Source organism: Desulfocicer niacini (assembly GCF_054657595.1).
Window position 1 is genome coordinate 1 of the sequence record NZ_BAAHYK010000037.1, and the last position, 57,671, is coordinate 57,671.

37 protein-coding genes (1 of these 37 running past the window's edge) are annotated in these 57,671 nt (G+C 45.9%); 23 read left to right on the top strand and 14 right to left on the bottom strand.

Features of this window, described 5'->3' with window-relative positions:
- Positions 1-22 precede the first annotated feature (22 nt).
- The 3 genes from ACYQ2M_RS18040 to ACYQ2M_RS18050 all read right to left on the bottom strand — a co-directional run bounded on the left by ACYQ2M_RS18040 (position 23) and on the right by ACYQ2M_RS18050 (position 8,467).
- Complete coding sequence (locus ACYQ2M_RS18040; RefSeq protein ID WP_459917770.1) at positions 23-1,678, bottom strand: hypothetical protein; 1,656 nt, start codon at positions 1,676-1,678, stop codon at positions 23-25.
- Between the two features lie 160 nt (positions 1,679-1,838).
- Entirely contained in the window at positions 1,839-7,625 is a 5,787-nt protein-coding gene (locus ACYQ2M_RS18045) for an ATP-binding protein (protein ID WP_459917771.1), read from the bottom strand.
- Positions 7,626-7,744: 119 nt separating this feature from the next.
- Positions 7,745-8,467 carry a 4Fe-4S double cluster binding domain-containing protein gene (locus ACYQ2M_RS18050; protein WP_459917772.1) on the bottom strand — a complete coding sequence of 241 codons (723 nt, stop codon included), beginning with the start codon at positions 8,465-8,467 and terminating at the stop codon, positions 7,745-7,747.
- 1,073 nt (positions 8,468-9,540) lie between these two features.
- Here ACYQ2M_RS18050 and ACYQ2M_RS18055 point away from each other — a divergent pair.
- The 4 genes from ACYQ2M_RS18055 (at position 9,541) to ACYQ2M_RS18070 (ending at position 15,534) form a co-directional block, all read left to right on the top strand.
- On the top strand, positions 9,541-10,185 hold the full coding sequence (locus ACYQ2M_RS18055) for a TetR/AcrR family transcriptional regulator (protein WP_459917773.1): 645 nt from the start codon (positions 9,541-9,543) through the stop codon (positions 10,183-10,185).
- A gap of 271 nt (positions 10,186-10,456) precedes the next feature.
- Positions 10,457-12,913, top strand: a complete 2,457-nt coding sequence (locus tag ACYQ2M_RS18060) for an efflux RND transporter permease subunit (RefSeq protein WP_459917774.1) — start codon at positions 10,457-10,459, stop codon at positions 12,911-12,913.
- A 98-nt stretch (positions 12,914-13,011) separates the two neighbouring features.
- A complete protein-coding gene (locus tag ACYQ2M_RS18065) occupies positions 13,012-13,896 on the top strand; it encodes an outer membrane lipoprotein-sorting protein (protein ID WP_459917775.1) in 885 nt (294 codons plus the stop codon).
- Positions 13,897-14,112: 216 nt separating this feature from the next.
- Positions 14,113-15,534, top strand: a complete 1,422-nt coding sequence (locus tag ACYQ2M_RS18070; RefSeq protein WP_459917776.1) for a DUF1302 family protein — start codon at positions 14,113-14,115, stop codon at positions 15,532-15,534.
- A gap of 104 nt (positions 15,535-15,638) precedes the next feature.
- Here the strand turns inward: ACYQ2M_RS18070 and ACYQ2M_RS18075 are convergent, their stop codons facing one another.
- Genes ACYQ2M_RS18075 through ACYQ2M_RS18090 form a run of 4 tightly spaced genes read right to left on the bottom strand, consistent with a single transcriptional unit; the run spans position 15,639 to position 19,036 of the window.
- A complete protein-coding gene (locus tag ACYQ2M_RS18075) occupies positions 15,639-16,136 on the bottom strand; it encodes a 4Fe-4S dicluster domain-containing protein (protein ID WP_459917777.1) in 498 nt (165 codons plus the stop codon).
- Positions 16,133-18,358: a molybdopterin-containing oxidoreductase family protein gene (locus tag ACYQ2M_RS18080; protein WP_459917778.1), complete on the bottom strand. Its 2,226-nt coding sequence runs from the start codon at positions 18,356-18,358 to the stop codon at positions 16,133-16,135. Before ACYQ2M_RS18080 ends, ACYQ2M_RS18075 begins: the two co-directional genes overlap by 4 nt.
- 58 nt (positions 18,359-18,416) lie before the next feature.
- Positions 18,417-18,743: a HigA family addiction module antitoxin gene (locus ACYQ2M_RS18085; RefSeq protein ID WP_459917779.1), complete on the bottom strand. Its 327-nt coding sequence runs from the start codon at positions 18,741-18,743 to the stop codon at positions 18,417-18,419.
- An 11-nt stretch (positions 18,744-18,754) separates the two neighbouring features.
- Entirely contained in the window at positions 18,755-19,036 is a 282-nt protein-coding gene (locus tag ACYQ2M_RS18090) for a type II toxin-antitoxin system RelE/ParE family toxin (RefSeq protein ID WP_459917780.1), read from the bottom strand.
- A 364-nt stretch (positions 19,037-19,400) separates the two neighbouring features.
- Between ACYQ2M_RS18090 and ACYQ2M_RS18095 the strand changes: the two genes are divergently transcribed.
- Both ACYQ2M_RS18095 and ACYQ2M_RS18100 read left to right on the top strand, forming a co-directional pair.
- On the top strand, positions 19,401-21,497 hold the full coding sequence (locus ACYQ2M_RS18095; protein WP_459917781.1) for an acetate--CoA ligase family protein: 2,097 nt from the start codon (positions 19,401-19,403) through the stop codon (positions 21,495-21,497).
- Between the two features lie 153 nt (positions 21,498-21,650).
- Positions 21,651-22,448 (top strand): IclR family transcriptional regulator, encoded by a 798-nt coding sequence (locus ACYQ2M_RS18100; RefSeq protein ID WP_459917782.1) that lies wholly within the window; start codon positions 21,651-21,653, stop codon positions 22,446-22,448.
- Between the two features lie 128 nt (positions 22,449-22,576).
- Here the strand turns inward: ACYQ2M_RS18100 and ACYQ2M_RS18105 are convergent, their stop codons facing one another.
- Positions 22,577-25,504 (bottom strand): FAD-binding and (Fe-S)-binding domain-containing protein, encoded by a 2,928-nt coding sequence (locus tag ACYQ2M_RS18105; RefSeq protein ID WP_459917783.1) that lies wholly within the window; start codon positions 25,502-25,504, stop codon positions 22,577-22,579.
- 382 nt (positions 25,505-25,886) lie between these two features.
- Positions 25,887-26,909, bottom strand: coding sequence for a c-type heme family protein (locus ACYQ2M_RS18110; protein ID WP_459917784.1), 1,023 nt, complete (start codon positions 26,907-26,909; stop codon positions 25,887-25,889).
- A gap of 369 nt (positions 26,910-27,278) precedes the next feature.
- Between ACYQ2M_RS18110 and ACYQ2M_RS18115 the strand changes: the two genes are divergently transcribed.
- From ACYQ2M_RS18115 to ACYQ2M_RS18135, 5 genes are all read left to right on the top strand, one after another.
- Positions 27,279-28,676 (top strand): MFS transporter, encoded by a 1,398-nt coding sequence (locus tag ACYQ2M_RS18115; protein WP_459917785.1) that lies wholly within the window; start codon positions 27,279-27,281, stop codon positions 28,674-28,676.
- Between the two features lie 388 nt (positions 28,677-29,064).
- Positions 29,065-29,562 (top strand): hypothetical protein, encoded by a 498-nt coding sequence (locus ACYQ2M_RS18120; RefSeq protein ID WP_459917786.1) that lies wholly within the window; start codon positions 29,065-29,067, stop codon positions 29,560-29,562.
- A gap of 79 nt (positions 29,563-29,641) precedes the next feature.
- Positions 29,642-32,047 (top strand): acetate--CoA ligase family protein, encoded by a 2,406-nt coding sequence (locus ACYQ2M_RS18125; RefSeq protein ID WP_459917787.1) that lies wholly within the window; start codon positions 29,642-29,644, stop codon positions 32,045-32,047.
- Positions 32,048-32,329: 282 nt separating this feature from the next.
- A complete protein-coding gene (locus ACYQ2M_RS18130) occupies positions 32,330-33,622 on the top strand; it encodes an L-lactate MFS transporter (protein WP_459917788.1) in 1,293 nt (430 codons plus the stop codon).
- Position 33,623: 1 nt separating this feature from the next.
- Entirely contained in the window at positions 33,624-34,439 is an 816-nt protein-coding gene (locus ACYQ2M_RS18135; protein WP_459917789.1) for a cytidylate kinase-like family protein, read from the top strand.
- Positions 34,440-34,689: 250 nt separating this feature from the next.
- On the opposite strand, the gene ACYQ2M_RS18140 is transcribed toward ACYQ2M_RS18135, so the two are convergent.
- Positions 34,690-34,872 carry a hypothetical protein gene (locus ACYQ2M_RS18140; protein ID WP_459917790.1) on the bottom strand — a complete coding sequence of 61 codons (183 nt, stop codon included), beginning with the start codon at positions 34,870-34,872 and terminating at the stop codon, positions 34,690-34,692.
- A 219-nt stretch (positions 34,873-35,091) separates the two neighbouring features.
- Between ACYQ2M_RS18140 and ACYQ2M_RS18145 the strand changes: the two genes are divergently transcribed.
- From ACYQ2M_RS18145 to ACYQ2M_RS18175, 7 genes are all read left to right on the top strand, one after another.
- Positions 35,092-36,561: a sigma-54 interaction domain-containing protein gene (locus ACYQ2M_RS18145; RefSeq protein WP_459917791.1), complete on the top strand. Its 1,470-nt coding sequence runs from the start codon at positions 35,092-35,094 to the stop codon at positions 36,559-36,561.
- A gap of 603 nt (positions 36,562-37,164) precedes the next feature.
- Positions 37,165-38,574: an aspartate aminotransferase family protein gene (locus ACYQ2M_RS18150; protein ID WP_459917792.1), complete on the top strand. Its 1,410-nt coding sequence runs from the start codon at positions 37,165-37,167 to the stop codon at positions 38,572-38,574.
- 187 nt (positions 38,575-38,761) lie between these two features.
- Positions 38,762-40,474 (top strand): aldehyde ferredoxin oxidoreductase C-terminal domain-containing protein, encoded by a 1,713-nt coding sequence (locus tag ACYQ2M_RS18155; RefSeq protein ID WP_459917793.1) that lies wholly within the window; start codon positions 38,762-38,764, stop codon positions 40,472-40,474.
- A gap of 106 nt (positions 40,475-40,580) precedes the next feature.
- The gene (dctP, locus tag ACYQ2M_RS18160; RefSeq protein WP_459917794.1) at positions 40,581-41,636 is read left to right on the top strand and encodes a TRAP transporter substrate-binding protein DctP; all 1,056 of its coding nucleotides are present in this window, start codon (positions 40,581-40,583) and stop codon (positions 41,634-41,636) included.
- A gap of 239 nt (positions 41,637-41,875) precedes the next feature.
- Entirely contained in the window at positions 41,876-42,349 is a 474-nt protein-coding gene (locus tag ACYQ2M_RS18165; RefSeq protein WP_459917795.1) for a TRAP transporter small permease subunit, read from the top strand.
- Positions 42,350-42,530: 181 nt separating this feature from the next.
- On the top strand, positions 42,531-43,832 hold the full coding sequence (locus ACYQ2M_RS18170) for a TRAP transporter large permease (RefSeq protein WP_459917796.1): 1,302 nt from the start codon (positions 42,531-42,533) through the stop codon (positions 43,830-43,832).
- Positions 43,833-44,312: 480 nt separating this feature from the next.
- Positions 44,313-45,683 carry a hypothetical protein gene (locus tag ACYQ2M_RS18175; protein WP_459917797.1) on the top strand — a complete coding sequence of 457 codons (1,371 nt, stop codon included), beginning with the start codon at positions 44,313-44,315 and terminating at the stop codon, positions 45,681-45,683.
- A 76-nt stretch (positions 45,684-45,759) separates the two neighbouring features.
- On the opposite strand, the gene ACYQ2M_RS18180 is transcribed toward ACYQ2M_RS18175, so the two are convergent.
- Positions 45,760-46,308, bottom strand: a complete 549-nt coding sequence (locus tag ACYQ2M_RS18180; RefSeq protein WP_459917798.1) for an NADPH-dependent FMN reductase — start codon at positions 46,306-46,308, stop codon at positions 45,760-45,762.
- Between the two features lie 144 nt (positions 46,309-46,452).
- A complete protein-coding gene (locus tag ACYQ2M_RS18185; protein ID WP_459917799.1) occupies positions 46,453-47,301 on the bottom strand; it encodes an arylamine N-acetyltransferase in 849 nt (282 codons plus the stop codon).
- An 887-nt stretch (positions 47,302-48,188) separates the two neighbouring features.
- On the opposite strand from ACYQ2M_RS18185, the gene ACYQ2M_RS18190 reads away from it, so the two are divergent.
- On the top strand, positions 48,189-51,326 hold the full coding sequence (locus ACYQ2M_RS18190; RefSeq protein WP_459917800.1) for a PAS domain S-box protein: 3,138 nt from the start codon (positions 48,189-48,191) through the stop codon (positions 51,324-51,326).
- Between the two features lie 108 nt (positions 51,327-51,434).
- Here ACYQ2M_RS18190 and ACYQ2M_RS18195 read toward each other — a convergent pair whose 3' ends face one another.
- Positions 51,435-51,617 carry an Rpn family recombination-promoting nuclease/putative transposase gene (locus ACYQ2M_RS18195; protein ID WP_459917811.1) on the bottom strand — a complete coding sequence of 61 codons (183 nt, stop codon included), beginning with the start codon at positions 51,615-51,617 and terminating at the stop codon, positions 51,435-51,437.
- Between the two features lie 193 nt (positions 51,618-51,810).
- Positions 51,811-52,623 (bottom strand): BrxR family helix-turn-helix transcriptional regulator, encoded by an 813-nt coding sequence (locus ACYQ2M_RS18200; protein WP_459917801.1) that lies wholly within the window; start codon positions 52,621-52,623, stop codon positions 51,811-51,813.
- Positions 52,624-52,713: 90 nt separating this feature from the next.
- On the opposite strand from ACYQ2M_RS18200, the gene ACYQ2M_RS18205 reads away from it, so the two are divergent.
- The 4 genes in view from ACYQ2M_RS18205 to ACYQ2M_RS18220 are tightly spaced (at most 2 nt apart) and all read left to right on the top strand, a layout consistent with a single transcriptional unit that may run on beyond the window.
- Positions 52,714-53,448 (top strand): CRISPR-associated endoribonuclease Cas6, encoded by a 735-nt coding sequence (locus ACYQ2M_RS18205; RefSeq protein WP_459917802.1) that lies wholly within the window; start codon positions 52,714-52,716, stop codon positions 53,446-53,448.
- Positions 53,445-56,324, top strand: a complete 2,880-nt coding sequence (locus ACYQ2M_RS18210) for an HD domain-containing protein (protein ID WP_459917803.1) — start codon at positions 53,445-53,447, stop codon at positions 56,322-56,324. Before ACYQ2M_RS18205 ends, ACYQ2M_RS18210 begins: the two co-directional genes overlap by 4 nt.
- Positions 56,324-57,328, top strand: coding sequence for a type I-D CRISPR-associated protein Cas7/Csc2 (cas7d, locus tag ACYQ2M_RS18215; protein WP_459917804.1), 1,005 nt, complete (start codon positions 56,324-56,326; stop codon positions 57,326-57,328). The genes ACYQ2M_RS18210 and cas7d overlap by 1 nt, the downstream gene beginning before the upstream one ends.
- 2 nt (positions 57,329-57,330) lie before the next feature.
- Positions 57,331-57,671 carry the 5' portion of a hypothetical protein gene (locus ACYQ2M_RS18220; protein ID WP_459917805.1) on the top strand. Its footprint extends 301 nt past the window's final position, so 341 of the gene's 642 nt are visible here — the first part of the coding sequence; it begins with the start codon at positions 57,331-57,333; the stop codon falls past the right edge of the window.

Sequence of the window (57,671 nt, forward strand, 5' to 3'; positions counted from 1 at the left end):
CGAGTTCTTGTTTTTTTAGCTTTCATTTTCTTCGCAATCTATTTAAAATCCCGATGAACGCTGCTGGTAGAGAAACTACTATGACGGCAAATGCAAATGAGAGCAGCCCCACCCATTTAGAATCCAGTTTTGAATATGAGGCTTTCATTAATGGCTGAATTACAAGGTCTGCCATGCTAGCTGCACCTACGAAACCAAACACGATCATCAACCATCGATCCACGCTGGACCGCCTCTTCTCCACTCGATATCGGCGTTCGTCCAGGTGCCAACGTGCATGTTCCTTACCTGATTCGACAAGCCCCATAGTTCCGGTAGCTTCTATCAAGTAATCTAAAGCATCTGTGATTTCTCCAGCTTGGCTAGAATGATGAACTGAGGACTCAGCAGTTGTAAGGACTTCGTAAGCGTCAATCAGGTGCTCATCTGAGAGAGGAGAACTCGCGGTTGCGCAGGCTCGAGCAATTCGTAGATTATGATACTCAAAATGCTCTGCCCTTGCTTGATTCTCCAAGAGATGCATTCTGGTGTTAGCGTCACTCCATGCGTCGTCTGGCGAATCAACAGACCGAAGCCATGTCCAAAGAAGGAGAGCACGATTACCGTGGAAACAGTAGTCTCCGAATGGACGTAAATCGGGTGGCAAAGCCGGAGGGTTTTCTATGGCAGAAGATCGCATCAAGATGCGTGATATCGACGGACTAAATCTTGCTGACAGCTCATCCTTAGTACTTGGCTGATCGCGAAAGCGCATCAAGGAAATCGAAGGGCGACCTTCCCATAGCTGTACTTGCCGGAGTCTCTTGTTGATCTGTGTCGCTTTTGATACGATGAGACTTGTGATGGCACCAACGTAGATTGACCGACAGAGGTCAATAGTCGCCTCCCAATCCACCTGGTCTTCTGAGCCGGCAATTTGATGTAGCACCCAAGGTTCCCCACCAATCTCAAATGTTTGCCCGCCCTTTTCGAGGGATTCGTCGAGTACTTTCCGACTCGTTCGACGCATTTTCTTTAGTAGCTTGCTAAATGTTCTACCACTAACCTCTTGGCCAGCGACAGAGAACGTATCGCCAAATGCATCAGGCAGTATTTGTTGAGCATCCATCCGTTGAAGATCCTCCTGGACCCATACGCGTTCAAAATACTGCTGAAAAAGGTTGACAAAATCGTCAATGAAGTCGGTCTCATCAAGATTTTCCCAGGTGGTGTCAAGTTGGAAGCCAATGGTCAAGATTCCGTCTGAATAGATTTTGAGCCAAGGATGAACGGGCAAGGTATAACTACCTCTCTCCAAAACCAGTGGAGGTAGCGCAGCCCGGAGGTAGGGCGGGATTAACCTTGCTTCTCTACTCTCTATTCGTTTTTCATGAAATGAAAGCTCCAAGCAGAATATGAGTTCTTCCGCTGTCTGGGTTGGTAAGTTCTCACTAAACCTCACCGTCCAATTGGAATCCCATTCCCGTCCTTTAGGGTGTAGCCATTCGAACTGAATATCCCCTGTCGTGTCAAGATAGATACACTTCAAGTCTGAAAAGCAAACGGTGCGGGCTATGCCGGATTTAAGAAGATTTGCAGCCGTTTTAACTAGATCCACATCAGTAGTCTCAAGACCTGCGGTATAGTTGTAGAAGCAGTTGGCTTGGTGTACTTCCAGTTTGATGGGGTCCGACTTCATTAATATTTCTCCGGCAGAGGTATTGGGTTCGCTTTTGTATTGAGTAGAATGGTTTCAACTCGCTAACCATGAAAATCTGCGGTTCATCCGTCAGCATTTTCGTTGTTGGAATAAATTTTAGAAACGGTCAAACGTATGTAACCTTTCACTTTTTGTTAGATTAATTAAAAACAGGTATTGTAAAATTAATGTCCTGAGTTTCGAATTCTCTGAAAGTGTCCTCAGCTTTCAAAATTTTAACATTACATGCATAGAAATACTTGGTCTCGTCCGATATAGGTTGTATCCGTTTAAAATACTCCTCCGAACGTAAAACTGTGTATGTTCCGCAAAGAGAAGATAATTCCTTAGGATGTGAAGGTCGCCAATAGTTGTTCCAGTAAGAAGCATAACCTATCTTTACGTCATCAACTTCAAATTCGATGACATTATTTGCAAACCTGGCGTTAACGCCCCTGCCTTCAACAGCACAAACTGGCACGTAAACACCACGAGACTCAAAATCAGAATGCCAATGGCCATATCGAAGCAAAGGATAAGAGGTCGCTGTTAGTTGTATTGGGGCCTCATCCAGGTTTCCTCCATTACCTGCATATTCATATGTCAAATGGGTTTCCAATTCCCTGCCTATACATACAACAAGCGAACGGTCTTTAAGACTATACTCTGATGTAACTGCCTGATTCGTTATTATTTTTGATACGGTTATGTCAATCCAGTTATTTCCATCAATCCTAATCGGAAAAGAAAAAGCTGCTAAATCGAGTAATTCATTTTTTGAATTATACCCACGAATACATTTTTTTATGTATTCCGATATATTCTTTGGGGTGAGTTCAATCTCATTGGCCCATTTTAAAACCCAGTCAGGTCTTTTAGGAATCACCCCTACATAAACGGGCTCTATTGGTAAAGCAGGCGTAGATAAGCCTTCTGCATATCCGTCAGGCATACCAAAAAATCGTCTGGCAATCTCAATGGTTCTTAAGAATGCAGATCTGGCTCTATGACTTGCTGTTGTATAAAACTGGCCTGTGTTTTTAGTTCTATCGGTATTAATGAAATACTGAATATCAGTTCCTGAAGGGGGACAGTAGTCGAAGATGCGACTCCACTCAGATCTAAAATAAGCTGTGAAGGGTATGGAACATCTTTTCTCCTCGCGACTTAGTCTGGAGTCGTATAAAAGAGGAAAATGAGTTCCCGAAAAATGGTCAAATTGATTATTCCCAGGTGGAATTATAGGTATTGGCGATACCTCAAGGGCATATTCACCAAAATTTATTATATCAGGATTAACTTCTTTCAAAATCATATCAGACAATATGGATCTTGCTTTTATGAAATTACCCAATGTAACAGGCGCTACATAACCTTTGTACTTGGCAATTAAGAATAGGCTAAGTACTTCTATGCATTCTGATTCTTGTAATCTTTTAGATAGGTCATCTAAAATCAAATTCTCAATTTGGGGATGGGAATTAACTAACAAAATTGATGCTTGTTCTATAACCCATAACTTAATAGCGGGAATTGGTAGCTTTAGGCGGGACACTAACGTTTTTGTTAAAGCATCTTCAATGGTATCGTCACATCTCCAGTCCCACTTGGGCTTACGTAGTGATAAATTTCTTATGCTTTCCTCTAAACTATCAACCATGGAATTAACAAGGTCAATAGCTTCATCAGTCCGGGCACTTGCGACTAATAGGAAGACAAGTTTGTCATTTGGGATAATCAGCTTTCCAAACTTATCATTCCAAGTATCATGCTGCTCTGTTGTTAATCTAATAAATTCATCGATACGCTTTGGATAAATTTCTGCGAGAATTTTGAGTCTATTAATGGTATTTTGGGTTCTTTCATACCAATCAGACCAGCCATTCATTGCTTTCTGAGCTTGAACTAATAATGCAAAAGCTTTGGTTTTTCCATTTAGTTTTTTTTGACTTATGAATAATCTATCAAGTAAATATTTTGTATTATCAATAGAGTTAGTGCTGTCTGAAATTATTGGGAGTAGGTTTTCAATTAGTTCGGCTTCCTTACCTTGCTTTGCCCAGTGGTCGTACCAGACATTCCAGAAATCACTTGTATTGTATTTTCCTTTTAGAGCTTCGATCAGATCATTTAGGCTTTCTGGAGGATAATCATTGGGGTTTATTTTTATTTTTTCAAGTTCGGTGTTAGAAGATTTCTTATCCTCCGATTCATACGCCACTTCTGTACCAAGTAAATTTTCAACTTCTCTCGCAATATCAATGGCATTCTGATTCCCATCGTCAATCAATTTTTGGAGATCCTGATAACAACTTGAATGAAGACCAGTGAGAAAAAGCTGTTTTACAATAGGGGATGAAAAGTCACAATTTTTAACTAAAGCGGATAATGTTTCTTCTGAATAATACCATTCGCCATCCTTAAGCTGTTGATCATATATAGATGCTGCTGTCTGGGGGTTTATGGCAGCTAACAATGACGATACCAAATGCTTCGAATATGAAGTTTCGTCTCCGTCAGTGAATTCGGAAATATTGAACACAATTGGAGAAATCCGCTCGAGAAGATTTAAAGCATCATCTGGCAAGGCTGAAGACAAGTATTCAATTGCTTCTATGACATTTATAATTGTCGAGTCTTTATGGTGACCATAACCAAGTACAAAATCCCAAGATAGTCTAAGATGCTTTGAGAATGAGGAACTGTCACCGTGCCTATAAGCTATTTCTGCCAGTTCGAGGTTACCGTTAGAATATTCAATTGTTTCTTCTAATTCAGTTGACTGTTTTTTTAATTCCAGTTCAAAAATGCGTTTTGCCGCTTCATCAGATAAAAGTTTAAGCCCGATCTCTTTGTACCACAACCTTAGCCAATCAATTCTGAAGATTTCATAATCAAGAACGTTATTCAAAGAAGATAGAGAAATGGGTGCTCTATTCGTAAGCAAATGACAGTCAGATGCAATTTCAATCCATTCCCTTTTAAATAAAATGTCTGCCCTTCGGGATTCCCAATTTTTTTCATCCAATAGTGAATCTTTTGGCAGCAAAGTACACACCTGATCGAACTTCAATTCACCATCTGTTATAAGTTTTTGTGCAACAATATCAGAAAGCTCATTGAGCAAATTGTAGTGAATTGAAACATTGGCTCTTTGCGTTTTAGCTTGTACCGGTAACCATGAGAAATCACCCTCGGCTTGCAGCCTTGTGATAAGTGAAGAAAAAAACCATTGATGGTAAGAACTCGACTCACCAATATCAATAGAAGGAGAATCAAGGGATTCCGGATAATAGGTATGAATATCAGAAAAACGTTTCTGAGAAAGTATGTCTAAAAATGCAGAGAGTTTTTGAGAGGTAAATAAATTATACTCGGATCGTGCAGTGATATCTGCTTCTTCGACTATGCTCGCCCTGATTGCAGACAACTCTATTTTTACAGCATGGTGAAAGGCTTCTAAGTTTAAATTTTTACGTGCTCTGCATAATAAAGCTATGTCCTTTTTCATAATGCAGGCATCTTTGAAAGCATTTATATACGCATCGGGCCAATTGGAAAAGTTGTCTTTTTCAAATATCGCATCATAATTGAGTACATCAGTTAAAGTTCCAGCTTTTATGATCAATGTAGCTTCTGTTTCTTCGTCTTGTCTGTTTCTGTTATTTATTAGCTTGTTTTTCGTTCTGTATCGATCTATAGCCATTTCTGCCATCTTCGTGGCACTATCATTATCACCTCTTTGCCACAACGAAATCGCAAGAATAGCCAGTTTAGTTGGCGAATATTCATTTTGTAGTGAAATTTCCTGAGATATTGCCAATTCAGACGCCAACGCGAATGAAAAAATTTCCAGATTTGGCGCATCCCATATCTGAAACTCTGGCCCGTTAAACAGTCTAGTTTTTAGTGCCCTGTGTTTATATGCTTCAGCGAAATTCAATTCATCAAATGCATATATTTCTGCCTCAGATAACAAACGGATGCAAGTTTTGACAGGGAAGCCTTCAATAAGACGATCCAGTAACCAGTCTCGGGTTAAACCTTGCCTGAGAGGAGTAGAATCTCTTAATCTTGCGATACTAGACCATAACCATGCATCTTTCAAATGTTTCGGAGCGTCAGAGTCCAACCACTCACAAACTTGAGGCAAAAGAGCTTCTATCTGAGTTTGATGATCAGGTTGATTTTTAATAAAAACCACTAAGCTCTCATGAAATGGTCTGACACCAGAGATTCCCTCAAATAGCATGTGAGAAACTGCATCAACACTAGGTTGCTGATCGACAGGATCTTTAAGAACTAAACCTATTGAGTGGCGGGGCCATGCAAACTGGAAATCGCTGCATAGATGTAACACATCTTTTTGTCGATAAGTTAGGTTTCTCCATAGATTATTATAGTAAGTCTCAATATTCTGGTCTGAACAAGGAGGCAATTTTTCAATTTCCCAGCTTGAAAGTGGTTTGCCATTCTGAATAAGATATTCATAAGAATATATTACATGGAGAGGATATCCTTGGGTAAGCTCATGTAATTTTTCTGCGGCTGACTGAATCTCTTCTTCGATATGATCTTCATGACAATTTAACTGAATTCGTCCAGAATCTGACTGGTACTTCAAAAACTCATATATTGAATTTCCGGTCATTGAAGGTAGCCAAGTCCATTCTTCTTTAGGCAAATAATTGAGCAAGAGATCTGGCAGAAGATCACTATCAACTGGCTGGGTCCCTACGAGGAGAACCATGTTGTCAACAACTGGAAGCAATTGTCTGAAAATTTCGTCTAATGGTTTCTTGTTTCGGGCGTTATCTCTCCAAACATGATCAAGGCCATCAATCAAAATGACAAAGGGGCAGTTCTTTTTTTTGTAGAATTCCGCACACTTCGTAATAGCCATCCTTAAATTTTCTGGTCTTGAAGTGTCTGCATTTGCTTTCTGATGAACACTTTTGATCTGATGTAAAAATGACTCCGCAACGACTCTAGGGCTCAATCTATCTTCAGTCGTGTCTCCCAAAGATAAAAAGTAATGATGACGGATTAAAGGGATATTCTTTTTTTCTAATTCTTTACACAAATAACTTAAATAAGTGCTTTTTCCTAAACCAGGTTTTCCCGTGAGCGTAATAATTTCCCCTTTAGATGAACATATTTGACCAGCCAAATCCTCATGGAATCTATTGTCCGGCAAACAATATTCAGGTGGTATCGTAAAGATTTCTGGTATAGGCTCAGGGCGTTTAATTGATAGAATTTCCCTTACATGATGTAAGTATATCCATCCATCATCAGGGGGATAGTTTTTAAACATTGCCCATTCTCTAGAACGATTTAAAAGGCGATCAATACCCGCATTATCGGAATGCTTGTATAATTCGGATCTAACAATACGGTCTAATGTATGATAATCACCTTCACTATGCTGTATTTCAACCGTTGAAAAAAGAGAGATCGCTATGTCTTCACTTCCAAGTTGATTTAATATTTCTTGTTTAGTCGTTGACTCAATTTTTGAAATATCAATCTTAGTTCCTTTAATATTGTTTTCCATTACACGATCGGGAAGTTTATTTGTTAACAGAACAACTTTACCCAATTTGTCAGGAGAAACGGATGAAATTGCATCACTGAGCTTTTTCAATATAGATCTAGAACGTTCAGTTTTACCCGGCCGGGTTAACAGCCAATCCCAAGTAAGATGATTTTCTTCTTTATCTGGAGACGGCGTAAATTTAACTTGTATGAAATCTGTTTTCCCATCTGACCGTTGACAAACTATGTCATCAATCCCTTTTGGCGCTTCGTTCGCCTCCTCGTCAGCTTCGAAACACATTCGTTCAAATTCTGTTGGACTATTTAACCAAACAGAGAGAAAATAAACCCCATGAAGGGTTTGATAATCGTAAGCAGTGTATATGATTGCGCTATTTTTTACTTTCAATGGTTATATGCCGTTAATTTAAGGACTTCATTATTTTCTTAAATTTATTTCCATAACAGTCCGCATCACCGGACTCGCGCTGTTTGCGAGGTCCGCGTGAATGCGGTGGTTAACTTCATTTATCGTTCCGCTTTTTCTTTTTTTATTCCCCATGGACAGACTTTAATACATACACCGCAGATACCGGATGTAACGTGGGGTAGCTCACTAAATACTTCTCTTACTTGATAAACACATTTTTCCAGATATATTGCCTCTGACCGGGAGGAATAGTGGCTGTCGGTATTTATACCAATGATAGCTCCAGCCGGACAATGATCTTTGCATTGAGAGCATTTACCACATCTGTTTTTAATTGGTGGATCAGGATCAAGATCGGCATTGGTAAGAATTGTTGTTAACCGAATCCTGGGACCAAAGTCAGGATTTACTACCAAAAGACTTTTGCCCTGCCAACCGACACCAGCCGCAATGGCAACTGCTTTGTGCGATATATACGAAGTACAATTTTCCCAATCAAGTACCTGGCTTGCTGGGATAGGTACTGCCTGGTGACCACTCATCTGGATTAGATTAGTGGTTCTTATTGCAATGTCGTCGAGCAATGCATTTACTCGGCTATAGTGTGACGAATACAAAGGTGTTGGTTGTCCTTCAATCTTATCCATTACCGAATTAGAAAGACGTATTGCAATACTCACAGCTCTAGGATAATCGTCCAAGAGATCTTTCGGTTCCGTTTCAATACCTAATAGTCTTGACGTATCAGCCACACGAACAATACTTGCACCCCAGCTATTAAGAGTAGCTATAAACTCTGCTTTATCAATCATGGATTTCATTAAATAACTCTTCAGTTGTGTCTTTAGAAGTTAATGCCGAGTTGAGGAGCGACCCACTTGGGTTGGCTGCTCCAACTCGTTGTTCAGTGTGCTGCGGCGCGCGTCAAACCCATACTCAACTCGGCATTCAGTGCGCCGCAGGCGCACTGAACAAGTAGTTAACCGGTTTCCGCATAGTTGTGATATCCACATTATCGGATATCATTCAGAACAAGTGATTTGACACACTTTTAATTACATTTTATATTTACAGTCTGATATCACTCAAATTCGGATGGTATCTAAAATTGGATATCATAATGCAAATAATACCACAACAACTTTTACTACAATATGATTCACAGCTAAATGTGGAAGGAATTTCAATAAAGTACCATGGTGTTTACCGAAAATGGTTGCGGTTTTATCTTGATTTTTGTCACAAGTACAGTCATAACCCTAACCTTTCTGGCTGTTGAATCAAAGATATCTGCCCCATCACAAATCAGGCTTTTAATGCATTATTTTTTTTAGACATGTTCTGGGTAAAGAATTTGATAAAGTTGAGGGTGTTGTCAAGGCGAAAAAAAACCTTATATCCCGGTTGTACTTTCCCGTCCCGAAGTTGATCTTATTATCGGAAAACTCAGCTATCCCTATAACCTGATTCTAAAACTCCTTTACGGATGCGGATTGCGCCTGACGGTTAAAGGACCATCAAGAAAACCAAAAGCCCGCCGGAGATTGATCCGTCAGAGATGAAATATCAAGATAAATAAAAAAATCAAAAATTCCCCTTTTTTACCACAATTTTCAGAATTAATACCGGCAAAACAACACAATATCCCCCCAATAATAATGGCTATGGCACAAAAAATGATGCTTGCGTCGTTTGATTTAATCGCTGCAACCCCCTGATAAAATTCGTTATCTACACCACATTGCCAATGCTTGTCCTACGTACCATCATGGTGAAAAGTCAGCTTTGCAAGCATCAACGATTAAACTAAACAAACGTTTAAATAATCCATTGACAACACCATTCCATAGTGCAAAAATCAAACAGATGTTTAACTAACACTATCGGAGACACAATGGGAAAAAAAAACGCACCTGAATCCCGGGACCGTATAATAAAAACAGCAGTGGTTCTATTTGCCAAAAGAGGATACGCCAGCATTGGATTGCGGGAGTTGGCCGAAAAGGCAGAGGTAAACCTGGCCATGGTCAATTATTTTTTCGGCGGTAAAAAAAAGCTGCTCATGGTCATTCTAGATACCTTTTTCTCCGGTTATCTGGAGATCCTGGAACAAGAGCTGTGTCGGGACGTCCCCTTTGAGGAAAAGATCCGAACATTTATCCACCGGGCCGTGGAGTATATTTCCAGCAACCGGGAGTATATGATCGTCACCCTGGCGGAATTGCCCCATGATGATCCGGATATCACCCAGCACAAATCCCAATGGGGAAAAAAAGCCATGGCCATCATAGAGCAGGGTATCTGCAAGCCTCTGGCTGTCAGAAGCGGCAAAAAAATCTCTCCTGCAGCCATTGGTCCACTTCTCATCAGCATGATGACATCACGTTTTCTCTTTGCACCCATTCTGGATAAAGTTCAACCACCGGGGTATGGAGATGCCTTTTTTGCTGAATATCCAGATCTCATTGCAACCATTTTCCTCAATGGAATAAATGGGTTTGACCAAGCCCATGTTCAATCAAGCCACAGGACTCCGTAGCTATTACAAAACCCCTTGGAAACCAATATACGCCTTAATTTTTTTATATGAAAAGGCAGCCTCCAAGGCAACCTCAGCAGAGCCGTCCCCCCGATGGGCAATAGGAACCGGACAATTGAGCTGTCTACAGTTCCGGTCCGGGCCCATTGCCCGTCGGGGGGGCGGCGGTATAATACCATTTAGCTCCGCGTCTACGACCCTAAATTTGTTGTGTCTGACAGGACATTCCCGTTATATAACAAAGTAAAATCAAAAATAACCAGGAGAAAAGATGAGTCCTTCCGGAAAAACCTCGGAGCGTTTTTTTAACCGCATGGCAGAGTTGGTAATTCGATTCCGACTGCCAGTGGTAATTGTGATAATTGTTTTCACAGCGATGCTGGGCTCCCAGATACGATTTTTAACCATTAATACCTCCAATGAGGGACTTTTGCGAGAGAATGATCCCATCCTGGAGATCTACAATGACTTCCGGGATCAGTTTGGCCGGGACGATATGATGGCCATTGTCATTCATAGCAAAGAGATCTTTTCAGACGGCTTTCTCACCCGGCTCAAGGCATTGCACGAGGCTGTGGAACAAGAGATCCCCCACGTTAAGGAGATTACCTCCATGGTCAATGCCAGAAATACCCGGGGAGAGAAAGATACCCTTCTGGTGGACGACCTGCTGGCAAAATTCCCGGAAGATGCCAAGGCTTTCATGGCGTTGAGAAAAAGGGTCATGGAAAACCCCTTATACCGTAACCAACTCATCTCCGTGGATGGTACCTTCACTTCCATGGTGGTGGAAAGCCTTGTTTACAGTGACACTGGCAATGAAATGGATCTGTTGTCAGGGTTTGATGAGCCCGATGCAGGAGATGCTGACACGGCCCCCCCAAAATATATCACCGACAAAGAAAACGGAGAGATGGTCACCCAGACAAGAGAACTTATCCAGCGCTTTAACGACGAGGATTTTGATATTCACCTGGCAGGAACGCCGGTGGTAACCCACGTCGTAAAACAATTCATGATGAAGGACATGAAACAATTTCTCCGCCTTGCAGTCCTTGTCATCTCCCTGTGTCTCTTTTTAATGTTTAGACGATTAAGTGGGGTGGTGTTACCCCTTGTGGTGGTGGCCTTTTCCCTTATCTCCACCCTGGGCACCATGGCCCTTTTTTCCATTGAATTTAAAACCCCCACCATTATTCTCCCCTCTTTTTTACTTGCAGTGGGGGTGGGGGCCAGCGTCCATGTCCTCTCCCTTGTTTTTCAGGAACTGAGAAGCGGCAAAGACAAAAAATCGGCCATCATGGAAAGCTATGCTCATTCGGGTCTTGCCATTGTCATGACGTCCCTGACCACGGCTGCGGGTCTTGCTTCATTCAGTACAGCCGAGGTGGCGCCCATTGGTGATCTGGGTATTTTTTCAGCCCTGGGGGTACTTTATTCCCTGGGCTATACCCTGATGCTGATGCCGGCGCTCCTGTCACTGATACCCCTGAAAGAGAAAAAAGAGACACATCACAGCCAGCCCTCCAGGATGGATCGACTGATTGACTGGATCATCGTAACGTCCATGAAACGAAGTAAATTCATTCTTACCGTCACCGTCATCCTTATCCTTGCCGGTGTGTCCGGGGTTGCGCAGCTGCGGTTTTCCCATAACCTTTTAAAGTGGCTGCCAGCGGAGCTGGATGTTCGAAAGGACACCGAGCTGATTGATGCAAACCTCAAGGGCAGCGTGGTTTTAGAAGTCGTTGTGGACACGGGCAAAGAAAATGGGGTGTATGATCAACAATTTTTAAAAGATCTGGACAAACTGGCAGGAGAACTTGAGCAGTATGACGTCAATGGGCTGTTTGTGGGCAAGGTGATGTCGGTGACCACCATATTAAAAGAGATCCACCAGGCCCTGCATGGCAATGATCCTGCTTTCTATAAAATCCCAGACAACGGAAAACTGATTCCCCAGGAGTTCCTGCTGTTTGAGAATTCCGGTTCCGACGACCTGGAAGATGTGGTGGATTCACAGTTTCGCCTGACCCGGATCACCTTAAAGGTTCCCTGGCGGGATGCCCTTGCCTATGTGCCCTTTATGGAAGATATGACCCATCAATTCAACGCTGTTTTCAAGGATCGTCAGCTCGATGGGGGCGTGCCCATGTCCGTTCAAATCACGGGCATCATGGCCCTTTTCGGGCGGATACTCCATGCGGCCATCCATGCCGCAGCCCAGAGTTACCTCATTGCCATGGGGGTGATCACCGTGATGATGATATTGCTCATCGGGGAACTGCGATTGGGCTTGATCAGCATGATCCCCAATCTGGGGCCCATTCTGGTGGTGCTTGGTATCATGGGCTGGTTTAACATCCCCCTTGATATGTTCACCATGCTCATTGCCTCCATTGCCATGGGCCTGGCTGTGGATGACACGGTGCATTTCATGTACCATTTCAAGCAATATTTCAATAAAACAGGCAGCGTAAAAGACGCAGTGACGCATACCATGCACACGGCCGGACGGGCCATGATCACCACCAGTATCGTACTTTCTGCGGGCTTTTTCATCTTTATGTTTGCCTCCATGAATAATGTCTTTTTCTTTGGGGCAATGACGGGGTTGGCCATTCTTCTGGCCCTGGCCGGGGATATGTTTTTGTCCCCAGCCCTCATGACCCTGGTAATCCGGGAAAAAAATTCCATGAAAACGTCGATATCAGCACCATCGAAATAATATCTTCGTTTTGTTGGCAAGCAATTACTTCGAGAAGGTACTTATCCAGCTCGGCTGGGTCAGGCAAAAGCCCAAAATTCAAAGGAGATCCCATGACCATGAAATCGATATTTCCATTTTCAAAGATACCATCTTTTTCCAACACTTCCAGGCAAGATGTGCCGGGGTATTTTCCATCTCTAATGAGGTACACCATGGCATTGATCCTGGTGGGGACACTTCTTGCTGTTCTCCCCTCCCCGACCATGGCCAAAGATTCGGCACGTACCATCATGGAAAAGGTGGATGCCAGGGACGACGGAGACAACATGACCGCCGATGTGGATATGATCCTCATTGATAAAAATAACCATGAGCGCCGGCGGGAAATGAAAATATTCACCAAGGACAAGGGGGTGGATACCCTTAAACTTCAATTTTTCCTCTCTCCTGCGGATGTAAAGGATACCGGATTTCTCACCGTTGATTATTATGCCGGAGAAAAGGACGATGATCAGTGGCTCTATCTGCCGGACCTGCACAAAACCAAGCGCATTGCCACCTCGGATAAATCCTCTTCCTTCATGGGATCGGACTTTTCCTATGCTGACATGACAGACCGGGTGCTTGATGAGTGGACTTATAAGCTTTTAAAAGAAGATGCCATCGACGGTGACAAGGTCTGGCTCATCCAGGCCCTTCCCGCATCCAAGGCTGTGGAAGATCGCTATGGCTATAAAAAGTCCATCCTCTTTGTGCGCCAGGATATCTTCATGGTTGCCCGGGCCATCCACCTGTTAAACGAGGGTAAAAAAATCAAATATATGGAATCAAAGAAAATTGAACAAATTGATGGCATCTGGGTGGCCACGGAGCGCTGGATGAAGACCACCGTCAACAAGCGGACCACCCATCGCACCATTCTCAAATGGAGTAACGTTAAGTTTAATACCCCCCTTGATGAAGCGTATTTTTCCATTCGCCAGTTGGAAAAAGGGTTATAACCCATATGTCCTGACGGACACAACAAATATTGGAAATGGTATTATGCCGCCGCCCCCCGACGGGCAATGGGCCCGGACCGGAACTGTAGACAGCTCAATTGTCCGGTTCCTATTGCCCGTCGGGGGGCGGCTCTGCTGAGGTTGCCTTGGAGGCTGCCTTTTCATATATAAAAAAAAAAAAAAAAAATATATATAAGACGGACACCCAAGGTGACCATGCGAATTATAACTTTATTGTTCTTAACCTGGATGACATGCCTGGGAGCACCTCTTTGCCATGGGGATGAGATGGCAGATCTGCTCACAGGATTTGATGACGAAGGTGTCGTTGTTGAGGAGACAGGAGAACTGGATCAGCTCCTTGGGGGATTTGATGACGTCTCCGGTCAGCAGGAAAAAGAGGACATCTCCCCTCGGTTGCTTCCCAGCTGGCTGGAACTCCAGGGCAGTATCAGCCTCCAGACGGCGGTGGGGGTTGCCCACACATCTCCCCCGGAAAACACCCCTGATTACCGGGGGCTGTCCATGCTCAGAACCCGGGGGGAGCTCATAGGGGATATCAGCTTTGACACCTGGCAGGCAAGGATCGGCACCCGGGGATTTTATGATGCAGCCTATTCATTGAATGACCGATCAGACTACACCCATAAAATGCTGAATGAGTATGAACAGGAGCTGGAGATCACCGAGGCCTGGATACAGACGGCCCTGGGCGATCACCTTGATTTTAAGACAGGGCGACAGATTGTGGTGTGGGGCAAATCAGATAATATTCGCATCACAGATGTTCTGAATCCCCTGGATATGCGCCAACCGGGTATGCTGGACATCCGTGATCTGCGACTGCCCGTGGCCATGTCAAAGTTGGATTTTTACACGGGGAACTGGAACATCAGCACCCTGGTGATCCATGAACCCAGATTTAACAAGATCCCTGTTTACAACGGCGAATTTTATCCGGGGAGCGCATCGGCTCCACCAGAAGATGACCCCTCCACAAGCCTTGCCAATCAACAGTTTGCAGCAGCCATAAATGGGGTTTTCAGTGGCTGGGACCTCTCCATTTACTCAGCGTATCTGTTTGATAACCAGGCCCATGTGGAGACCACAGAAAAAAGTGGTCTTGTCCGCAGATACAGCCGGATAAAAATGGGGGGCGTAAGTTGCGATATTGCCTTTGGCAACTGGCTTTTTAAAACCGAAGCGGCTTTGTTGCATGGTCTTAATTTTTATGCTGTTCCGAATAAAGATTACGCTCGATTTGATTTTCTCATGGCCATGGAATACAGCGGTTTTACAGAAACGAGCATCTCCATTGAGCTTGCCAATCGCCATTTATTTGATTTTGACACCCGTTTGGAATCGCTCCCCGATGGCCAGATGAGAAATCTTTCTCAGTCTGCCCTGCGGGTAAACCGGGACTTCATGCACGACACCCTTCACCTGACACTGCTTCTCTCTTTATATGGGTTAGCCGGAGAGGACGGGGCCTTTGAAAGATACCAGGTGGAATATGATGTAAGAGACAATGTCATGGTAAAGGGTGGTGTTGTGTTTTATCAATCAGGGGACACTGTAGCCTTTCAAGATATAGGTGACAATGACCGACTCTTTTTTGAACTTGAATACCGGTTTTAGTTTCAACAAGGTGATGAGGGGTCAGCCAATTATGACGGGTGGCCCATCTTGTAATCAACTCCGCCGCGAAACAATTTTTAACTGCAGCGGCGGAGCAAACCCCGTTATTCCAGTAAGCCGAAAATATACGACAGATGGGCCTCCTTTTCCTTCGGATCAACTTTCCGAAAGCTCAACGCATCCCCAGGGCAAGTGGCCACGCAGGGCGGGCCGGACTCCCCCACAGCCTGATCCAGACAAAGATCACACTTTTTCATCACCCCATCCGATGCGAAACAGGGCACCCCATAGGGGCAGGCATCCAGACACGTTTTACAGCCGATGCAAAGTGCTTCATCCACCGCCACCACACCATCTTTTTCACGTTTTGTGATGGCTTCCACCGGACACACCGCAGCACACGCCGGCTCAACACAGTGAAGGCAGGAAAGTGACACCGAGTGATTTTTAGCATCTGGATAGTTCCCTCTCCAGACGTTGATGACGCGTCGAAACAAAAGCCCCTGCCCTTCCAATCCCCGCCATGATCGACAGGCCACCTCACACCCATGACATTGGGTGCATTTCTCATGATTAAACCAGATCACGTATTCGTTGTTCATGCGCATTGCCCCTCCACCCCATTTTGAATTTTTGTCACCTCTACCAGGGTCTGGCTGGTCATGGCGGTGATAAGCGGATCATAGGCTTTGTCCCCATCCACGCTGTACATCAGGTTGACATTGGCGCCGCCATCCAGAATGGGGGTGTCATCCATCCCCAATTCCTTACACCCCTGCCACCAGCCATGGAGCAGCATCACGGTATCCGGTCGAATCCCCGGATAAATTTCGGCTTTTATTTTAATCCAGCCATGGGGAGATTTAACCTTCACCCAGTCCCCATCTTTAATGTGACGAGCGACGGCTGTGTCCGGATGGATGTGCAGCATGGGATGGGGTTGAATCTCCCTGAGATATGGCAGATTTCGTTGCCACGAGGCTGAAAAATTTTTTGAGGTGTGATAATCGGACAGTATCAAAGGGTAGTTTGTTGACAGTTCCGGTGTTCCAGTGATGCTCTCGGGAGGTTCACACCACTGTGGCAGCCCATTGAAACCAGCTTCGGCAAAGGCCGTATTGAATATCTCCACCTTGCCGTGGGGTAAAAACGGTGCCCCATTCAGACGCAGGCTCACACGGTTAAACACGGACTGATATTTTTCATAGGCCTTGGGTCCAGGGGAAAACGTCATCCCGGTATTCTTTTGCCTCAACTGGTCCATGGTCACTCCCAGGGGCTTGAGCTGATCATCCATGGCTTTTGACATGCTTCCGTCCCAGAAATCAGCTCCCAATCCCATTGCCACGCTTAAATCCAGAAAGAAATCAAAAATGGACTTGGGGGAGTGTATGGGTGAAATCACTGGGTTGGTGGCCATGAGCCATCCGGGTACCATCTGAAATGAGTGATCCACCTCATAGCTGGTGGCAAGGGGCATGACGATGTCGGCATAGGGCATATCTGCGGTGCGTGCCACATCGGCCACAACAAAAAAATCAAGCTTCTCCAGTGCCGCCACCACATTCCTGGAGCCCCTTGTACTTACCAGTGCCTGGGTTCCCGGAGCAATAATGCCCCGAACCGCATAGGGCTTTTGGGTCAACACGCTTTCCAAAATCCGGTAATAGGCCGAAGAGGTACCTTCATAAAAGGGCTGAAATTGTTTTGGGAATTCCGGTCCCACCAGTTTATCCACCATCTCCTGGGTGATCCGTTCCTTCAGGGTGATGGATTTTATGCCATTTTTTGGGGGGGTGACAAACAGATTGCCGCCCGGACGATCCAGATGACCGGTGATGGCCATGAGAATGGACACGGCCCGAATGGCATCGTTGGCGGAAGGGGCATGCTCCACCCCGTTTCCCAGATCTATGGTGGCCCGTTGGGTCGTTGCATATAATCTTGCCACTGTTTCAATTTGTTCGGCGGAAACACCGGTGATCTTTTCTGCCCATTCAGGCGGATATTGTTGGATATGGGCTTTAAGCCGTTTAAAGCCACTGCACCACTCATCTATAAACTTATGATCCAGCAGATCTTCCCGGATAACCACATTCAGCATGGCCAGTGCCAGGGCCGCGTCGGTTCCCGGTCGCAGGGGCACCCAGATATCTGCCATGCCCACATCCGGCTCCACCGACGGCTTGATGGCGACGATCTTTACGCCACGCTGTTTAGCCGCCAGAAAAGATTTGGCAGGCCGTGCCACAGGGCCGGAATAAATTGGCTGACGTCCCCAGTAAATGATCAACTCACACTCCTGGTAATCAGGACGGGGATAGTCCCCCAAGGTGTAGCAAAAAGCAAAGGCCCGCTGCATGGCACAAATGCCGCTGTGGCCGTAGTTGGGGCTGCCGTGGGCCACTAGAAACCGTTGTATGTACTCACTGTAAGAGCGTCTGGCCGGGCTCAAAATGGCAAGGGATTCAGCGCCATAGGTTTTTTTCTGCTGGACGAGGGTCTCTGCGATTTGTTGGATGGCCTGGTCCCAGGTTATCTTTTCAAATTTCCCTGCCCCTTTTTTTCCGATGCGACGTAATGGATGGGTCAGCCGATCAGGAGAATAGACCCATTGGGGGGCGGCATGGGCCTTGGCGCAGAGGGACCCCCGATTGACCGGGGATTCGTCCATTCCGGCCACTTTAACGAATTTACCATCCTTGACAAAAGCATAAATGCCACAGCCCCCACCCGGACCTCCCGGCCCGCACATGCCACAGACTGTGGGCACCACCTGTTCACCATTTTTTTCTGCAATTTCCTGGGCTTCTTGATAGTTCATCAACACCTCGTAGATCGAATTTTTAGCAATTCACAACCAAAGCAAATCTATTTTTTTATCAAGCCTCTAATAGGCCTTCACTATTTAGGGGAGGTCTGTTGAAAGGAATTATTTTGGAAAGAGGCTTTTTTGCTTTTTCTTTTGCTAAATCTAAATCATATCTTGACTGTATATTTAAGAAAAAATTTTCAGAGACATTGAAAAACTTGGATAATTTCAAAGCATTTATGGGAGATATATTTCTTTTTCCTTTTAATATTTCTCCAAGAGCAGTCTGGGGAATACCCGTGCGTTTTGAAACAGCATAAGCTGTTAAATCAAACGCTTCTAAAAACTCTTCTTTCAGGATAATTCCAGGGTGTTCTAAGGGTATTGTGTCTGCCATAATTTTATCTCCTAATGATAATCTACAATTTCAACTTCTGTAGTTTCTCCATCAATGAAATAGAAACAAACTCTCCATTGGTTGTTAATTCTTATTGAATATTGATCTTTTCTATCCCCCTTTAGCTTTTTCAACCGGTTAGGGGGGGGAACTCTTAAATCACTTAGGGTTGAAGCTGAATCAAGAAAAATAAGCTTACGCCTTGCTTTAGATTGAATATCTTTGGAAAATTTATTAGAGAATTTTCTTTTCCAAATTTTTTCTGTTTCTTTGCATTTAAACGTCTTTATCATGTTTGAATATTACTGCCCATCAATACTACTGTCAAGCGATACTATTTTTTTATCACCAGATTACGAGCAAAAAATCTCCACATTTATATGAAAGTCCCTGAAAACCAAAAGGGACTTTCTATCTTCGTTGTGGGTGGACCAAGGTCAGAATAAGGTCCGCCCGTGGCGGTTATATCGGGAGTTAGAGGGAGGCCATTTCGACCCTCATATATTTATCCACCTCAACGCCTACAATCATAAAAGATCTAAAGAAGATTGACCAATCAAAGCCTTACAGTGTAAATTATATACAAAAAAGTTTTCTGTATACAGAATTTTAAAACGCGATGTCTAATCCCCGGCAAAAAATCAACAAGGAACCATCATGGAAAAACAAATTTTCACCACCCCTGAATCCCGAAAAAAAGTTTACCAAAATCTCTTTCACCCCAAAAGCATCGCCGTTATAGGTGCGTCCAACGATGGCCTGAAACCCGGCGGTCGGGTCATCGAAAAAATAAAAGAATATGGCTATGAAGGGAATTTGTGGCCGGTGAACCCCAAATCGCCTGAAATCCTGAACATCAAGTCATATCCATCCATTTCAGAGCTCCCGGCGGCTCCGGACCTTGCAATTATTGCCATTCCGTCCAGATTTGTCCTGCCCGCCATCCAGGCACTGGCAACCATGAGAGCAGGCGCCGTCATCGTTCTAACCGCCGGATTTGGGGAAAAGGATGAAGCAGGAAAGAAGATAGAACAAGAGATGCTAAAAATCGCAGCCTCGGCAAACATGGCTCTCATCGGCCCCAACTGCTCCGGGTTCCTTACAAAATGCTATAAAGGCAAATTTGCCGGTATTGTCCCCCATCTTCCGGGTGGGGTGGTTGATGTCATCAGCGGCTCCGGCGCCACAGTGGACTATGTCATGGAGATGGGTCTTAACCGGGGACTGTCCTTTGGCAACGTGGTAAACCTTGGCAACTCCATCCAAATGGGCGTGGAAGACCTTCTGGAGCTTTACAATGAAAACTATGGGCCGGACAATGCCAGAATATTAATGCTCTACATGGAGACGGTGAAAAAACCGGCCAAACTGCTTTACCACGCCAGAAGCCTTGTTAAAAAAGGCTGCGCCATTGTGGGAATCAAATCCGGTGCCACCGAAGCAGGCGAACGGGCCGCTGCCAGCCACACCGGGGCCATTGCCAACAGCGACACGGCGGTGGCTGCGTTATTTGAAAAAGCCGGTATTATTCGGGTGGAAGGGCGTTCACTCATGGTGAATGTGGCCTGCGCACTGGCCGCTGCCAGGGGTCCCCTCAAAGGAGGCCGGGCCTGTATTCTCACGGATGCCGGAGGGCCGGGTGTAATGATGTCCGATGAGCTGTATCGTCAGGGAATGGAACTTGCTCAATTAAAGGAAAAAACCGTTTCCCTCCTGGCTCAGGTACTGCCGGCTGAAAGTTCGCTTATAAATCCCATAGATACCCTGCCCTCCAGAACCCCTGAACAGATGAAAGCGATCTTAGAAATTCTGGCCAGGGAGGAGTCTGCCAACATCAATGTCATTGCCGTACTGCTGGGCAATTCCGGCATGTCCCCCAACAGCGAAATCTATCGTGAAATCGCCAAGGCCATGGACACCTGCCCCATTCCCATCATGCCCATGTTGAGCAGTATCACCTCCTGCCGGGAAGAGATAAAAGAGATGATAGGTCTTGGCAAAATTTACCTGCCCGATGAGGTTCCCCTGGCCCAGGCCCTGGCCAGAATCGCTGGATGGCAGGCCCCCCAGGAGGATCTACCCGACCTTGAGGGATATGATAAAGCTACCATTGCCAAGGCCCTTGAAGGCCAGACAGATACTCTGTCTCCGGAAACAGTGGAACAGGTGATAAAAGGATGTGGGTTTAAATTACCGGAACAATGCGAAGTCAGAGATGATCAAAAACTTGCTGCTTCCTGTGACGCCATTGGGTTTCCCCTGGTGATGAAAGTCATCGGCCCATTGCACAAAAGTGATGTGGGGGGGGTTAAGGTGGGCATACAGAATATGGCCCAGGCAAAAGCGGCCTGGGATGCGCTCATGGAAATACCCGATGCTGAAGGGGCCTTGCTCCAGACAATGGTCCAGGGAACTGAAGTCATCGCAGGTGCAAGCAGGGAGGGGGATTTCGGCCATCTTATCATGTTTGGTCTGGGCGGTATTTATGTGGAGGTGTTAAAGGATGTCCAGTTTGGCCTGGCCCCCCTCTCCCCCCGGGAGAGCATGAATCTGATCCAGGGCATCAACAGCTATGCCGTGCTTGAAGGTGTTCGTGGGGAAGCCGGCATGGACATCCCCATGCTCTGTGATTATCTTCAGCGACTGGGCCGCCTTGTCACAGACTTTCCCCAGATCAGCGAGATTGACTTAAATCCCATCAAAGGAACCGGAAAATCCCTCTATGCCGTGGATGCAAGGATAATTATTTCGTAAACCATATACAGGGAGTTCTGTTTTTCTAAAAACGGGTAAAGCCCGCTCAATTCACCATGATTTTTTTAGAAAATAAAACGGCATCCTTCATATCATTCCAGAAGTACTTTACCCTTTTCAAAGGGCAAACACCGTAAAATGGGCAGAGTGGCTATGAAAAAAAAAACATCAGAAGAGAAAAAATCCAGCTACAAGTCCACAGTCCCGGCAGTGGACCAAGCCATGCAATTGTTAAACTGCCTGGCAGATTCCCCCAACCCGCAATTAACGCTGACAGAAATATGCAATCAGCTGGAAATTCATAAGAGTAAAGCATATACCATATTAAATACCCTTATGAAATATGACTTCATTGAAAAGAACCCCCAGACCAAAACCTACCGCCTGGGGTTGGGGATTGTGGGGCTTGCCAGAAATATCTTAAATAACATCGACATCCGGGATCTGGTCCTCCCCCATTTACAGAACCTGGCTGAAAAAACAGAACTTTCCACCCATTTTGGCCAAATTACGGGATCACAATTTTACATCATCGCCAAAGCGGAGAGTAACCAAGATTTCGGGTACCGCATCCGCGTGGGTGCCCATCACCATATCACCCATGGTGCCCATGGTAAGGCCATCGTGGCCTTCATGCCCCAGGCCCGGCAACAGGAGATCCTTTCCCAGGATTACTTGTGTTTTTATGGTGATGGGGAGCCTGTGGACATGGTGTATCTTCTGGAAGAGCTTGCCACCTGTCGAAAAGAGGGCTACTCAATGGATCTTGGCATCACCAATCCCAACATTAACGTCCTTGCCGCTCCGGTTATGGACAACAAAAACGAGGTGATCGGCTGTGTTATTCTGGTGGGGGCTTTCCGGCGGTCCGAAGTTAAAAAATTCGGTTCCATGGTTGCAGGCAGCGCCATGGATATTTCTCACATGCTGGGATACCGCGGCGGTGGCTGAATCTTCCCCCAACTGGAGGATATCGTCATCAAACCCGAAATGCAAAAGCAACTCCATGAAGTGAAAAGGCCTGGCTTTCACAAAAGCCAGGCCCTGCTATTTTGAGCCCTGTACGGGTTGCACGATCCTTAACGCAATGCCGCCGCAAAGATGGAGATGGGATGCTGTGCCCGTTGCTCTGTACCATCCTTGATCTGCTCACGACAGGAAGTGCCAGGTGCTGCAATCATCACCCCGGGAGCAGCAGCCCTCACCGCTGGAAACAAAGAGAGCTCCCCAATGGCCATGGAGGTATCGTAATGCTCCTTTTCATACCCAAAGGAGCCAGCCATGCCACAGCAACCACTGTCAATCATGGTCACCTCGGTTTCCGGAAGCGCTTCAAGCATAGTTATGACCGGGTCAGACGTTCCCAATGCCTTTTGATAACAATGGGTGTGGACCATGACCGTCTGCTTGTCCAATGGGTATTTAAAGGTAAATTTAACATCGCCCTCCAACATCAGATCCGCAATAAACGCTTCAATGAAAAAACTGTTCTGCGACACCAGACGGGCATCCTGATTTTTAAGAAGATCCGGGTATTCATCTCTAAAACAGGCAATGCAGCTGGGTTCCACACCCACGATGGGGGTTCCCTGGCGGGCATGGGGCAGAAGTTTTGCCACATTGTGCCTGGCATGTTCCGTGGCCTTGTCAAGCATCCCCTTGGAGATCAAGGGACGACCGCAACACCGACGATCCGCCACCAGTATGACTTCAAAACCGGCGGCTTCCAGGATGCGTACGGCATCTTTGCCAAGCTGTGGCTGATGATAACTGATATGGCAATCATCCCACAGCACAACAGGCCCCCGGGGGGATGAGGAAGGCTTTGTTCGATGGTTAAACCAATGCTGAAAAGGCACCGATGCAATGGCCGGCAATGTTCGCCGACGGTCAATTTTAACGGTTTTCTCAAGCAGTTCCCGGAACAAACTGTTTTTATAAAAGTAATTCACCAGACCCGGCAGGAGCGTTCCCAGACGACTGGACACATCCATATGACCGATCATACGACTTCGCAGCGGCACCCCATGTTGGGCCTGATACTGGGCCAGAAACTCAAATTTTAATTTAGCCATGTCCACCCGGGTGGAGCATTCGTTGCGACAGGCCTTGCATGCCACACACAGATCCATCACCTCGTAGAGTTCTTTGCTGCCAAGGCCTTCGGTGCCGAACTTGCCGGTGATGGCGGCCCTCAAAGCATTGGCCCGTCCCCTTGTGGAATCCATCTCTTCACCGGTGACCCGGAAGGTGGGGCACATGGTTCCTCTTACCCAGGAGCGACACTCGCCTTGGCCGTTGCACATCTCCACCAACCCTTGGAATCCGTTGTGGGATGAAAAATCAAAGAATGTCTTTTCAGGAGACAGGGGCGTTGCATATCCCGGTTTATATTTCAACCACTCCGGATCCCAGGGCTTGGGTGCATTGATCATCTTATGGGGGTTAAATACATTGTCGGGATCAAACAGGGCTTTCACTTTCCCAAAGGCCTGGTGGAGGCGTTCTCCATAAAGCTGCTTATTAAAATAAGAGCGGGCAATCCCCTCACCATGCTCACCGGTGGTGGTGCCCTTGTGGGCAATGGCAATGTCCATGATCTTTTGGGCCAACCGCTCAAGGGAGGCAAGGCCCTCCACGGTTTTCAGATTGATTTCCGGCCCCATGTGAAGACACCCCGCCGAGGCATGGGCATCAAAATTAAGTTCAAACCCCAGCTCCCTTCCCGCCGCAAGGATATCCTGGGTGAAGCCCACCATGCGATCCACGGGAACGGTGGCATCATCAATGATCCAGATCCGCCGGTTATTGTCTCCGGGTTTGCTCATCAACAGTCCCAGTACGGATTTTCGGACCCACCACACCCGGCCCATTTCTTCGGGTGTAACGCAATGGGTCAGGGGAGTATCATAGCCGGTGTCCATCAAGGCCTGTTCAAGCCCTTCAACGCTTTTTGCAATGGACGGTTCGTCGTCTCCTGCAAATTCCACGACGAGAACGGCCCCGGGGAGCCCATGGACAAAGCGATGTAAGGTGTTCCGATAGGCACTGTTTTCATGAGCCATCTTCAAAATGGGCCGGCTCATGAGCTCCACCGCCGACGGATCATGTTCCAGGATAAAGGGAACCCGCTCCAGGGCCGTTTTCAGATCATTGAAATGAAGTACCATGAGACGAACCACCCGGGGCCGGGGGACCAGCCCCACACGAATACGGGTAATGGCAGCCAGCGTACCTTCGGCCCCCACCACCAGGGGCATGAGGTTCAAAGGTTTTCCTGCCTTTTGATCCTCCACCAGACGTTGGAGGTTATATCCGGCCACATTGCGCCAGGTATCCGGGTACCCCGTTTCAATGTCGGCTTTATATTCCTTTAATATCTCAAGCATTCCCCGGTATAAGCGTCCCTCTGCCGTCGCCTGTTCCAGCAGTTCTGCAACCTCTTCAGGGGTTTTGGGGCCCAGGGTGGCCCTGGAACCATCGGCCAGCACCACATCCACCTCATGGATGTGGTCTACAATCATACGATATTTGATGGAGTGGGATCCGGTGGAGTTATTACCGGTCATGCCCCCCAGGGTAGCCACGGCACTGGAGGACGGATCCGGTCCCACCATGAGCCCATGGGGCATAAGGGCCGCATTCAACACATCCAGCACCACACCACTTTCCACATCTGCCCATTGTTCTTTAACATTGATATCAAGAATATGATTAAGATATTTTGAAAGATCAAGGACAATCCCTGGCCCCACTGTCTGACCCGAAAGACTGGAACCGCCCCCCCGGGGGATAATGGAAGCGCCATATGTTCCGGCAATGTCCACAACGGCACAAATATCATCTATAGTGGCGGGGATCACCACCCCCATGGGAAGTTTCTGATAATCCGAGGCATCGGTACTGTAAAGCTGTCGTGAGATCCCATCAAAACGGATCTCTCCTTGAATTGCTGCTCCCAACGCCTGGTGCAGCCCTTGTCTTAATTGCTCATCTATCATATTCATCCAACTCTTTATCATTTATTGGATTTGATTCTAACGTCGGCCACCTCGGTCACTTACTGGCACTACGGTGGCAGGCTTAGAACCAACTCCCATTTATTTTACGTGTTGACCATCTGCCGCTTTGTGGGAAAGTCAACAAATAATGAGGAATCACAGAAAACCCTAAAAAATTTAACCATCCTGTATATCACGGCATCAACATTTTTGGTAGAAACATGGAAATGGCCAAGAATCTCTTGTACACACGATTCATGTAAACCATCCTGGATTTTACCAAAAATTTTATCAAAGCATTTAACCCCTCTGATCATCGCATCCACGACGACCAAGATCATGCCGCTATTTACGCGGCCATAAAAGAAAAAGATGAAAAAATAGCCTCTTACTTTTTAGTGATCGGTATAATTTTACCCTGGGGATACTGCAAACTTTCTTGCTGCGTGATGGTCAATATTTTTCTGGTAATATCCCCCATGCGTTGGATTTGATCCTTTATGGTCGTCAATTTCTTCCCATGGGGGGTATCGATTGCAATATCCATAAGAAGCAGATCAACATTTCCGGAAATGATTTGAAGGGGCTGGTTTAATTCGTGTCCCACCGTTGCAGCCATTTCCATGCGTCCTTGAATATTTTCTTCTCTACCCAAAGCTTCTTCCCTTTCCAGACGATAACGAATCCGTTTTTCCAAAATATTTACTCCTGCAAAGGCAGCAAAAACGCCCAGCCCCCATGCAAAACAATGAACTAAAAACAGGGTAAACATTGTGGGTTTAAGGATATCAAAGTACGGAGCCAGGGGCACCGCCACACTGATGCCCCCACGGATATCGCCCAACTCATATCCCTGGACAGCGTGACACTTCAGACAACTTTCTTCGGTTTTCAAAGGACTCATCAAGCGCATAAAGGGTCTTCCATCCCAAATTTCAACAGAGCTTACCTCGGGTGCCCCCTTTGTGAACTGAGAGAGTGCAAGGACTTCCCAATCATCAGCCTTGTTCCCGGGCCGGATGGGGTTCAAACTGGTGATGTGCCCCCACATATTGTCCGTGGTTCTTGCAATTTCATGTACCTGGCGTGTCATGTAGGAGGGATTTATTTTTGTCAGAAGAAGTCCATTCTCGGAGACAAGATCCCGAAGGGGATCTACCAACCAGGGATTGGGGGCTGTTTCTGGGGTAATGGGGACATAAACCCCTCCATGCATGGCATTCCACCGGCGATACACAATATCTTTTCTTATGGCGGTACGGGCCTCAATTTTTGCAGAGTCAAGGGCACCGCTTTTCACAAGACCATGGTTCCACCAGAGGGAAAGACCGACAATAAAGGTCCAGGTAATAAGAATGAAAATAAGATAGCGCTTCAAACAAATGGTATTTAATTTATTTACTACATGCATGGCATCAGGTTCCGCTTGTGGATTCATTGTTTCGCAACTTTCAGAGTTGACTTGTTTGGGAGAGGTCAAGCCCAAATGAATGTGAAAGTAATCTTAATTATCATGTGATGTCTTCAGCCCGAAAACATTTTCTGGAGGAACTAAGCTATTTTACCCACAAAACAGCTTAGTTTCCAACAAAAAAAATGCCCTTCCTTACACCATCATTTCGGATTTCCTTGAAAATTTCATCAGAAATGTTAAACCTGCAGGAATTTATATCCATAATAATCATAAACATACGGTCATTTATGATGCAAGATATAAGAAGAATAGCCGAATCTGACATTTAACTTTCTAAAACACAATTTTAACTAAGGTTTTCGCCCGATGAAACACCCCACACAATCACCACATGCTGACAGCTCCCCCGGCGCTGTATTGTTCATCGTTTCCAGCGTTCAATTTCTCACCCCCTTCATGTCCTCCTCTGTGGGTATTGCCCTGCCGGTGATCGGCCATGAGTTCCAGGCCAGTGCCATGCAGCTGGGATTGATTCAGATGATGTATATCCTGGCTGTTTCCATCACCATGCTCCCGGCGGGCCGGTTTGCCGACATCCACGGTCGGAAACGAATATTCATCGCCGGCACCGTGGTGTCCATCCTTTCCACCCTGGCAATTCCCCTTTGTATGGGGATACGTACTTTTATCTTATTCCGAATTTTCCAGGGGGTCGGAGCTGCCATGATCACGGCCACCAGCTTTGCCATCCTCACCTCCGTGTTTCCGGAATCAAAACGGGGAAAGGCCATGGGCATCGTGGTGGCCTTAGTCTATCTGGGGCTGGCAGCAGGTCCCACCCTTGCCGGAATCATGGTCACCCACATGGGATGGCGGTGGATTTTTTATTTCATGCTGCCGGTGCAGATCACGGCACTGGCGCTGACCCTGACCCGTTTGCACGGGGAATGGGCTGATTCCAGGGGCGACACATTTGACTGGCAGGGATCAGTGGTCTTTGCCCTGGCCCTGTCCATTGTCATCACGGGAATGACCCAGGTCAACAAAATGACCGGTGCCTGGATAATGATCTTGGCCGGGCTCATGGGGCTGGCGCTGTTTTTCCAGCTTCAGAAAAAAACAAGATTTCCCCTCATTGATGTGCACCTGTTCACCAGTAACCTTACGTTCACCCTGAGCAATATCGCCACCCTGATCAACTATGCCGCCTCCTTTGGCATCATCTTTTTGTTCTCCCTTTACCTGCAGTACACAAAAGGCTTTTCTGCCCAGACCGCAGGCTTTATCATGATGGTGCAGCCACTGACCCAGGCCATGCTCTCTCCCCTGGCCGGTCGACTTTCAGACGTATATCCAGCCACATGGATTGCAACCCTTGGCATGGCCACATGCACCGTGGGGCTTTTCCTGGCATCCTTCATGGGAATGACAACCTCCCTTGCCGTGATTCTTACCATGCTCATTCTCCAGGGTATCGGATTCGGGCTTTTTTCCACCCCCAACATGAACGCCATCATGTCCAGTGTCCAACCCAGATATTACGGTACCGCCTCCAGCATGGTGGGTACCATGCGCACCCAGGGCATGCTGGTAAGCATGGCCACGGTCACGTTGATCATCACACACTATCTAGGGGATCAGGCAGTAACTCCGGAAAACATGGGGCAGTTCATGAAAAGCATGCAGATGTCATTGCGAATCTATACCGGTATGGGGCTTGCGGGCATTATTTTCTCCCTGGGTAGACGGCCTGGACGTAGATAATCCAATTCCGTTTTAAAGACCAGGGAGGCGCATTCCCATTCCTGACACTTGATTTTCAAGTTTTTGTTGGCCGATTGGCCCCCTTCATATCACATCAAAAGTACTTTACACTTTTCAGAGTTGAGCACCACAAAACGGCCATTCACCTCATGGAAGTGTAAAGCGAAAATGAAGGATACCGGATTTGTGCTATTGATAATCTAACAATACAAATTCAAATCTAAATTTGACCTATTTGCCTTGCAAAAACTACGGATAATTGGTAGCCGTACAGGTTGAAAAATTTGGAGGCAAAAGGAGGTCTTCTGAAAAAACCAATATTTCATTTACAAGTTATAAAAGACGACACGTACAAATAATGAATATCATATAACCAAAGGGACAACCAATGATAAAACCACTAATATTTGCGACTATAGCAGCAATCGGAAATGCTATATTTGTATTCGGACAAAAAGGGGCGCAGGTGTCTAAAAACCCATTCCTATTTATGTTTGGAGCGGTACTAATTTGCACAATTCTATTTTTCTTTTCAACGCTATCCTTTCCCACCGAAAAAAACATTTCTTATCTAATCTCAAACTGGAAGTTTATTCTTCTAAGCGGAGTTGGTTTTTTTGTTACTTTTTTAGGTTTCTATCTTCTTTATTCTGGTTATGGCGCTTCAACATATATAATTTATGCGGTCGTATCAATCATTACCACGTCAATTGGCGTGGGGGTTCTCTATTATAAAGAACCTTTTAACTTCTACCATTTCCTGGCATTAATATTTTCGATCATTACAATTACCTGCTTTTGCTATGGACAACATATTGCAAAACCAGAAAAACAATTTAAAGGTGATCTAAACACAGCGGTAGACGTCAAGCAAGTTGTCGCCTAAGTATATAAAATACAGACTCAACTTTCGGTTTTCACCTTTCTGTGATCAACCCGAAATAATATGACATATGGAGATTCCGATGAACGTTCCCATAGATTTTGACAGTATTAGCCAGATGCTCATCCAGGCGGACCAGGAAAACCGGGATTTTTTATATGAGTATGAGGTCTACTCTCTTCTATCCCGCTCGGGTTCGGAAACGCCGCCCAAGTGCAATTTCATCCCCCGGGGGGCCCGCCCCTCCGACGAAGAACTTTGCGCCTTTCCCGGAGAAAAAACCGTCCTGAAAATCGTCTCCCCCACCATCATCCACAAGACCGAAGTGGGGGGGGTACGCATCGTTAAAAAAGAGACCAATGCCATCCGTTCGGCTGTCCGCCGCATGCTCTATGAAGTGCCGGAGAACTACACCGCCTGGATACAGGCCCAGCCCCATGCGGCCCCGGCCCCATACAGAGGACTGTCTGGAGAAGCACTGACCGCAGCCATCAGCCGAGATCTAAAAGGAGTGCTCCAGGTGCAGTTCATGCCGCCGGACTCTTCGGCCTTTGGCAATGAACTCATTGTGGGGCTGCGACATACCCGGGAATTTGGCACCGTCATCAGCGCAGGGCTTGGGGGAACCGACACGGAACTCTATGCCCAACGATTTCGAAAAGGGCAGGCCATTGTGGCTGCTTCCACAGCCATGAACGACGGCCAGTCTTTTTTTCAGCTGTTTAAACAGACCATCTCCTATCGTAAAATGGCAGGTCTTACAAGGGGACAGCGGCGCATTGTCACCGACGAGCAGCTCATTGAATGCTTTGAAAGTTTTATTCAGATGGGTAATTTTTACTCCCAGGCAAACCCCAACGCTCCCTTTGTCATTGAAGAACTGGAGATCAACCCCTTTGCCTTCACCGATTACCTCATGGTACCGCTGGACGGCATGTGTCGATTCACCAGGGCATCAACCATTAAAAACGCCCGTCCCATCGCCAAAATCCATCCGCTGCTCCACCCGAAAACCATAGGGATTATCGGGGTTTCTGCCACCCGGAAAAATTTTGGACGTATCATTTTAGACAATATCCTGGCCGAGGGATTTCCCCGGGAAAACATTGTGATTTTACGGGAAGGGGTAAAGGACATTGACGGCATTGCCTGCATATCCGATCTTGGTGCCCTGGATAAAAAACTGGATCTCTTCATCGTTGCCGTGGGGGCCGCCCAGGTTCCGGATCTGGTGGATGAGGTCATTCGTCTGGATGCCGCCAATGGGGTCATGCTCATCCCCGGGGGCATGGGAGAGACCCAGGACAGTAAAGAGATCGCCCTTGAAGTGATGTCAAAAATCAATGAGATCCACGGCACCAAAGAGGGAGGCCCCGTGTTTCTGGGAGCCAACTGCATGGGGGTTGTGTCCGGCCCCGGGGGATATGACACATGGTTCATCCCCGAAGAAAAACTGCCCAAAGATCGGAACAGAAAATATCGCCGGGCTGCCCTCATCAGTCAGAGCGGGGCCTTCATGCTCCACAGAAGCAACCAATGCCCGGAATTGAAACCCGGCTACATGATCTCCATGGGCAACCAGACCGATCTGACCCTGGGGGACATGGTGCACTATTTTAAAACATCTAAAAAGGTGGATGTAATTGCGGTGTATGCCGAAGGGTTCAACGATCTTGACGGCCTTGAATTCTGCAAAGCTGTCCGGGAGGCCGTCCTTGCCGGCAAAGAGGTAATCTTTTACAAAGCCGGACGGACCCTGGAAGGAAAGGCCGCCACCAGTGGGCACACCGCTTCTCTTGCTGGCAATTACATGGTGTGTGAGAGCTGTGTGCGCCAGGCCGGGGCCATTGTGGCCAGAAATTTTTCTGAATTCCAGGAACTGTTGCTGTTATCTGAAAATCTCAGCCGTAAAACCGTCAACGGCAATCGCCTGGCCGCGGTGAGCGGAGCCGGATTTGAGGCCGTGGGTATGGCAGACTCCATCCAGTCAGATGATTTTCACATGACATTGGCACGTTTTGAAGAGACTACCCGGCAGACCATTGCCACCCTGCTTGCAGAAAAAAAACTGTCCACCTTTGTCACCCTGTCCAATCCCCTGGATATCAACCCTGCCGCCGACGATGAGACCCATACCTTGGTGGCAAAAGCCCTGGCCGATGATCCCAACGTGGATGCCATTGTGGTGAGCTTGGACCCCATGTCTCCTGCCATGAAAACCCTTGCTGACACTGATCTTCCCCACTATGACATGCACCATGAAAAGGGAATCAAGAACTTGATGATCAAGCTTACCCAAGAGGTGGACACCCCCATTGTGGCCGTGGTGGACGGCGGGCGGCTTTATGATCCCTTGCGGGACGCCTTGATGGACAACGGGGTGCCTGTGTTCACTGTGTGCGACAAGGCCATTGCGGCCCTTTCCCTTTACATCCAGGGACGGCTGGCCGCCGATGCCATCCGGAGCACCCATGGATTTCAAGATTAAAAACGGTCACCCTTCATTCCCTGATTGACAGGGGCGCATTCCCATTTTCCCGATTCAACGCTTAATCAGAGCTGGGAAGAATTCCAGAAAAACAGAAAATCCGCTTGTGAAATACATGACACCCGTGTTAAACAGGCGTTTTTATTTTGCTCATGTGGGATTTCAGGGCTTTGTTGTGTGATGTCAAAATATCAACATGACAAGAACACTCCAAAATCCCGCATGAGCCTTTTTTTTCTAAATATTTATTTTTTGTTAGCCATAAACCAGGATTGATTCAATATGCATCACAGCAGTACACACATTACCATCTCCTTTTCCAGGGGGTGGGTGGTCACCTATGCCGCAGCCGGGCTGGGTCTTGTTTTTGGTATTCTTTATGTATGGAGTGTCATCAAAGGCGGTATCCCCGACGTCTGGGGCTGGTCCAATGCAGACAAAGCCCTGCCCTACTCCACCATGGCCGTTATTTTTTCCTTTATCATGGTGCCTGCCGGACAGTTTCAGGACCGATTCGGTCCCCGTCCGGCCATCATGCTGGGGGGATTACTGGCGGGTGCAGGATGCATTATTGCCGGTTTTGGCGGATCTTCCCTGCCCTCGTATATCATCGGTTTCGGCATCATTACCGGCACCGGGGTGGGCCTTGCCTACGCCTCTTTGACCCCTGCTGCCATGAAATGGTTTCCCGCAGAAAAAACGGGTATCACCGTGGGAATTGTGGTGGCAGGAGCGGGCCTTGCGCCCCTTCCCCTGGCCCCCTTCACGGCCTGGCTGTTGAATTTTTTTTCCACCACCACCCCCCAGGGCATGGTCATGCCGGGAATCAGCGCCACCATGATCACCCTTGGCATCACCATCTGGATTGCTGTTCTCTGCCTGTCATGGTTTGTCTACAATCCCCCCCCGGGGTTTGTGCCCATGTCCCGGTATTCCAAAACAAGTCCCCCCACACTCCAGGAGTTCAACTGGAAACAGATGATGGCCACACGCCAGTTCTGGTTGTTGTTTTTCATGTATTTTTCCGGAGCATCGGCGGGCCTGGTTTTCATCAGTGTGGCTGCGGATTTTGGACGACAGGCTCTGGGCCAATGGGCCTTTTTGGCCGTGGTGGTGCTTTCCATTGGCAATACGCTTGGCCGTATTCTTGGTGGTATTATTTCAGATAAAATCGGCCGCCCCCTTACCCTTTGTGGCGCCTTCCTGTGCCAGGCATCGGTCATCGGCATCCTGTACGGGTTAACCCGGAATGGTGGGGCTTCCTGGCCCGTGGTGCTTCTAGTGGTCTTCATGATCGGCCTTAATTACGGTGCAAACTTGACGATTTTTCCGGCAGCCTGTAAAGATAATTTCGGAATAAGAAATTTTGGACTCAACTATGGATGGCTTTTCACCGCATTTGGTGCAGCCGGTTTAATCATGCCCTGGGTCAACGGACTGATCCGGGACATCACCGGTAAACCCGATACCTCTTATCTTCTGATCATATCCATGCTGGCATTGTCTGCCATACTGGCACTTATCACCCGACGGATGGGGCTACCTGTCATTCAAACCCAAAGAGGAGATCAATAAAATGGCAATCATCACCATTTCAAGGGGTACTTTCGGCGGAGGTAAAGCCGTTGCAAAAGCCCTTGCAAAACATATGAACTACATCTGTGTCAGTCGTGAAGTACTTGTTAAACGGGCGGCAGAAACATATGACATACCGGAAGAAACACTCAGAAATTCCATTTTGCAGGTTCCGGGTCCTCTGGGACTCAATTCGGGACAAAGCATTATTAACGTAAAATATGTCAGAGCCGCCATTCTAGAACTGGGCCGTGGAAATAACATGGTGTACCATGGATTTGCCGCCCAACTTCTTTTACAGGATATTCCCCGGCTTCTCCGGGTAAAGGTCATCGCCGGCATGGAATACCGCATTGAACACGCCATGAAAAACAAAGGTTTTTCCCGGGAACAGGCCATTGATCACATCCAGGAAATGGACAAAGACAGAGCACATTGGGGCCGCACCGTATGGGGGGTGGACGTCAATGACCCCGCAAGCTTTGATCTGGTGATAAATCTGGATAAGATCAGCATTCAGGGGGCTGTGGAGATCATCGCCAAAACCCTTGAACAGGAAGCCTTTCAGGACAGAGATGAAGATCGCCAGACCTTTGAAGATGCGCTCACCATTGCCAGGGTGTGGGCTGCGCTCACACGCAACAAACCCACCCGGACGGTGCGCATTCAGCTGAAATGCCTCAACGGCCATGTAACCATCAACGGGGATGTGGGCTCCCACAAAATGATGGAAGCGGTTGTGAGCATTGCGGAACAGGTTCAAGGAGTTCAATCCGTCACCAACGGCATCAGTGTGGGCTCCAGCTGGTTGTGGTAAGAATAAAGGGAAACATTCTTTCCAACCAATTCCATATGTACTTTTGCGAAATTATACCCGGCATGAACAAAAGATTTCCACTTGTTAAAGGAGATGGTGACCGCCGTATTTAACACTTAGGATTTAACCCGGCAACGCTACTTGTCTCCTGGCAATTGTATTTTAATAAATTTTCGGGCTTGATCACAACATGTAGAGCTAATTTTCACAAATGACGTTGTAGGGTTAAAACAAACCTCTTGGCAAAAATCTATGCCATTATCGTCTCTTCCACCATGAATTCCTTAATTTGCCAACTGACACCCCGACGCGTGTTTGATCTTTGAATATATTCTTCTGCCGCATCCTTTTCCTTGAAAATCTTATCAAGGTGCCCATTCCCACATGCACCGCATTGCATGGGGTCAAATCTCATCACAACAAAAACGCTCATTTCACCCTTCCTTATTTTTTTATTGAATTTATCGATATTTAGTGAAATATTACATGCATTATAGCACGCAATGACAAAACAGCAATGTTTTTTTTACTATGAACCTCTGATAAAATAGTGATAAATAACTATCAGAACAGGGGTAAACTCGCCTTAAGGCTGGGCTTGGTCACAATATGGGCCACCCGTCACATTTGAAGGTCAACACAGGAAAAACAGATGTCAAACAACTCCAATGGACTGAATCTGCTAATGTACTGGCTGTGCAGTTTTGACAATATTCTTTGGAAAAAGGTCTCCTCCGGTGATTTGGACAAATCCCAGTGGGCCATTACCATAACCGACGAAGATGTTAACTTCCTTTATGCCAATGAAGCCTTTTGTCAACTGATTGGGTATCCACGGGACACCCTTCTTTCCATGAAAGCCTTTGATGTGCTCCCCAATGAAAGCTTTCATCGTTTTCAAAATCACATTACTAACTTCATTGAAATAAAATCCAAATTCCGCTGCGATGTTGTTGAACTTGATTATATTCAAAAAAATGGAAGCGCTGCCACCGTTGAAGAAATCATTCGACTGGTTAACTACAATGGAAAGCACTATATTTTCAGTCTCATCTATCTTCCCGACCAAAAGAACAACAAAGACCATGCACTAATCAATTACCTCAACAGTCTGGAAACTGAATTCATCCGCCTGAAGGATGAAAACATCGTTCTTAAGCAGGAGCTTGTTCTGAAGAACAATTATGGAACCGTCATTGGAAAAAGCAAAAAATTCCGACGTGTTTTAAAAGAAGTGGAACAGGTGGCCCCCATGGACACAACGGTATTGATTCAGGGGGAAACCGGAACCGGCAAAGAACTACTGGCTCGCTCCATCCACGGGTTAAGCCGCCGTAAAGATCTACCGTTGATAAAAGTCAATTGCGGTGCCCTTCCCCCCGGATTAATGGAAGCAGAACTCTTTGGTCATGTCAAAGGCGCTTTCACAGGCGCCATCCAGAATCGAAAGGGCCGATTTGAACTGGCCGACAAGGGCACCCTTTTTCTGGATGAAATCGGTGAACTACCCATGGAATTCCAGACAAAACTGCTCCGGGTGCTCCAGGAAGGGGAGCTTAACCGGGTGGGTGACGGAAAAAGCATCCGTGTGGATGTCAGAATCATTGCTGCCACCAATCGAGATCTTAAGCAAGAGGTAAAAAAAGGCTCTTTCCGGGAAGACCTTTTTTATCGACTCAATGTCTTCCCCATCACAAGTCCCCCCTTAAGAAACCGAAAGGAAGATATCCCCTCCCTGATTCGATATTTCCTTGAACATTATAACCGAAAACTTGGTAAACACGTGGATATCATTCCTAGAACCACTCTTAATCAGCTGCTGTCATACCATTGGCCAGGAAATATCCGGGAGCTGGAAAATATTCTGGAACGGGCCATCATCCTGGCCAGGGACCAGGTACTTTCCCTGGAAGGCCTCAATCAAAAAGAAGAGGAACCGGTGGGTGAAAAAAAGAATCTCACCCTTGAAGCCCACCAGCGAAATTATATACTGAAAATTCTCCAACAGACCGGCTGGCGCGTCAGTGGTGAAAACGGCGCTGCCCGAATCCTGGGGCTGAATCCCAAGACACTGGAGTCCCGGATGAAAAAACTTTCCATACATCGCCCCGGCATTTCCTGATTTTTGGGGATAAATAATCACATGTGCCATTCATCATAATTAACGGGCCAACAGAATCAGGCTTGTGTTATTGGCGTTATCGACCACAGTCGGTGCAAACGTCAAAATCAACGATAATGCCAATAACGCTATCCTGCCCCCTCCCCAGGGGGCCAATGTTGTCACCAAGCCCGATTCTTTAATCCTTATATTTAGGATTATTCCTTAAATATAAGGATAAAAACTAATTTTCTTTGCATCTTTAATTTTATATATTTGATGCCAATACAAAAAATTTTTTATTTTAAGTATGTTATGAAATATTTTTTTTTAAATACCCACCCGGTACAAATACTGCATTTAAAAAATAACAGTCATTCAGCGGCTCAATTATTTAACCCGTTAGGTCAGGAACTTGTGAGATTAATCACAAGTCAATCTAAAGAAGTTAACAGGCACCAAACATAGGCAGCAGGGCTGCCCAGGAGGTCCGTCAGAACCAGAGTACCCCTCACGATATCGCACGTTAGTAGTATTGACTGGACAAAAAAAATAAAATATCATTAAATTTGTATCTGCTTTAATCGCCCAAGACAGATATAAACCTTGCAAAAGGAGACCCCCATGAATAACGAGCAAAGAGAACAGGCCCTTGAAGCATTAAGTCACCCCGAAGCACCGAAACAGGTTACAGAAACCATCCCCGGTCCCCAGGCTGCAAAAATCTTTCAAGAAATGTTGTCCCTTGAAACCCCCCAACGACCGGCCGCCACGGTCTTTCCACTGGTGGCAGAAGAGGCAAAGGGCGTCACCATAAAAGACGTAGACGGTAATATTTTCATTGATTTCGGTGCCGGCGTGGGGGTTAAAAGCACAGGCAGTTGCCACCCCAAGGTGGTTAAGGCCATTCAGGAACAGGCCCCCAAAATGGGACACATGATTGATGCCCTTACCCCCCTGAAGTACGAAGTCGTCAAAATCATGCGGGAAACCGCCCCCCATGATCTGAAGGACAACTGCTTCATGACCTACTTCCAGAGCGGTACCGGTGGGGCAGAAGCCTGTATTAAGCAAGGCAAAATGATCACTGGAAGAAACCAGGTCGTGGCGTTTGAGGGCGGCTACCATGGTGTTTTCGGACACACAAATGCCATGACCGTGGGCGAAAACTACCGTAAGGGATATGGTGCACTCATGCCCTATGTCCATCATCTGCCCTATGCTTACTGCTACCGCTGTCCTTTCAACATGGAGTATCCCAAATGCGGTGTTGAGTGCGCAAAATATGTGGATTACAAACTCAACTCGCCTTACACCGGCCTTGATGATGTTGCCGTTGTTATCTGCGAAGCATTCCAGGGAGAAGGCGGTTACATTGTTCCCCCCAAAGAATGGTGGCCAATGGTGAAAAAGGCGGCTGAGAAGGCAGGAGCTCTCTGTGTTGCGGACGAAGTTCAGTCCGGCTTTGGCCGCAGTGGCAAAATGTGGGCCTGCGAACATTACGATTTCAATCCGGACATGATCACCTTTGGCAAGGGTGTGGGAAATGATCAGCCCTTTGCCGGTGTCATGACAAATTCCAAATATCTAGATAAACTCACGCCCCAGTCCCAACCCAATACCTTTACCGGCAACTCCATCACGCTGGCGGCAGTCAAGGCCAATTATGAAATTGTTCTGGACCCGGAAATGGATCTGCTAAACCGGGCCACCGAGTTGGGCGAATACATGCAGTCCCGATTTAAAGAGGCCCAAAAAAGCATTGAACAGATTGGCGATATCCGTGGTCAAGGGCTGTGGCAAGCCATTGAACTGGTGAAAGACCCTGCAACCAAAGAGCCCACACGGCCTGAATTCCTGGGTGATCTGTTCCCGGCTCTTTTTGCAAAGGGATTGTTCTCTGTTCCCTGTGGCCGACATGCCAACGTATTACGATTTATGCCATCATTGACCATTTCCAAAAAACATCTGGATATATCCTTGGATATTCTCCTTGAAACCCTTGAAGAATTAAAGGATAAGATGGCACAATAATATTAAAGTAGATAACAGTGAGGAGGGTCAGGCTTGCGTTAGGGGCATTATCGGTGACACTTTGGATTCGCCCCGGCTTTGGTCGATAGCACCAATAACACAAGCCTGACCCAGTTCTCGCAAGATCTGCAGTCCCAGAATTACGAATACTGACACAAGCAGCCACTTCATAAAAGGTAAATTTCTAATGGACAAACTTCTCAGAATAGACATGGATCAAAAAAAAGCAGTATTTGAAAATGTGCCGGAATCAATGTGCCTGTTTGGGGGGCGGGGAACCGTGGCAGTGATTCTCTCCCATGAGGTGGATCCCACCTGTGATGCTCTGGGGCCGGACAACAAACTGATCATATGCCCTGGAATGATGGCAGACACCTCTGCCCCCTGTTCCGGACGAATCTCCATTGGCGGCAAAAGCCCCCTGACCGGTACCATAAAAGAAGCCAATGCCGGAGGTATGGCCGCAAAAAAACTGGCGGCTCTGGATATTTATGCCATTGTTGTGGAAGGAAAACCTTCAAATGACGATGACTGGTCTCTGCTGATACTGGATGATTCCGGCGCAAAACTGCTTTCTGCATCAAAATACATGGGCATGAACAACTATGAACTGGTGGCGCAGCTACGAAATGATTTCGACGAAGACATCGCCACCATATCCATCGGTCAGGCCGGGGAACGGGGATATCTCAATTCCACGGTGCAGATATCCGATCCCGAAGGACGTCCTGCCCGGGCCGCTGCAAGGGGTGGACTTGGCGCAGTCATGGGCTCCAAAGGAATAAAAGCGGTTGTGGTTTCCACCTCACAAAAGCTTAAAGCTCCCTACCAGGACAAAGAAGCTTTTCGCACAAACAGCAAAGCCTACAGCAAAGCCATCATGGATAATCCTATTTCAGGCCAAGGATTGCCCGCTCTGGGAACGGCGGTCCTGGTCAATGCCACCAATGCCCAGGGCTTCCTGCCCACCAATAACTTCAGTAAAGGGCGTTTTGAACAGGCAGAAGCGCTCAGTGGAGAACATATTGCCCAGATCCAGGGAAATCGCAAGGGCAAAATGACCCATCGCTGTTCCCCCGGATGTATTATCCAATGCTCCAGTGTATACAATGGCCCTGACAGCAAGTATATCACCTCGGGGTTTGAATACGAGACCATCGGACTCATGGGTGCCAACTGCGGCATTGACGACATTGATACCGTTGCACTTATGGACCAGATGTGTGATGATCTGGGTATTGATACCATGGAAACCGGAGTCTCCATCGGAGTATGCATGGAAGCAGGCAAACTCAAATTCGGAGATGCAAAGGGAGCCGTTGCCCTGGTGCAGGAGATGAAAGATGGAACCGAATTCGGAAAAATTCTCGGACAGGGCACTCTTGCCGTCGGCACCCATCTGGGCGTAAAACGCATCCCCGTTGTAAAGGGCCAGGCCCTGGCTGCCTATGACCCCAGGGGACTCAAGGGAACCGGGGTCACCTATGCCACCTCCCCCATGGGGGCCGACCACACTGCGGGCAATTCCCTTGGTGACCCTTCGGTGGAACCCTCAAAAAAAGAAGGCCAGGTGGGACTTTCCACCCAGCTCCAGGTGGGTATGTGTCTGTTTGACAATCTGGGAATGTGCATCTTTTCCGGTTTCTGCCTTGCCGATCCTGCAAATCTTCAACACCTGGTAAACATGGTTGCCGCCAGATTCGGCGGTCAATGGGATGTGGACCGGCTCATGGGCATTGCCGTTCAGACCATTGCCATGGAAAAGGCATTTAACAAAAAAGCGGGATTTACACCCAAGGACGATAAGCTTCCTGATTTCTTCTATATTGAGACACTGGATTCCGTGGATACCGTTTTTGACATCACCGAAGAGGAACTCAAAGAAGCCATTCCTTTTTAATGCGACCATCTTGACCCGTTTCCAGACACGGATTCAGATATGGTAAATGGAAACGGGTTCTCATACATAATCTTTATTTTTTTCAACATAACAAAAAGGATAAATTATGAAAAAAAACCATTGGTCCGTCACATCATTGTTATTAGCCATAAGTGTTATTGCCATTTTAATTGCAGGCCCGCAGATTGAAAATGCCAATGCCAAGGTGTACCGAATGAAAATCCAATCCCTGTATCCCCATGGAGATACCTCCATGGAAGAGCTAAAGGTCTTTGCCGAATCCGCTGAAAAGCACAGTAACGGCCAATTAAAAATCAAAGTATTTGCCGAGCCGGAAATCATGCCCGGAGATCAACTGTTTGGTGGCACCAAACAGGGTGTGGTGGACATGCTCCACGGCATGGGCGGTATGTGGGGTGGCATGGTCCCCGTGGGTTATGTTGAATTCAACCTGCCCATGGCCTTCCGAATTGATGAGGAGAGTACTTGGGAAGGCAAAGCCCAGGCAATACGGGATTTTTATTTTAAAAAGGGATTTGCTGAACTGCTTCGAAAAGAGTATGCCAAGCAAGGACTCTATTTTCTTGATATTCATACCTATGGTCCTGTTCCCTTTGTACTGTCCACCAAGCCCGCCACATCCTGCGCTGATTTCCAGGGATGGAAAATCAAGGCAGACGGCGGTAATATGGCCTACCACAGCGCTTTGGGCATGCAGGCCACGGCCATATCCCCTACGGAAACATATATGGGGTTGAAACTTGGCACTGTGGATGCAGCCGAATGGGATGTAAGCGCCGTCACCGGTTTAAAATGGCACGAAGTCGCTCCTTACTGGATTCGCGGCATGGAGTGTGACCACACCATCGGCCATATTCTCGTCAACCTCAAAAAATGGAACAAACTGCCCGACGATATGAAGGCGGCACTCCACGCTGCAGGTGAAGACTATTGGCATGCAACAGTGGCTGCCTATAAAAAAGAGATGGATGTGGTGCAGGGGCTGATTAAAGAGGGAAAGGTCATCGAAAACGTTCTTGATGATGACTGCCAGGAGCAGTACAAAAAAGCCGCCTACAAAATCTGGGATGAGCTTGCCACCCAGGATGAGGCCAGTGCAGCGGCCATCAAAATGATAAAAGAATGGAGAGGCGTTAAGTAATGAGCGGGAAATCGCCTGTTTTCATTGCCTGACTGAGTCGTAAATATTCGGGTTGGTATTGAATTGTAACTGCTTGGACAGTGCTCCATCTTCTCCGTCTGGGACTGCGTATCCAAAACAGATGAAGATGGCCTGCTGACCGAATATTTACGCTGAGTCGATCAAATTTCCTGTCATAATATACAACAAGGAGGTGCAGACCAAGTGATATCTGCACCGCCACTTCATGGAAATAACCTATGCATACTTTTTCCGATAGTATCAAACGCCTCATTGAAAATATTGGCAAAGCTGGTAGTTTTTTAATTCTCATCATAATGGCCATTGTAACCTTTGAGGTGATTTCACGATATGCCTTTAACGCCCCGACATCGTGGGCATGGTTAATCAACAAACAGCTGTTTGGTGTTTTTGTCCTTCTTGCTGGTGGATATACCTTGATTCACAAAAGCCATATCCGCATCGAAATGCTATACGAGCACTACCCCCCTGCCATGAAAACGTTTGTTCGATGGCTCACCCTTATCATTGCCCTTATTTTTCTGGGCACCCTTCTGTGGAAAAGCAGTGTCATGGGAATGGATGCCTGGCAGATAAAAGAAAAGGCCATGGGTGTTTTTAAATTACCTCTCTATCCGCTCAAAATGTTCATGCCCATTGGCACGGCTCTGTTCATACTGGCTTGTATCGCCGTATATGCCCCTAAGAAATAGACGATAAGGAATAGACGATGACGTTTATCGTCAATCATTGCCAATGTAAATTTTAAAAAAAATTCGTTGTTCTTTGTTGTGGGCAAAACGCCATAAGATCAGCTCCGCCTGTGGCGGCATATTACCATTTTCATTATTTGTTGTGTCTGCCAGGACATGACCGTTATAGGAATTATTATCAATGAGTATTGAACTGATTAGCTTTGTTTTATTCGGCGGTCTTTTGCTATTGCTTGCCCTTGGTATTCCCGTCACCTTTGCATTGGGTGGAATCACCGTTGCGATGACCTATATACTTGATGGACCAGATGCGGTGTACACCGTTGCCACCACCACCTACCAGCAAATGACCAGCCCCACATTAATGACCATACCGCTTTTTCTCATCATGGGCAATTTTCTGGTACAATCGGGCATTTCAGAACGAATGTACAATGGCTTGAGTTATTGGTTATCCGGGCTTCGCGGTGGTCTTGCCATTGTCTCCGTCGGAGTATGCGTCTCCCTTGCCATGTGTGGCGGCTTTGGCCCCGGTATTTTGACCATGGGTCTGGTGGCGGTCCCGGCCATGCTCAAACACAATTACAGTAAATCCATTGCATTGGGTTCTGTCATGGCTGGCGGTGTGCTGGGAGAAATCATCCCCCCTGCCATCATCATGATTATTTTTGCTTTCATTGCCCGCATCTCCATTGGCAAACTCTTTTTTGGAGGTATGATACCAGGACTTATACTGGCATCGCTCTATGTGGCTTACATCGTTTTTGTCGGCATTATCCGGCCCAACGATCTACCCAAGATATCAATAGATGTCACCTGGAGCATGCGCTGGAAAGCCCTTGCTGAAATTTTCCTCCCATGCATGCTTGTGGTACTGGTACTGGGCTCCATTTTTCTTGGCGTAGCCACCCCCACGGAAGCTGCCGGGGTGGGGGCACTGGGAGCAATATTCATCTGTGCTGTCCACCGCAGACTGAATTGGCAAGTTATTACCGACTCCTGCACAGAAACGCTTAAAATAACCGGCATGGCGCTGTGGATACTCATTCCAGCCACATTGTTCGGGGTCTTTTATGCCAGTGCCGGTGCCCAGGATATGATCATGGAACTTATCCAGTCCCTGGAGGTAAATCGCTGGATTGTGCTCATCTGTATGCAGTTTGTACTGCTGATTTTCGGCATGTTCATGGATGATTATGCGGTGGTGACCATCTGTGCCCCCATCATGCTTCCCATTGCAAGGTTGCTTGGTTTTGATCCCATATGGTTCTCCATTCTGTTTATCTTAAACATGCAGGTGGCCTATTTAACACCTCCATTCGGATGGGCACTGATCATGATGAAAGGCGTTGCCCCTGCGGGCATCACCACAAAAGACATCTGGCGGTCAATTCCTCCCTTTGTCATAATTCAGCTGGCGGTGCTCCTGATGGTCATGATCTTTCCTAAAATCGCGACCTGGCTTCCCAATGCAATCTTCTAAATATTAAAAATGCCTTCATTGCCGAATAGGTTTTCGGTTCTTTTTTCATCATGAAAACCACCGGTGAGTTATTCGGTCATGAAGACAATCATTTCGAAAAAAGCCCCCAAATCACTTGAAGGGGCTATGATGCACACACTTCAAACGTAATTCAACTCAACTTTCGATTTTCGCCTTTCGTGGTGGGGTCAGGCCTGCGTTATTAAGGCATCTATAAATTTTTCCTCTATCCACAGGCCGTCATCATCGGGGTTGATCAATAAAATTGATACTTTAGTGAAATTGATTTCACACAATTTTTTGTAAATTACTGAAGTATGCAAAAAAATCTACATCCTTCATACGCCCGTGGAAGTCACTTTACATTAAACGTGAAGGAGATTTCCAGAAAACAGCGTTATGCTTACAAAAAAAATGAAGAATGCTGAATTTTTTTGAGGAGAAGAAAAAAATCGCAATTCAAACAAAAGGAGATTTAAGATGAAAAGAAGTTTATTAAGTGGCCTTTCAATCCTGTTGATGACCGCTACATTTTTTATCAGTACAGCAATGCCCCTATATGCTGATGTGGAAGTCCAGGAGCTGTCCAAGGTGTTTGACAAATTCACCGTGGGGGGAGAAGTGAATGTTTTCTATCGATATGATTCAAATCCCTGGTTTGGGACAGATCTTTCAAATATCAACCCGGGATTTGATTCAGACACAGATACCTCTTATGGTGAAACCTTCAGCAGAATTCGCTTCACAGCCACCAAAGACATCGGATGGGCTCAGCTGAGCGGACAGTTTGCCCCTTATTTTGCAGAAACCATTGGACAGGATTTTTACGGCGTTTACGACAATGACGATAAGATAGGCATCGACCAGGCCTGGCTTAAATTTGCCAAAATAGCCGGTACCAGCCTGGACCTTACCCTGGGACGTCAGGAAATCAAACTTGAAAAATGGTTTGTGGTGGCTGATGGGGAAGATCAAGGCGCTGCCAACTGGCTCTACTACCACTCCAGTTTCCCCTTTGCCGTCAAACTCGACGGCGATTTCGGAGCTGTAAAAGGGTCGCTTTTTTATGCAGATGCCGGGGATTACGTCAAAGATTGGAGCGATCTTTTTGCCGGTGGCTCTGAAGATGGAGTCAGCCTTACCGGTTTGAACGTCCACTGGGACATCAACGAAAAAATGTTTATTTACGGCGGTGTTTTCAACAAGAATGAAGACAGTGCAACCAACGGCGGTGTGGGAAACGAAGATGACACCACAGCCTTTGACATCGGTGTGGACATAACTGTTGCCGGCCTGCAACTTGAAGGTGAATACGTCCATGAGACCGGAGACACAGGTATTGCAGGAAATGTAGATCGTGATGCCGACGCATTTTTTGCCAGTGCCACATACCGTTTTGACACCCCAATGGCCCCCTATGTGCGCGGGATGTATGTCTCCTTCTCCGGCGATGATCCAGACACAGCTGACAACGAAGAGTATGATCCCATGTTTTTTGATTTCCAGAGCTGGAACCACTGGATCATTGGTGAGTTGGTGGGTGAAGCACAGTTGCCCAACCAGAACAAAAACGATTTCATCGTGGAGGCCGGTTTCAGCCCCATGGAACCCATGACCATCTCTTTGATGTACATCAAACACACCCTTGAGGAAAAAAACAGTTCTGTCTATGGCCCTGTCTCTTCCGACGACTGGGCCAGCGAATGGAACCTGTTTGTGGACTGGCCCATCGGCGATCATCTTTTTGCCAGCACCTGTCTTGGTGTTGTGAGCCCCGATGATGCGGCCAAAGAGGTTTTTGGTGATGACGATGCATTTTTTGCCCAGTTGTTTCTCAACTTCAGTTTCTGATCATCTGACCTGATATAAAATCAACTGCATATACAACGCGCACGCTGTTTAAAAAAACAGCGTGCGCTTTTTCATTTTATGCGTCTTTGGCCATCCACCCAAGAAAGCCCTCAATATACTTCTGGAGCCGATTCTGAACGCGTTCATCCATCAGCGTACCATACGCGTCAAATTTTTCCGGAGCTGAGCTCACAAGACATTCCGTTGAGGGATAAAGAGGTGATAACAGGCTGTCCAGTACAAGTTTCAGATGTTCCTGGGCACGGGCTCCCCCTAAAAACCCCTTGGATGCACTGATAATTGCACTGGGCTTACCGGCCATGGGGGATTTAAATCCCGGGCGGGATACCCAGTCAATGGTATTTTTCAGTACCCCTGGAATACTGTGGTTGTATTCCGGGGTTGCAAACAATACGCCATCGCATCCTGTTATGGCCGTTCTTAAACGTTCAACAGCAGGGGGTTTTTCATCGCCATCCACATCCGAATTATAAAGTGGGATGCCATCACAGGTAAATATTTCCATTTCAACTTCTGGAGGAAGCGTTTTTTCAATGGCCCTGAGCAATGCCGTATTGTATGATCCCTTACGAAGGCTGCCACTGATTCCAATAAGTTTCACCATAATATATCCTCATTTATTCGTTTTTGGTTGTGTCCAAAGGCAGACATACCCATTTTTTTTATATGAAAGAGTGGGCAAGCCTAACATTCTTTCAAGCTTCGTTGTGGGCAGACCAAGGCCAGAATAAGGTCCGCCCGTGACAGTTTATTTAGAAGCTGGAGAAGGTGGTGTGGGTTTATCCGCAGGCAACTTATCCAGAATCTCCTTGCAGATACCCATCTCCTGTGAAAGAAAAAGATGATGGGCCTCAGTAGACATGTGCGTTCTCTTTATATTACCCCGGGAGTCAAAGGAAAACCTGTCTCCAAATGCCACGCCGGTAACGGTGTCCCCCCGATTAATACGAAAATAAAGGGAATAGTTAAAGGGCCCCCATTTTCGTGTCTCCTCATTTAACGCCTTAAAGGTGGTATGGGAGGCATTGGTATCATCCATGCGGCAGGTGCATCCATTCAGCATATGAAATGGTCTCCATCGGACATACCAGTTGTCTTTTTCCGGGTAACCGTTAATGCCCCAGGCCGGATGAGCAATTTTTGTGGGCAGCTTATCGCCTATTTTAATGGGAGCACCGTGCAGTATGGAGGTGTCTGCCAAAAAACGCTCTCCATCACAATTCACAATAACACTTCCGTGATTTGGGGGTGCCCCCGGTGCTATCAACATGGTCCCCGTGGCCCTGGAGGCCTTAAAACCAAGTGATAAAAGAAGACTGTAAAGGGCATTGCTGCCACCCCAGCAGGTACCACCCGTTCCGAATCGAAGCCATCCTTCAAAAAAATCTGTGGGATCATCCCCGGGAAGGGGAGCCTGATTCCCGGATTCAAGATGAATTAGTTTTTGTATGTTGTCAAAGGGTATTTTCCTGCACCACGCTCCATAAACGGCCTTTAACCCCTCCAAATCGGTGGACAGGGACACACCATCTATACCGAGCTTTGACAACACATCCCCAACAAGTTTTCTTTCAAGGCCGTTTTTTTTTATTGTCATTAAATTCTCCTTGAAATATGCAATGCTTTGACAGTTAAACGTTTATCGACATCAAACATAAAAGAGAGTACTCTGATTCTGTTACCTATGTCAAGAGAACCTCCATGATGGAAAACTAAAAATCTGTCCGGCTTTTTTAACCCCGGCTTTCATTTTGGAGACGCAACCACTCTTCCCCGGAAAGAGGATTTTTTTTATATTGGGGCATTGATGTATGAACACTGGTTGCTCCCCCCCTACAAAAAGCAACCATGGTCCTCCATGCCACGGATCCGATGTTTGACAAGGTTCGGGGTGCTCTTCCGTCAAACCATTTTTATACCGGTCCACTGTTCTGGGAGATATATACCACTGGAACTATGTGCCTCATGCAGATGCCGAATATGCTCATCCACTTGATGCTCATTTTTTATCACAGATATTCAAAAAGGGGCATCCCTACTTTACTGGTGCTTTTTTTAACAGATATAATCTCCAACAAACTTTCATTTAAAATCCCAAATTAAATTTGTTATGTATTACAATATCTTGTATAGTAAGTTTAATTTTAAAAAAATTGAGTATCAAATACAGCAATTTCAATTATAATTTTTTATCAAATCCTCTGATGTATAACGCACTGAAATCACGTTGATTAAAACTGTCAATTTTTTGGTATTAAGCGCACACAGCTCTAAAATTAGAATTGCTGCATTAAATGTTTTCTTATGATTTTCATGGGTTTGAGTATTCTGTTGAAATTTGGAAGCGAATGATCCATGATCATTTAACAATTATGACCATATTATCAATATCAAAATTATTTATGTATAATACAAGTATTGAGGCGTATCCAATAAAAAGCAATTAATCCAATATCCTGATTTTTAGCATCAAGGGAAACGAGCATGAATGCAGATAATTTAATTTTGGTTGTGGATGACGATCCCCCTATCTTGTCTGCTACAGTAAAATTATTAAAACAGGCAGGATATACGGTAATAGAAGCCCAAACGGGTGAACAAGCGCTTAAATCTGCACAAGAGAATCTTCCCGACTTGATATTGCTTGACAATGAGCTCCCAGATATAGACGGTCTTGAAATTTGCCACAGGCTAAAAACAGAAGAAAAAACATCTGGAATCTTTATAATTCTCTCCGTGAAACGGATAAAAGCTTCGGATCAATCTGAAGGGCTTGAAATTGGTGCTGATGAATATATTGTCAGACCCATCGGTAATCGAGAATTGCTCGCTCGTGTTAAATCAATGCTAAGACTCAAAAATGCAGAAAAAGAGCTTGAAAAGCAACAAAAGCATTTAAATGTGTTGGTTGAACAGCGAACGGCTAAACTGCAGCATGAAATAGCCAAGCATAAGGTGACGGAGCAGCGTCTGCGTGCAAGTGAAGAACGATACAAATTCCTTTTCGAGAACATCAACGACGCTGTCTATGTCCATCAGGTATTGCCTGATGGTCAACCAGGCAAATTTCATCAGGTTAATAAAGCGGCTCGAGAAATGTTGGGGTATACAGACGAAGAGTTTAAATCCATGAGCCCTTGGGAATTGGACGATCCGAAAACTTCAGCTCAAATCATCCCGTTGGCCATGGAGCAATTGCAACGAAATGGACAGACAAAATTCGAAGCCATTCAATTGGCCAGGAATGGTCGTCAGGTATGTGTTGAGACAAACACGGTGCTAACAAACTTCCAGGGTCAAAAAACCATTATCTCTGTATGTCGAAATATCACTGAATTTAAGAAGGTGAAAGAGGCGCTGCAAGAGAGCGAGAATAAGTATCGCAAAGTTGTAGAGAGCGCCAATGAAGGTATTGCGGTAACCCAGGATGGGATGCTGAAATTCATAAATCGAAAAATTTTGGAAATTTCAGGCTATTCCGAAGTTGCGTTGATGTCGCGGCCTTTCATAGAGTTTATTCATGCGGAAGATCGGCAGATGGTTATGCAGCACCATATAAAAATGTTAGAAGATGAAAAAACACTTGGAGTATATGCGTTAAGGTTCATTGCCAAAAGTGGCGATTTAAAATGGATGGAAAACAATGGAGTAAGCATTACATGGGAGGGCAAGCCTGCCACGTTGAATTTTTTAAGCGACATTACAGCTCGCAAGCGCGCTGAAGGGGCACTGCGGGAGAGTGAGGAGCGTTTTCGTCAGGTGTATAATCACATGTCCATTGGTGTGGCAAAGGTTTCGTTGGAATTTAAAATTGTGGCTGCAAATCCAGCCTATTGCAAAATGCTTGGTTACAGTGAAGCGGAACTGACAGGTAAGCATTTGAGAGAGATCACCCATTCAGACTCCATTGAAAAGAACATTCTTAAACAATCCCAGTTGGCCGCAGGAGAAATTGACCATTTCCGAATGGAAAAGCGTTTCATCCATAAAACCAGTAAAATTGTTTATGGCATGCTGGATGCCAATCTTGTTCGCGACAGTGATGGCAAACCAATCTATTTTCTAGGAAGTGTTGCTGACATTAGCGATCTCAAATATGCCGAGGAGTTGTTGCGGGAGAGCGAAAAAAAATACCGTACCATTTTGGATTCCATGAAAGATGCCGTGTATATTTGCAATCCTGATTTTCTCATTGAATATATGAACCCGAGAATGATCAGTACAATCGGTGGAGATTCAACCGGAGACTATTGCTACAAAGCAATTTATGGCTATAATAAAAAATGCTCCTGGTGTGTATTGGACAATATTCTGCAAGGTGAGCATATCGACTATGAGCTGGCAAATCCAAAGGATAACCGATTCTATTCCGTTACAAACTCTCCGATTCATCATTCCTGCGGAACGATCTCCAAATTAACGATATTCCGTGATATTACAGATAGCAAATCCATTGAAGCACAGCTCTACCAGGCACGAAAAATGGAATCCATCGGAACAATAGCGGGGGGCATCGCCCATGATTTTAACAACATACTTTATATGATAACCGGAAACGCAGAACTGGCAATGGAAGACCTGCCTGCGAGGAGCCCGGCACATAAAAACCTTGAAGAGATTAAATCCGCTGGTTTGCGGGCTGCCGGCGTTGTCAAACAGCTTCTGAACTTCAGCCGTCAAAGCGATCAAAAATTCAAGCCCATTGATGCCGTTATGGTTATCAAGGATGCCCTCAAATTCATGCGCTCAACAATTCCAACCACCATTGAACTCCAGCAGAATTTTCCGGAAAAAGAGGTGACAATCCTTGGCGATCCAATCCAGATCAATCAGGTAATGATGAATATCTGCATCAATGCATCCCATGCAATGGAGGATACCGGCGGCGTTCTGGATATTCTTGTCGAAACGACAAGCATAAATGAAAAGACAAGTGCTCGTTATCCTGACCTGGCTCCCGGAGACTGGCTCAAAATCACGATAAACGACACAGGCCCGGGAATCAGTGAAGATATTATCGATCGTATATTTGATCCCTATTTTACGACAAAGGGTGTGGGAAAGGGCTCGGGAATGGGCCTTGCCGTTGTTCATGGTATCGTCCAAAATCATCATGGAACCATTTTTGTTGAAAGCAAGCCTGGAAAAGGTGCCACATTCACAATATTTTTCCCGTTGCTTACCGAAAAACCAGTGACGGATGTCAAAGCATCAAGGAAAATTCCCCGAGGGGCTGGTGAAAAAATTCTTTTTGTCGATGATGAAGTCTCCATTACGAACATGATTGGTATAATGCTGGAACGACTTGGGTACAAAGTTCAGACAACAACAAGCCCTGTGGATGCCCTGGAACTGTTTCGGTCCAAACCTGATGGGTTTGATCTGGTGCTAACAGACATGACCATGCCGAAGATGACTGGCGTCAGATTGTCGGAAAAACTCAAAGAGATTCGTCCGGAAATTCCTGTTGTCATCTGTACTGGCTATAGTGCTATTATTAATAAAGAAAAGGCAGAATCAATTGGTATCGACGGTTTTGTAATGAAGCCTATAGAGATGAGTGATATTGCTAAAACCATTCAAAATATTCTGGATATGACTAAGGCTACCACTCAAGGGTAAACATCCAATATTTGACCTTCAAAACGACCGAAATTCTTAACAATATCTGTTGTAAGTTTGATCCAACAGCCACTCATTGGGGGGGGTAGGCGTTATAGTATTTGCATCTTAGCACTGCTGTTTCAAAAAGAGCCGCCATATTTTCACCATATATTCCAATCGCTGGAGATGAACATACTTGTCATAGTAACTCTTGTACTCAAACAGAACATAGACATAGCTGGGGCTACCGGATAGATTTATCTTTAGGCTCTTGTTGGATTCCGGGATCTTGTTTTTGCGTTTAACTATAAAGCTTTGGAATCACAAAACAATATATTCAACAGGGCAAAACAGAAGGCCTTTTGATATTTGCAATAGATTCAAACGCTTAGTCGAGCTGCGCATAAAAAGACCCTGAAAAACAACATGAGCCTTATATGCTACCGACAATCGATAGCGCTGCCAAGCGATAGTATCCATAGCCTGATTCCAGACTTAAAAATCAACATTTTAACCAGAGTGGACAACCATATTTTGCATCAGTTTTAAGTAAATCTCTTTCCACATAAAACGCCAACGCTTTCCGACAATTAATAATCCTGACCCCGCTTTCAATAATTTTATAATTTTGAACAATCGCATCTTGAATTCCCTGGGGCAAATCGGTATTGGCTTTGAAAGCCAGCTTAACATATTGATTCCATTCTTTATCATCATCGGGTGGAATCCAATCCTCATGGACATTTTCTGCAAAAACAATCCGTGATAAAACAAAATCAAGAAATTTATATTTTAAATGGCAAAAGCCCCGAACATGATATCGATTATCTGCATAAACCAAATTATGGGGAGATATTATTCGTGATGTCCATCCATCAGACTCCCAATCTTTTTTTCTATATTCGATGCTGACCGTCTGTTTGCGATGAAGCCCCTCCAATAATATTTTAATTGCAGGGAAATCCAATTTAGGATGCAGCAAGCGAGTCACATCATTAATCTCAAAGTCACTCCATGTTCTCTCTTCCCGATAATATCCTATCAGTGTATCCCCTCTCAAAAAATCAAGAAATTTTAAAGGATCTTTACTAACGTGAAGGGGTTCAAAGCTGTCAATGGCCACATGACGCTTTTGTTTACTTTTATAGACCATTTGATGTGGATATTTTTCCCGATAATTTGTAATCACCTTTTGCGCAATCTGTCTGCTAATACCAAAAGCTTCACCAAGTTCTCTTGCTGTCAAGCCTTCTCCCCATAAAAGCCGGGTCTCAATGTATTCAAATCTTTCCTTATCATGTTTCTTTAGGGACATGTAAACTTTTATTCCATGTTATAGGTTTGTATGGTTTTTTTTTATATGTTATACAAATAATTATCATACATCAAAACAAAAGGAAACATCATGTACAGAATTCGTATCACTTTACCCAAGGGAAAGATGGTCACTTATCGTAATCTTGATCTACTCCATGATGCCTTAATTCATGCATGGATTAAGGCTGGCGCATCAAGCGATGCTATTTGGGGTTCCAATGCCGCCATCTGGCATTTCGGAGTCCTTGGCTGGCATTACAAGGGAGAAAATCGGGCACACTCTCTGGTAGTGGGAACCCCGGATGATTGTTTGTCTGAGTGTCTATCCAATATGGATACAAAAGCCATCCAATACACCCGTGCTCTGACAGGTGAACATGTAGATTTTTCCGAAGCAGATATCATTGAAGATCTTGACCCCGTTGGCCCAAATCAAAATTCTCTTGGCTTGGTATTACTATCACCCTTAGCCATTTCAAGAACCAAAAAAGAAAAAAAAGGGCCACGCTGGCATACCTCATTAAAGGAAATTGATTTGAGCCAGGCCGTCAACCATCGCCTATCCCGTCTTACCGGTCAAAAGGTATCGCTGACTGTATCCCCAGATAACCTGTACCTGCGCTCCCATTCAAAACATCACACCCTTGTTCAAATCAAAAAGCTAAAAAACGGACACAAGGTCTTTGTGATCGGAATGAGAGCCCCACTGGTTATGACAGGGAATGAAAAAGATCTACGCTTGGCATGGTATTCCGGCATTGGAGAAAAGAATAGAATGGGCTTCGGATGCGTTGGATTGGCGGAAAGGGGGATTGGAAGATGACAGCCCAGGTATGGATGTCAAAAGCAACGATGCTGGCATCAAAAATATACAAACATTTTTTGACAGAAATTATTGAAGCACATTTGATGAAAAATGATCGAGAGCTTCTTCCCCTTAGTGTAAAAGCAAAAAAACAGATTGCTAAGGGGACTCACATTGATCCCCGCCCATTGCGCTTGATGACCATCAGCGGAAAGGGAGGTTATACCGCGAACCCCGATCTGCAATCAAAATATAATAAATATTATAACATTACCCTTCTGGAGCACCTTCTGTCCGTGGTACGCGGTTCCCTTTTGCTGGCATCCCTGGACTGGCTTTCACGAAATCCTGATATGGATACATCCCTTATTGAACGCAGGCTTGCCATGGTTGCGCTCATCGCTTTTTTGCATGATATCGATAAAGATCTGGGGCTGGCTAGAAACGAAGCTATTCCCCTGGAAGGTTTGGAAGAAAGAATAACCCGGTATGGCATCCCCTTTTTTCTAAAGCCATTCGGCCTTATACTTTCCTCTGAACAACTCCGCTACCTGATTGAAAAAGTCGAAGCCACCCAGGCCCACCGTCATCATCCTGAAATTCTGCCACCAAGGGAATTGGAAAACCTTGCGCGTTACGTCCGCCTGGCCGATCAGTTGGATGGAATATGGGTGTCAAGCGATCCTGAGAAAGGTGGCCTTAAAGGCGTGATTGACTGTCTGAAAAATGACCAAGGTGCATTAAGAAGTGACCTATGCAAAAATTGGAAAGCAATTCAGCTTTTTGATCCCCTGCATCCATTTTTGCTGGACGAACTTCAACGTTACTTATCCCGTTTTAGCCTTCATCTCGCAGGAGTTCCGCCGTTGATTGAAGTTCATCAGGATGGTCACTTTTTCATGCTTTTACCCAGTGAACAATATGATGCCATAGTTGACAAAGGTCTATCTGCTCTTTGTAATGGCCTGCCATTTAATCTATATCTTGATATTTCAAATCGTGGTTTACCCTCTCTTTATAACGGCCAACCCAATTATGACGAATTAGAAGCTTTCATAAAAGAGCTCGATACAAAACAGAAGAGTGGTCTTTTAAAAATCAAGACAGATTTAAAAGACTCACTCAATGATGTGTTGGACAATCTTCTCTCTGACATAGGATTAGAACCCAGATGGCCTAAACCCACTGGCCAATTGTTAACCTTATATGCATCATTTAACGATTTTGACCAAGAAGCAATTGACTGGGCGCACTACGCTCTATTACTTGCCCTTCTTTTAAACCTGAATGTCAAATCCAAGCCCAAAGATAAAGTGCTCACCCCAACCCAACGAGAGTTGGCATTATTAGAAATTGTGGATATCTCCCCGCCGAGTTGGCTGTCCTCCATAAAAGAGGATACCTCCCGCCGGACATTAACCAGCTTATGGGTAACTGCAATTGCAGCGGAAAATGATGAACTAATTGATTCCATCTGGGAAGGAGAATACAGCCTCTTAAGGCAATGGCTGGAAGGGACAAAAGAACTTGCTGGGTTTAATAGTTTTATACTTGGAGATGGAGTAGAAATTATTCGCACAACAAGACAACGTATTGTGCAACTCCTTTCAAGTAAACGGGTTCAACTAACTTCAGAAAACGAAAAGGGACGTTGCATATTCACAGATGAACCGGTCCCATTTGCAAATACCATTAAACAGGCGACCGGTTTGTATGGTGTAAAAATATCTGCTTTTTCCGGTAGAGAAGGTAGACCGGAATCCGTTGTCATGACTCAAGCCCATACCAATGTTGGGGCAGCAAGCCTGGCAGAGCATAAACTCCGTGCTCAATCCCACACCATCCAAGGTGGACGGGATAACGGAGTCCCCACATTAATATCCTCTCCTTCCACCCAAGGGCTTTTTGGAGGACTGGCACTGGCTGATGATAAAATGATGGGTGCAGTCTCCCTCTACGATTTAAGCCGACTCCAGGTTTCAAAAGGACGTGTGATGAGTGGGATGGAAATTCATAGTAGACGTTACCGAATTGCCAGATTAGAAAGGATTCCAGAAAAATTGGCGGATCAAGTTCAGATAATGCGGATGTTATTAACCGCCTGCCGTCGCACAGGGCGACCTTTCCATCTATTTCGCGGGCTTCCCCAGCAGCGCAAAGAATTCTTTTACTATGATGCCATGCCCCAGGTACTGATTCAATTACTTGGGGGGCGAAGCCTTTTCCTTGAACAAATTCCCAATGCTCTTAATAAATTACAAATTATAAACGATCTTTTGGAAACCACAGGAATTGGCCATGATGTGCTGAAACTTTATGCCAATCCAAAAACACGTTTTAAGGCTGCCTGCCTAAGCTGGTGCCATCTCAAGGATCTGGAAGATGATAATAAAGATAAAAAAGTAAAATTAATGGAAGAGTTGAAAGATATCTACATGAATGTTCTTGAAGGAGATAAAAAAATGAATGAAGACGACGGCGCATTAGTTAAACTGGGAACGGCCGCTGCAGGCATCCAACAAAATCCGGGGGGCAGATCATCTACCAGTGATCAACTTCTGGTATTTAAACTCTGTCTTGAGGCCGTTACCATCGCTCAAAAACAACATCAAACAGATACAGCATCTTTGATCTATGCCGTGGCTGGAGAGCTGGAATCAAATCTTGTTCGACGGGAAAAAGCGGCAAAAAAAGCCAACAGAAACGGCAAAACTTTGATGGAAGGTTGTGAATCAGTGGCCGCCATTTTTGTCAACGAAGTCTGGCCCAGCGCATTTGGTAATAAATTCCCCAGCCAAAAAAGCAGGCGGGTACTGTCAAGCATCTATCGTATCGCATTTTTAAAAGCCCACAAAGATATCACAGAACGCCAACAACAGGAGAGCAATAAATAATGAAAAGATTTTATCCCTACCTCGGAAAAATAGACCATTTAGTTGACACCACCATAGGCGGAGACAAAAAAACAGACAGCTATATTCATCCAGCAATGAAAAATATGGGTTGTCTTACACTTGTACTTATACGTGAAGCCGTGGCCCCGGTAATTTTCAGGAATGCCGAGCAGGAAATTACGGACATTGAATGTGGTGATGAAACTTACATCCGGGCAGTCCCAAACAAGTTTAAATACATTGAAAAAGGTCGAGGACTTCAGATTTTACGTGCCTATGGGGTTGGAGGGAAACTCCCCCAAAACAAAACAGTTTTAAGAAAAAAACAACAACCATCCGAGGCTTATGATATGAACACCTTAGTCTTTGGAGATTCTGCAATGCAGGAAAATCGTATTTTACCTGTCAAAGCCGGTGTCAACTACTCTGATGCGTTAAGTTTATTACCCAAACATTTTTGTGTAGATGAAAGTTTCCATAATCGAGCCATGGAAGATGGCACATTGTTTGACGCAGAAAATAAAAAAAACAGTGACAACCTGTTTACCCGCCACTTTATTTTACCTGGCAGCATCATGGTGCAAGTAATTTCCACCCGGGGAAAAGTACTTCCACCAGAAGCCCTTGACCATCTCTTGCTCTCAATTGGTCTCGCAGGCCCTTATGGAGGTCAAACTTCAACCACCGGAGTCAATATCCGTTCCAGACTTGTGGGTCTTTACGGCTCTCGTTTTGAACGTCCCTTGGCATCCCCCTATGAAATCATCAAAGCCTTAAATCAGCAGAAAATCGATAAAAAAAACACAGAAACGGTTATGACAACTATTCATTCAATCATGGAGCCTATCCATGAAACCAGCATGGCTTCCAATGAGTTAAGTGAATACCAGCAAAAACTGATTAGTGCCTTTGAAGAGGAAGATATCGATCTGGAAAACCGATACAAAGAGGCCATGCCAAAGGTTGCAAGCCTGTTTGACAGTTGGTTTGGCACTGGGAAATAACCATGAAGATAAATGCAATAAACATCACAGCTGAAACCTTGACCCCCTTTGCCTATCATAGTTTGATGGTTCAAAGCGGCACGGCGACTCTGCCTGAACTGATCAGTGATCGGGCAATCGCCTTTGGTCTGGCGGCCACTCTTGGGATGACGGCTTCCCGGGTGGCCCTTCCTGCCAAAGATTACAAAGGACACCTATCAGCCATGCCCTGGCGCACATCTGTTTTTACGACAGATGATCCACGCCTCCTTTCACCCATAACCCGCCGTCTGAATCTGGATGCCGAAGCTGGTTTTCAGAAAAAAACCCAGGATGTAGCCAAAAAAGGAAATTTAAAAGATTT

What these genes read in the sequence shown, in the direction of transcription:
- ACYQ2M_RS18165 (WP_459917795.1), top strand. Translation starts at nt 41,876, where the DNA reads ATGCATACTTTTTCCGATAGTATCAAACGCCTCATTGAAAATATTGGC.
- ACYQ2M_RS18145 (WP_459917791.1), top strand. Translation starts at nt 35,092, where the DNA reads ATGTCAAACAACTCCAATGGACTGAATCTGCTAATGTACTGGCTGTGC.
- ACYQ2M_RS18050 (WP_459917772.1), bottom strand. Translation starts at nt 8,467, where the DNA reads ATGAAATCCATGATTGATAAAGCAGAGTTTATAGCTACTCTTAATAGC.
- ACYQ2M_RS18085 (WP_459917779.1), bottom strand. Translation starts at nt 18,743, where the DNA reads ATGGCAGACACAATACCCTTAGAACACCCTGGAATTATCCTGAAAGAA.
- ACYQ2M_RS18100 (WP_459917782.1), top strand. Translation starts at nt 21,651, where the DNA reads ATGAAAAAAAAAACATCAGAAGAGAAAAAATCCAGCTACAAGTCCACA.
- cas7d (WP_459917804.1), top strand. Translation starts at nt 56,324, where the DNA reads ATGAAAAGATTTTATCCCTACCTCGGAAAAATAGACCATTTAGTTGAC.
- ACYQ2M_RS18065 (WP_459917775.1), top strand. Translation starts at nt 13,012, where the DNA reads ATGAAATCGATATTTCCATTTTCAAAGATACCATCTTTTTCCAACACT.
- ACYQ2M_RS18130 (WP_459917788.1), top strand. Translation starts at nt 32,330, where the DNA reads ATGCATCACAGCAGTACACACATTACCATCTCCTTTTCCAGGGGGTGG.
- ACYQ2M_RS18095 (WP_459917781.1), top strand. Translation starts at nt 19,401, where the DNA reads ATGGAAAAACAAATTTTCACCACCCCTGAATCCCGAAAAAAAGTTTAC.
- ACYQ2M_RS18060 (WP_459917774.1), top strand. Translation starts at nt 10,457, where the DNA reads ATGAGTCCTTCCGGAAAAACCTCGGAGCGTTTTTTTAACCGCATGGCA.
- ACYQ2M_RS18040 (WP_459917770.1), bottom strand. Translation starts at nt 1,678, where the DNA reads ATGAAGTCGGACCCCATCAAACTGGAAGTACACCAAGCCAACTGCTTC.
- ACYQ2M_RS18115 (WP_459917785.1), top strand. Translation starts at nt 27,279, where the DNA reads ATGAAACACCCCACACAATCACCACATGCTGACAGCTCCCCCGGCGCT.
- ACYQ2M_RS18140 (WP_459917790.1), bottom strand. Translation starts at nt 34,872, where the DNA reads ATGAGCGTTTTTGTTGTGATGAGATTTGACCCCATGCAATGCGGTGCA.
- ACYQ2M_RS18125 (WP_459917787.1), top strand. Translation starts at nt 29,642, where the DNA reads ATGAACGTTCCCATAGATTTTGACAGTATTAGCCAGATGCTCATCCAG.
- ACYQ2M_RS18080 (WP_459917778.1), bottom strand. Translation starts at nt 18,358, where the DNA reads ATGAACTATCAAGAAGCCCAGGAAATTGCAGAAAAAAATGGTGAACAG.
- ACYQ2M_RS18190 (WP_459917800.1), top strand. Translation starts at nt 48,189, where the DNA reads ATGAATGCAGATAATTTAATTTTGGTTGTGGATGACGATCCCCCTATC.
- ACYQ2M_RS18105 (WP_459917783.1), bottom strand. Translation starts at nt 25,504, where the DNA reads ATGAATATGATAGATGAGCAATTAAGACAAGGGCTGCACCAGGCGTTG.
- dctP (WP_459917794.1), top strand. Translation starts at nt 40,581, where the DNA reads ATGAAAAAAAACCATTGGTCCGTCACATCATTGTTATTAGCCATAAGT.
- ACYQ2M_RS18200 (WP_459917801.1), bottom strand. Translation starts at nt 52,623, where the DNA reads ATGTCCCTAAAGAAACATGATAAGGAAAGATTTGAATACATTGAGACC.
- ACYQ2M_RS18090 (WP_459917780.1), bottom strand. Translation starts at nt 19,036, where the DNA reads ATGATAAAGACGTTTAAATGCAAAGAAACAGAAAAAATTTGGAAAAGA.
- ACYQ2M_RS18110 (WP_459917784.1), bottom strand. Translation starts at nt 26,909, where the DNA reads ATGCATGTAGTAAATAAATTAAATACCATTTGTTTGAAGCGCTATCTT.
- ACYQ2M_RS18175 (WP_459917797.1), top strand. Translation starts at nt 44,313, where the DNA reads ATGAAAAGAAGTTTATTAAGTGGCCTTTCAATCCTGTTGATGACCGCT.
- ACYQ2M_RS18075 (WP_459917777.1), bottom strand. Translation starts at nt 16,136, where the DNA reads ATGAACAACGAATACGTGATCTGGTTTAATCATGAGAAATGCACCCAA.
- ACYQ2M_RS18170 (WP_459917796.1), top strand. Translation starts at nt 42,531, where the DNA reads ATGAGTATTGAACTGATTAGCTTTGTTTTATTCGGCGGTCTTTTGCTA.
- ACYQ2M_RS18180 (WP_459917798.1), bottom strand. Translation starts at nt 46,308, where the DNA reads ATGGTGAAACTTATTGGAATCAGTGGCAGCCTTCGTAAGGGATCATAC.
- ACYQ2M_RS18150 (WP_459917792.1), top strand. Translation starts at nt 37,165, where the DNA reads ATGAATAACGAGCAAAGAGAACAGGCCCTTGAAGCATTAAGTCACCCC.
- ACYQ2M_RS18210 (WP_459917803.1), top strand. Translation starts at nt 53,445, where the DNA reads ATGACAGCCCAGGTATGGATGTCAAAAGCAACGATGCTGGCATCAAAA.
- ACYQ2M_RS18055 (WP_459917773.1), top strand. Translation starts at nt 9,541, where the DNA reads ATGGGAAAAAAAAACGCACCTGAATCCCGGGACCGTATAATAAAAACA.
- ACYQ2M_RS18135 (WP_459917789.1), top strand. Translation starts at nt 33,624, where the DNA reads ATGGCAATCATCACCATTTCAAGGGGTACTTTCGGCGGAGGTAAAGCC.
- ACYQ2M_RS18185 (WP_459917799.1), bottom strand. Translation starts at nt 47,301, where the DNA reads ATGACAATAAAAAAAAACGGCCTTGAAAGAAAACTTGTTGGGGATGTG.
- ACYQ2M_RS18120 (WP_459917786.1), top strand. Translation starts at nt 29,065, where the DNA reads ATGATAAAACCACTAATATTTGCGACTATAGCAGCAATCGGAAATGCT.
- ACYQ2M_RS18070 (WP_459917776.1), top strand. Translation starts at nt 14,113, where the DNA reads ATGCGAATTATAACTTTATTGTTCTTAACCTGGATGACATGCCTGGGA.
- ACYQ2M_RS18205 (WP_459917802.1), top strand. Translation starts at nt 52,714, where the DNA reads ATGTACAGAATTCGTATCACTTTACCCAAGGGAAAGATGGTCACTTAT.
- ACYQ2M_RS18155 (WP_459917793.1), top strand. Translation starts at nt 38,762, where the DNA reads ATGGACAAACTTCTCAGAATAGACATGGATCAAAAAAAAGCAGTATTT.